Here is a 41,616-nt window from a genome sequence, read left to right as displayed (position 1 = left end):
GTCAGTTTCCATTTGGGTTTTGAGTTTTGAGGCAAAAATATATAAACCTATGTGGTTACTGACTTCAAGAAATTCATGCTTCAAAGTGCATTTTTATACATTGGCAGTGCTTAAGGTAGTGCCATTAAGGCATAATGAAGCTTCTCAACGACTGCCCTTTTGGTTTTTTTCTCACTTTGCAATGTAAATTCTAGCGAAAAATCAGCCTCTTTAAATAAATCAAAGTAATTACTAGCAAGTATTTCATTCTCATCAAAACACCAAATATCAATATAGTCTTGATCAAGATAAAAAAAGCCAGCCAGGTTATTTAGACTCAAATATATCTTATCACTATCACTTCTGCGATTTGTGATTTCACAAGGCAAGATTTGTGTATTAAACATCGGGTGCAGTGTGCATTTTTGACCATCTTTGGTTAATGCTTCAATGCGATCACTCAACAATAAATCCACGGCATTTACTTGTGACGGTTTGAGCTTAATCTCAGTAAACAGTTTATATGGAATAGCACTTTGTAAATATGGAATTCTTGTATTAAACGACCTACGACGTGCATTATAGATATACTGCAAAACATCTCTTTTAAGATCTTTGACATCACTTTCCAATATAGACTGAAGTTGGATAAATTTCTGTGCTAATACATCTTGCATAGAGGCTCCTTAGATTAGAAATAGACTAACACACCGCATAACAAATACGTTAAAGCAACACATCCACCTAAGATCAAGCCTAAGTGCTGCCTAAAAGCATTGCTTGACTTTATTAGCCACACGTAAATATCTGCTTTTTGTTACCAAAGGTGTTGATAAATCATTACTTTCTAATAATGGCTGCTCATTCTCAAGCTGCAACATTTCCTTAAGCTTATTAATATAATTAGCAATTGCATAACGCTCCGATTCCACGGGATATTTGCCTTTAAACCCACCTGTTAGCATGCAGTAATACAACTCATAGATAAACTTAGGATAAAATGGGTTTGCTAATACATCATCGACATACTCATAAAACTTCACCCCACCTTCAGTCGTTTCAAAAAGCTCCTTTTGCAAACTAGGCCAAGGATGTGCTGCATATTCATAGATCCCCGCAAGTATCTCATCTAGCCACACTGCTATGCCAAAACTTGTATATTTAGCAATTTTTGCATTGTGTAGACACTCTACTTTTTGCGCTATCTGATGTAATGCATTACGAAAAAAGGCTCTTGTCTCAATTGTTTCTTCAATATCAACATTTGCTAGATTATCAATCTCCTTGCCATATGACTCTGATTTCAAAATCAACTGACTAATATCTTTCCAAATCAAAAAATCCTGTTGCATCTTCTTTGCCTCCTAAGCGCTAAAATTCGATAGACTATCTTTACCTATTGTCACTTCATACTTCTTGCCATAAGCTTCAGGAATATATTGTTTCCACTGCGTATTGCTCACCACATTGGTATAGAACACAAAAACACCCATGCCTTGATGCTTATTTACTGGCACCTTATACAGATAATCACCATCAGCAAAGTTATCCGGTGTGAGCGTTACGGTATGTGAGCTTGATTTGCCCACCAAACTTAATGCCTTCTCATAATCTGTATTGATAAAGCTTTGCTCAGACATGGGTGCTGCTAACACGGTCAAAATTTGACTATTGTTACTATTATTATCTAGATGCATTTTAAGTGTTAACGTCGGTGAAGTGCTAAACATTGCACAACCACCTAATGACAACACAGCAAATGCAACAATCAATAATTTACTTTTATGTAGTATTTTTCTCATTTGTTATTATCTCCGGATTTATAGTTCTTGCTCAAAGAGCAACTGCTGTCTTGCATTTAGTTTTGTCGTAATCGTCAAGCTATTTGATAAATAGGTGCTCTCTTGATTTGTCAATAATCTCATATGTAATTGCAAAAGATAGCCATGCCAAAAACTACTATAGTGCGCGCACCATTTTGCCTGCAAAAGCTGGGTAACACGCGTGATCTCATACTCACTTAAACCTTCCTCAATATTTAAGGTGATTTGAATTTTGTTTTTTGCTTCAAAAATTACATGACCTATCTGCCCATGCTCGTCAGATAATGTAGCTTTCCCTAAAATCATCTGTTTTGGTCTTACTAAAGAATTCGCATGATTAACCTTAAGATCAAAATAATATTCAGGGAAAAGGCTCGCTATCTGGTAATGAAGCTCAGCATAGGAGTTTAATGCCAAAGTATTATTTTCAGTAATGGCATTAAACGCATCCTTTGACTCTATCATTAAGTCCAAATGCAATAACATCAATATATGTTTCAACCATTGGTTAGCATATTGCGCAAATGTTTTACTTCGCAAAAAGTCCTCTGAAAAGCCTATATCTTTAAGCTTAGACTGCGCTGCAAGCCATCCTAAGTTCACACCAATAATTATTTTAGCGTCAACATAATGTAAGTAAGCAATCGTGTGTATATGAAAAGCACTACTTTCAACACTTTCAAATTCAATATTTTGAATATCAAAACCGAGCATAAACAGCTGCTCTAGCAAATAGCTTAAACTAAACTTTGTTGCATGCTGCTGCAAACTATGTAAGGTTTTATTTGATAACACACACGCCATAATCTGTCTTACCTTATGATAATGGAAAAATCATATTTTGCGCGCTAAATGCTACTGGTACTTTATGCCCATTCACTGGAATATACCAAGTCATCAAGCCATTATTACCCGTAACCGATTGATTCACCAATTGGTACAACGCCCAGTTACCGTTATTGCTGATTGTTTGATTCGTCGAGTTATTCAATACCACACCAATGCTTACCTCCGCAGGTTTCCACCAATCATATTCAATGGCTTGTTGCAACGGTTTTGCATCTATGCCAACAACAGAATTATTGTTTATTGAAAGATACGTCATCTTGATATAGTTGGTTGCTAATTTCTTTTGGTAAAATGGTTCTGCTTGAAGCATAATTTGTAGCGGCTTTGGCTTGCCGTTACTATGCCAAAGTGCATTGCTGATATATTGCATTTGCTGCACATCTTTAAGAATACTCGCCAAATTCAAGGCGCCTGCATAAGGCACTTTTCTCATCTGCCAGATGCCATTTTTATTCACAAACACTTGTGCAAATTTTTGCTTAAACAAACCCCAAAATTGCCCATCTTTTGGCGACAATAGGCTAGTTAATACTTTGGGGGACATCGTTTGTGACGCCGTTAGGCGCATTGGAAAGCTATTTTCAATCGTATCAACCATACTCGACAACTTCTCATTCCAAACTGTGTCAAAATAATTAACTACTTGCTGCATTCCTAACGTATATACCACTGAAAAGATCTGAACAAAGGGCTTACGCTGCGCTATAGGCATGTGGATTTTATCAAGCTCATTGTTTGTCAAACGCATATAAGAGCTTGATGAGTCTAAATAAATCGCTAATGCTTGATTTGCTAAGGCAGACATTCCATCACTATTGACTAAATGACTATCTGGATCTTGATATAACAGTTGATTACGCAGTGTTGAGATAATATTAATATAGCCACTTAATCCCGCATTACTGTTTTGTTTGCTGGTGCTTATCCCCAGTAATAAACTATCAAAATTCTGTAGCTGATGATAGCTTGCAAAACTTTGACTAATTTGCTTTATAAAGTCATATTTCAGCATACTTTTATCAAAGTTTGTATTGCTATTGATTTGTGTAATTAATGCCAACAATGGTGAGCTTGGTTGCTTCATGTTATATAACGCAACTTTTAATGCAGCAACACTCGTTATATTGTAGTCAAAGTGAGTGATCAATTGGTTATAGGCTTCAATATAGCGCTGCGTATACTGATCAATCGATTGATTAAAGACTTTCTGCAACTGTGTGGTATCAATATGCTCTTTGCTTAATTTAGCAACTAGATGCTTGTAGGCTTCGATATCTGGAATAACGACATTTTGTATATAATTATCCGTGAAACTCGAAGCAACCTGATTATTTGCTGACAATAACGTTGATCCTTGGTTGGGGTCAGTATGTTGAGACAAAAACAAATTACCTGAGTGATGTGTATACTCATCAATAAGCGTATTAATTTTTGCACGCACAATCATCTGCTGCCAATTGCCATAACTAAATTGATCACTACCATATGCCTTAGGTAAATTAGTGCTTTGCCCTTCTACAATAGTTGTGCTTATCGCATTTAACAAATCTGAAAAATCACGCGCCTTAGCCACTGCAAAATCAGGCTCATTGGCTAATAGCTTAATCAAGCTTAGATAAGTTGCATTTTGTGCTTCCTCTTGCTCCTGTGAACCCAATCTATCAATAAATTGCTGCAAAAACGTTAGTTCATTGTGTGACAAATATGACTGCATCGCAGGTAGAAATTGATATAGCGCTGATTTAAGAATGATTTTAGATGCAAAACGATCATAAATCGTCCGATAAAAATGTTTGATATCCGATATTTTAATCGCACTATCCTGCAACATAATATTGATTGCCACCATAACAGATTGATAACTGTCACTATCATCCAACGGAATCGCATCGATTGATTGTCCTGTAAATTCATCTGTAGGAACTTTATCGTTATATTTAATATATAAACAAATCGTTTTTTCTGGTAGCTGACTTAAACTTGAGAAAACATTGGCATAATGCAGAATAAAATCACGCTCATTCTGCTTGGTTGCATGTGTAATCAATAGCAATGCAGCTAATTGAACATCGCTCGTTGATTGCTCAATCAATGGCTTTATATTGCTTTGATATATGCTATTAGCAATTTTCTGCTTGATTCCATGCATTAAAATAAATTGCGGATAAATATCAGCAATCGGTGTACTGGCAATATCTTGTTGATAATCCAGCGTGATTTTTTGCATCTTGTCAGCAAAATCATTTAATGAAATTTGCTTATTTTGCACTAAATTCGCAACCGTATTTGCCGTATGATCAAAAGCCACTTGTCTGCTTTGTAATTTGGATGCGTAAAATATCATAAAGCCAATGAGTCTAGCATTTAATGTACTCACTGATAATCGAAATAATGAAATAGGCTGTCGTATCTTCTTATACGTTAAGGTCAATATATTTGGCGTGCTTTGCGCTGCTTGCGCCAAAAATAGTGCCTGAATTTTTGGTGTTAATGTCACTTGATTCTCATAGTGCAATGTATCAACAATAATATGCATTGCCTCCAAAGATTGCCTGATCCCATCCAATATCAATAGCTGATTCATGAAGATATGACTATCTTCAACATTAATCAATCGACTTTTTAGTGCCATCAGTTTATCGGCAAATACCTCTAGTAGCTACCCATCTTCATTTGGCTGATGCATACATATATTTTGAAGCTCCATCGATAGAGCGCTAAACTCTTCATTCATCTTTGTGTGTGATAACTGTATACAAACCGGTAGACGACGTTTTTTAATCTTTTGCATGACATCAATTTTTGCGCGGATAAGTTGTGCTAGATTCTGCAAATCATCATTGCTTTGCTGCAAAAGCTTATCAACATCAAGACTAATAACAATCGTAGGAATCTGCCCACGAAAGATCTTCTTCCATAGGCGCTTTAATAAAAGCACTTCTAATTTATCATCCTCATCAAGACGCGCTTGCCCAATTTCATAGATAAATGACTTATTATCAATAAAATAATTATCCAAACCATCTGGTTTATATTTCAAATAAAATTGACGACGAAAATGCTCAAACTGTGTGTGCTTTACCACACTACCTTTCTCTGCCAAATTAATATGCAAATAATACTGGCAAAGCTTCATTTTTCTTCTTAAAGCAAATGGCAAATCCTGCTTAAATAGCTTAAAACTTTTAATACCATTATTTGAGGTAAACACGCTTTTTAGGCTAAGCCAAAGCTTCTTTAACTTAACCGAGTTTTGAATAAATTTTTTGTAAATTTTTTGAATTGCCTGCACAAGCAACCAAAAACCACCTAAGCCTAAAATCAAAAGGCAAATCGGGTTGTGCAATATACTTTTTATCGCTTCACTCATATCTTAATAAACCTTGCTTTAATTAAACATAAATGAGTTTATTGCTTGATGAATAAATACCTGAGATAAGTTTAAATAGATATACCAGCTGTAATGGCCTGCTGATATTAAACTTACTCTTGATCATCTTCAGATGATTACTCACCGTGTGTTTGGAAATAAACAATTGATCTGCTATTTCCTGATAACTGGCGCCATGCATATAAAGTGTCAAACATTCCGCTTCTTTTGGTGACATACGCACACCTTTGCTAGATAGATATTCCTTGGGAAATAACTTGACTTGCTCTTGTGAGAAATAGCTTTCCACATATGCTGCAATCTCACTATTGGGCTCGATCTTCTCAAGATAGCTACACGCAGTTGTTGTTAATTCTTTTTTCACACAATCAATGAAAGTATTGATTTCATCAATGCCACTCATGAGTTGGCTATTGCGCATATCCGTACTAAAGAAAATCGAAATCAAAACGCCATTGTTATAGGGTTCGACATAAGAAAAAGCATTGTTTACATTAGAGATATATTGCTGCTTCAAGATCAAAAAATGCGCTAATGTTGGTGACTCATTACTAAACTCAATTTTTGAGAGCTTAAATAACTCAGGTAAAAGTGCCGGTTTAGCACTTACCATATCTTTAATAAATTGTTCTTGCATCCCTAGCATTAACAATTTGCCATCACTATCAGCAAAAAACATCAAACAACTTTCTATATTCAGGGCGTTTAGTGCCGTAATACGCATTTGTAGAATTTTCTTATAGCGATATGAAAATTGTATGATTTTTTGTAGTGCACTTTCCTGCAACATATAACGATTACCTCATCCTGTATTAAACAATCATTGCCTATGTTCATCAACGCTCAGTAGCGCTGTGATCTGGTGATTATGGCATGAAAAACTGTTGAGGATTTAAACAATATAAAGATGACTAAAGATTACTGATACATTTTATTCATTAAAAGGATTCATGCTAAGCGCGTCATCATATTGCGCATCTAACTCTCCAAACTTTTTATGTGAATGTGAATAGAATTTCACAAACCTTATTCCTGAAAAACTAAATACAGCTGGCGATTTATAGCCTTGAGAGTCAATTAAACAATAAAGTACTCCCCATTGTCTAAATCACTTTGCTATGGGTAATCTAATTTCAAATGTCACTTCTTGAGGCGAATTACTAAGCGCTATGCGCCCATGATGCGCTTCAATAATACGCCAAACAATAGCCAAACCCAAGCCACTACTTTGCTTTGATTCAGGTGTAAATGGCTGATTTAAAGCGCTTTCAATATCAAAAGCGAATCCTTGACCATTATCGGTAATTTTGATCACTGCATCGTTATCACACATAGCAACGGATACATCGATCACATCGCCACCATATTTATACGCATTAATCAAAAGGTTATTTAGTACTTTGTGCATCGCAGACTTGTCTAATAAAACGATTATATTCGGATCCTCAAAGCTATAATGCCATACTTTGTCTGTATAAATATCACGATAGGTTGTAACGATTTCCTCGACCAATAAAGGCAGTGATATCTTATCTAGATTCAATGGCAATTTCACATAGCTATACTTGGCGTAATCAAGCTGTTGATTCACTAAATGATCGATTTGCATAATATCCTCTTTGATCGACAAAATATGCTTTGCTCTGTCCTCATCACTTTTGGCATTCTCTAATAGTCTCAACGTAAAATGCACCTGTGCAAGAGGTGTTTTAACTTCATGCGCAACCATATTGGCAAAAACCGTTTGTTTTTTTATCAAGGATTGGATGCTTTCACCCATTCCCTTAAGTGTCTGATAGACTGACCATAGTACAGACTTAGTGGATAATCGAATATCGCTATCAAAGTCATTCTTGCCGTAGCTTTGTGCTAGAGATTTTAATTTAATCAAATCTCGATAGAGTGGATAAGCAATAATAAGTGTCAAAAACACCAATAAAATCGCATCAATAATCACTGCATAAACATGGGGATGCAGCTTAATCCAGTTATCGCGATAAGGACCAATAATAATTACTTTATTGGGATTTGGTGATAGAAACTGAATATATCCTTCTACACCATGAAAAGGCTCCGTTGGAAAATATCCCCATTTTTTAATATCTTGCTGTTCTTTATCGGTATAATTTGACAAGTCTCTCACCACCACGCCAACTTGATATTCTTTTTTAATATATTCAATCACTTTATTCCATTCATACTCTGGCGTGTCTTTAAATTTGTTATATGCTAGCTGGTGAATCCATGCATTATTTTTCTGATACTCTATAATCTCGGGTGCGCGTTTCTCTAATACAAAAAATAAATCGCTCTTAAGCACACGTTGATAAATCATACTTGGCTTAAACATATCAAAACTATTGGTATAGTCATGATTATTATAATCAAAAAGCATTTCACCTGAATACAAAGCTTGCTTTTGTGCTTGTATATCTTCTGGTAGTTGATCAAAGTGGCGTAAATACAATGGTCGTGTGTATTGGCTTTTTAGTTTATCAATGATTTCTGCCCATTGATTTTCAGGCACTTTTTGAAACTCAGCTTCCAATGCTCTAAAGACACCTGCTGCATTCATCTGTGCATTTTGTTGATTGATTCTAAAACCAACATAAGTACTTGATGCAACCACAAAAATGGTCATCACTATCATCACAGACAGATATACCAATAATTGCCGTATAATAAATTTCAACATAAGCTCTCTACTCCCATGCATCCGTACACAAAATATAACCCTTACCCCAAATAGTTTTTATTTTACGTGGGTTTTTAGCATCATCATCAACATACTGGCGCAACCTTGATACCATAACATCAACAAAACGATCCACCCCATCATACTCAACACCTTTAAGCATCAAATAAATATGCTCTCTTTTTAAAAGTTTATTTGGATTTAAAACAAAAAGTTTCATCAACTCAAACTCCTTAGCACTTAAATCCAATCTCTTGTTCGCATAACTCACTGTGTAATTATTCAAATCAACCTCAAGCGCCCCAAAGACAATCTTTGTAGCAGTTTCATGTGGTTTCAGAGGAGCCTCCAGAATTTTATTAATACGCATCAGTAAAACCTCTGGCAATACAGGCTTCTTAAGGTAATCATCCGCACCAAGTTGTAATCCTTTTAACTCATCATCAGGGTCGGTGTGACAAGTTAAAAACAGAATCACACCTTGATATTCTACGCGTAATAATTGACACACTTCATAACCTGACAAATCAGGCATTTCAACATCTAAAATAATCAAATCAGGCACAAAGCTTTTGGCAAAAAAAATCCCATCCTCGCCATTATATGCCGAGCGGACAGTAAAGCCGTTATCCGCGAGGAAATGTGTGATAAGCTCATTAAGTTTGACATTATCATCAATGACTAAAATTTTTTTATCCTGCATGTTCCTCTGCCCAATGCTTCATCCATAAACAAAGCATAGACAAAAATATCAAGACTGCAATTTAATCAGATCACACTTATACCAATTGTAATTTAATTCATTCAGACTACATTCAAATCTAATTTTTTATCCTGGCAGATTCTATCATCCACAATCCATCTCTCCACAAGATCAATTAAATACATCACCAAAATCAAGTTCTGTGCCTGATCATCTGCAAAAGAAACTTCCTCTAAACATAAAGCATCAGCCTTACGTACAAAATTTACAGCAGGTTTGCGATTAAATACATATTTATAGTTTCCCTCAACAGAGTGAATCATCCGCGGCAAAAAGCCATCTTTTGCAAATAACTGATGATGGTTATAGTGCGTGTCATTATAGACAAAAGCAATATCTGAATGATACGTAATAAAATACTGACACAATATCTCACAAATATTCATTGATGTTTTACTCCATAAACCTCTGTCACTTGAGAGAGCTTTTCATACACTTCATCCATTGACTGACATGGACTATATTTTAAAGTGCTCCCTTGTTTTAATTGATGTAATAAACGCTTTTGAAGCGCATTAATTTTTGTTGGATGAATCCCTTGTTGCAAAGCAAAATAATGCGTCATACGCATGATTTTTTCCGCTGACACCGGCGCATCATTAAAATCAGCATGCAAGACATCATAATACACACTATCCAAACGTGCACTTAGCGGAATATGCCGATATAACGCATCATGCACCTCATGCTGACCATGCTCATTTGTTATTGTTGCATCATGCTCAAGCTCTATCAGCAATTGAGCAATATTATCTGTTAATAATTGCTCTTTCTGCGCTAATGAATCATTACTTTGTTGCACGAGCGCTTGTTGAGCTATTTCCTTATCCAGTGCTACTTTGCTAAAAATCTCTTTGAGTGAATCGCCCAATTGATGACTTAACGTGATGTCTTTATCAATATTGGGTGAATAGCTCAATATAGCTTTTATCCGCTGCACTTTATCCTGTGTTAATGGCGGAACTTTAATAAACCGATTGACTTTGATCTCATCGGTTTGCTTGGGATTAGCATAAAACATACGACTGCGAATAATCTGTGATCTAAAGAAGATATGAGCATCTCCCTCACGCTGATCCTTTAAATCCATGAGATCCACTCGACTACGCTTTTCAACCGTTGCTGTTCTGGTATCTCGATAGCCCAAGGCATCTCCATTGTCACCCATATTAAAATCTTTAACGGCGGTTAAGTAGGCTTCTCCTGCCGTTTTGTTAAAGAACTCCCATGTCTCTTGCGGGTCTTCAAGCTTCATACATATTTTAATGTTGGTATTAGCGCAAATCGATGCAGCCTCCTCTTTTGATGCTTTTTGGAATGCTGGTAAATCTTGTCCGGCAAATATCACCGAGAATCCTAATGATCGTGCCTGCGCTGGTACCACCGCAAAACCTTTTACTGCATAATAACCATATTCATCTAACACACATAAAAATGGCGTATCAGAGTTAGAAGGTTTGGCATCCAGCACTTCACGCCTATATCCATCAATCTTATTTCCCAAACCTGAGGCAAGCATTGCTTTGAGGGAGGCAATAATTAATTTACCTAAATTGGCTAACTCATCGGGTGATTTCTCCAATGCCGGTAACAACACCACTAATATGCGACGATTTAATACGACATCTTTAAAATCAACCTCAGCCAGCTCTGTTTTCATAATATGCGCATAAACATCGGCAAGCGAGCCGAAAACACGTGTCAATTGCATGGTAATATAACCATGCTGTTCATAGGTTTTATCCGATTGTCCTCCAACATTTTTAACTTGATAGCCCGGTAAGGTTGCCAAATAGTTATGCATCGGATCGGTTACCGCCAAAGGAAGCTCCCCCTCAAAAGTAATATTCTGACCTTCATGATTGATCAGTTGTTTGTTATAAAGAAAATTCTCAACAACATCTAAAACAAAATAACGTCGAATCAAACTGGCTTCTAACAACAAATAACCTTGATCTCGAAGATAAACGAGCATACGCATCAATGCTTCAACAAACGATATTGCACGCCCTTTCCACATATCGCCATCGCCACCACCTGATGACTCTGATGACATCATACTCACCACAAGTTGTGAGAGCATATCCGATGAGCCTATCGCAAAAGGGTTTAAGGTATTTGAAAGTTTTTCATCTTTATTATCACTGGTACTAATGTCTTTAGCACCCGTCATAAAGTTAATTACCAACAAATCATCTTCACGCCCTAAATAGCGCGCCATCGAATAGATCTTGGCATACAGTGCGTTATCACCTTTTCCATCAACATAAATAAAGCCGCTACCTTGCACAAGCGCATTATAAGCAAGTGAGACCAAGGTTTCTGTTTTACCACTACCTGTTGAACCAAAAATAAGCGCATGTGTGCGCATATCTTCATTACTGAACCATAGCTCATGATTACTCTCTTTTTCATTGCCAAAAAAGTAAATGCCTTTAGCTTTGCCTGGCTTGGTTTGCCCAGGTAACGCATTATTATAATCTTTATAATGCGTGCCAATAGGTAGCTTAAATGGCAACTTGGGTGATTGAAACAATACGATCACTGATAGCATTAATGCCAGCCAAATCAATACCACTAACACCTGTGGAATAATAAGCATAATCAACAATAAGAAAATCAAGATAGCAACACTATTAACAGGCTCTAAAACAAAGCTTAAAAAGCGCTTGGTTAATGAACGCGTATCACGAATTGTCGATGCAGCATTGGTTTCTTGTGCTTTACTCACGCCTCTAAAGTTAGTCATCATTAATAACCTTTTTGTTCCCAACCAGTAGACTTCGACATTTTAAACAAAGCCCTATCGGTGAATACTTAAACAGCTCACACAATAGAAAATACACGCCACAAACAACGCTAATAATGATAGTCCATTGGCAAAAATGCACTGCCATTAACAATAACGGTAATGCCATATAAGCATTAATAAATAACAGCTTTGGCGTTAGCGCACTATTGCGCCAATGATAATTATTATTTGCCATGTTAAAATCTCCTTAAACTCCTTTAGCATTAAGCACTCTGACCATACATCTGCTGATAGTATTGCCAGTCATTTTCAGCTAATTGTCCAGACTGATAATAAAGCATGATTTTATTTAATGTTGATTCTCTTGTATCAAGGTACTGACGGATATAATTCACACCCTCATGCATCGATAGCTCAAACAAAGCCGATCTCAACGTATGATCAAAAATTACCGTCTGCTGTATCGGCACTAACGTACCATCAATCAGCTGAATAAGCATTTGCCAGATAATAATCGACATGCTACTAATTAACTGGCGATAGTATGCTTCCCTTTGGGCAATCGGCACCATTAATAGCATGCGATAAAACACATCCGCGGCATTATTAGCATGGATTGTTGTAATACATGCATGCCCTGTTAATGCCGCTTCAACTAACGCATTTAATGTTTCAAAATCACGTGTTTCGCCCAACATGATAATATCAGGGAATCGACGCATCGCATTAAATACCGCATAGCGATAATCAGGTAACAAATCTGGGATTTGTGTTTGACTAACAAGCGCTTCATTTGGCTGACTATCAAACGTATATTCAATCGGTGATTCATAGGTTAATATCTTATGCACAAAAGAAGATGCTTGTTGCGCTTTTAAAATACTCGCAATCAATGTGCTTTTACCACTTCCTGTTGCCCCTGAGATAATTGTAAGTCCTTGTAAATGTGTTAATTTAGCAACCACTTCATCCTGTAGACCTAGCGCTTGTAAAGGTATGATTTGATTCTTTATTAACCGCAAAGAGATGCTTATACCAAAGTGACTTTGCTGCTGACAAATCGTCATATTAATCCGCCAGCGAATACCTGCTGATCGTAGCACATAAGTGGTATCGATATCATTGCCGGCATGCAAATGGGCAATGGCATTAGCACCATATATCAGTTGTGCAATATCTTCTATTTCTTGCACAGACAATTGGCGATTACTTTGATAAAGACGCTTTTTATGGCGCAAAACCAAAATCGGTGCATTGGTTTGCAACGTGACATCAGTTGCATGCACCTTAGCACACGTCACTAGCAACTGATTAAACTCATGCTCATTAAGATAGTGATCATCTATTTTTAATGTTTCCATTTCTTCCATTCTTTCTATCTTTTCTATTTGATTTATTACCTATATCACGTTAGTTGAAGCCATTGTTGTCGCTATATTTCCCTTCGACTACGCTCAGAATACGAGCAACAGTTAAAGTGCGTAAACTCAATCATTTCGTATTGCTATTGTGCTGCTTTGCTTTCATCAAAGGCGCCCATAACTTAAAGGCTTTCTCAAATTGGGGGTCTGCTTTAATTTGCCAACTATGATCATTAATAATCAAATTATTTTTATCACCGGTAATACCATGATTCTGCTTTTGAACATAAGGTAAGCTGACCATATGTTGCAATAACAATTGATGAAACAATACCATGCCCGAATAATCTTGTGTTAACTCGTTTAAATCACTTTGGAATATCACCCGTGCTTGATGAATACCCAAGTGCCAACCTCGGGTTACCGCATCATCCCATTGTTTTTTTTCATCTTTAGTTTGTGGTAGTAAACTCTTATCAGGCATGTCTGGTTGAGGGTAATCCATATACAGATAAGATCGCCAGTTAGGTGCCGATGTTGAAAAATAAGCATTCTTAATAATCCGATAACGCTGACTACCAAAACGAATCACATTATCACTGATATTCACAAGGTTATTCTCCCGTGTAATCACAGGTGGTACAACATAATCATTCAACATTAAACTCGAGAAGTTATAAATCATATTCAATTTATGTCTTAGGGCATTTTCCTGATTGTCAATCGCTTGTGATGCCCAATACAAACCGGATTGAACGCCTAGGTTTTTTGCCGCATCTAACATCGCTTTTTGACGAATGGTCAAATCTGGTAGCTTACTGACATAAGCACTTGGCTGATACATGTTATTAAGCAATTGTGCATTGGTAACCACTGCCATTATTGATACCTCAAGCTAATAATTTTCTCTTTAGCATTGACATAGATACTGGCCCCACCTTTGGTCTGCACATCAATACTTCTCAAGGTATCCAATATACTCTGCCAATCATTGGCTTGATTAAGCACAATGACGATTGGAATGGCTGGCGGGTTACCATACACTTGAAAGGTAAACCCTGCAATTTTAGCCAATTTCTCAATCACCGGTTGTATTGGACCATTCCAAACCAAAGTGACTTTTTGTGATAAAACCCCATCAGGGACTTGTGCCAATGGCAAATCAACTTTTGGAAAGCGCATCGCATTATAGGTGTTTAAAGTATTCACACTTTGACTGATGGTTTGCGCTGATTGATCCAAAGACTTCAACATAAAGCCATTTATTTCGACCTGCTCAGCCTGTAAGTCAATACTTTGATTTGAGGTACTTGCACAACCTGAGGCAAGCACGGTAATCATACTCAAAAGAAATAACTTTCCTTTCATCTTGCAATTGCCTTTTATCTTTAGCTTTATGATTTGCATTAATTTGAGTTAGGATTGTCAGGTGTTATACCACCGTTACCATTAGTCGCATCCGGAATATTAAATACTGCTGCTTGACGCGCACTATCACTCCCTGCGTTTTGCACAACAGACTTTTGAAACATCTGCACAAAGGCAACAATACTAATTAAAACCACACCAACCACAATATGTCCAAAGGCTTGCTTTAAAATATCTTGTTGAGCACCTTGAGGTGTCAGTGACTTTCTAAGCTGAAGTAATCCCATAATCAAATACCAAAGCCCGATAACCAAACAGATTAATACTAAAAATTGTTTGATTTGGGTAAATAATGTCGACACATCACCCGCCCAACTACCAAACCCTTTTACATCAGTTGGAGGTGTATCTCCTGCAATACTCAAGCTTATACATAGCAAGAAGCTTATAGCTGACCACATAAGTTTTTGTATTACTTTATACATATTTTTCATCTTGATTAGACTCCTTGTTAAAATAAATTAATTAAACTCACTACATTGATGGCATTGACAGCAACTACTCCGGCAATAATATGGGTTAGCACTCGACCAACTGAGCCATCTTGTCCTTCACCCAACTTTACTGCCAAGACAAACCCACGCAAAATAGCGACAACGCCAATCACTACCATGCATGCAAAAAACAACTGACTTATACTCACCCATAACGGATCATTATTAATCGTAATTGGTTGATAGTTAAAAATGCTATCTGGCTGCCAATTATTATTAAAAAAGCTTTTGACCAATAGTTGAATAATCGCCTCAAGACTTAATAAGAACGACCCTGAAAATAAATACATCACGGTACCCCAAGGCGAGTAATGTCGCATCATATGATGCGGCTTACAGTGCATTCTTAAACGATTGATAAAAACACATAAAAGAATAAAACCAATCACACTAGATAGCATAAATAAAAGACTAAACTGATCCCCTTTTTGTGGTAGGACAAGCACACGTAAATTATTCAATAAATGCTGTAATATTACGGTTAATGATTCATTCATATTATTCATCGTTTTACTTCACCTAAGCTTATGTGACTAACGTTACGATTTATAGTTGATTATAATCATGTCAAATCGCGCTTGAGAAATGCTTCAAAATTCACTTTGATAAATTTTGGCTAAAAACAAAACGCAAACCCTGACATAGCAAGCGTTTGATATTGATATATTTTATAACTGATTAATGTTACTACTAAATGCTTGCGATTGAATATTATCATTATTGATCCAGCCACAGGAAGTTTGGTTATTATCTGTCATGCCAAGACTACTGTTACCGCTACAAGCAAAAATAAATTTTGGCTCGTAATAATCCGGTTGGTAACTACAGCTAATCGGTGCATATTGTGTTTGCTTCACTGAAGTAATTCTTGATAAATCATCGCTCATATATACCTTACAAAATGGCTGCTGATTATACGATGCCTGAAAATATCGCTTATTATTCGATGAGCCATCTTTATCATAATCTTGTTCTGACTTTTGCTGCCAACTGATAACGCCATTATTATGAGCAAAACCAAGTAGATATTCCTTAGCACTCCCCATAAATAGATTGGTTATATTAACCGTTACTAAATACATTTGATACTTCTTTTTATCGCTTTGGTTAATCATACATTCAGGCATATTATAGGCAATATTACCAAACCAACCTTTATGACAAGCATTAAATTGATGATGTAAATAAGCTGAAGGCATAAAGTTATTATTATCTTGCCATTTCCCATGAACAAGTGGTTCAACTGTTTCATCAATATTTAATGTCATATGTTTTAGCAAGCTGTTATTAATATAATAACGACCACTGTAAGATTTAAAATTATAGCTATACTTACTAGGTTGATTAATCGATTCTTTCTGTGAATTCCAGATACCTAGCATCCAACTATACATATAATACCCTGAAAAACCAGAGGGGTAATCGTTATTATAATCATCCCAAAAGGGATTTAAGTAAAATACAAATTGACTGTCATCACTCAATGTCAAGATCACTTTATATTCACTATCTTTTTGGTTATTATTCCATAGTAAATAATGATGTGGGTATTGATCAGTTGAGATATCATCCAAATTGCCATCTTTAACTGATTTAAACTGGATTGTTTTAATCTGAGCTTGCGATTGAGCATCCATCGTAAACTTTAATTCAAAAACTTGTCGCCCACTGCCGTCATCTGCATAGCTTTGTTGCATTAATACCAGCATTGAGATCAATAGTGTCAATAGTATCCGTTTCATTTCTTCCTCATATGTTTATACTTTTATAATTTAATGTCATTATTGATTTCATTCACTAGCTCTTGCATAAATTTCTCAATCACTGGTTGTGGCAAATGCTTTGCATGGAGCCTCCTTTCTGCTTCAGATTGAAGCTTATATGCAGGATAGGTAATCTTTTCTACATCCTGATCTTTATAAATCTCCTCATTATTAATTTGCTTTATGACTTTCTCTTGAAAATCTGCCTGCTCAGCTTGCTTACGCTGTAAAATAGCATGTTGATTGGCGTTGCCCTCGACTTTTAAACGTGAGATATCAACACCCTGCTCAATCAATTGATCTAAAGCACCTGTCAACTTTTCATTTGTTAAATTCTTTAATGTGCCATGTGGTCTATAGCCCGCTTCAAGCATAATCGCTTGAGCCAACGCTTCCTTATGAAATTTTCCTTGTGGGAAACGCAGTGAGAAACCACCTTGATGATGATCATCTCGATACAACTCAAACTGTTTGTTTTTGCCTAATTCTAGTTTATGTGTATCTTGCCCTCGTGTATCTATCACCAAATAATTACGACGTTGATCTTGCGTGTGATCAAAACGCTCAAGATAGCTGTGCTCAGCTTGCGCATTATATGCTTCCACTCTTAATATTTTAGCCACTTGCGTTAACTTACCCTGATCAACTGGATTTAATAATGCTTGGTCTTTAGCATTTTTATTGACCAAGGCTTCACTAATGAGATAAGCAAATTTATTGAGAAATGCTGGTGAGCTATATAGTTCTTTAGGGACTGAAGCCAGACGCTTACTATCAAAGAATGTATTAATATCACATTCAAATCTCTCTCTTAGGCGTTTGTCTACGTCTGCAAAAGCATTAAGTCTATGTTTAGTTAAAATTTCACGTACTTTTCTTTCTAATTCACTTATATCTTTAACATCGTGCTCATATACAACTGAATCACCTGGTGTATTTTCTTGCTTGTCCTGTTCTTCTTTATTATTAACATTCTGCTTTGTATTCTCTGTAGCTTTTTCATCTGGTATCTGTACGGGCATAACTTTACTCCTCACTCATTATTTCTTTTGCTCATAGTTATCATTGGCACCATTCTCATCATCATGTTTGCGCTTTTGTTTTGCATAACTGCTTGCCAGTTTAGCATTGCTGTCACCTCCTAAAGTACCAGTTGCTGCTTCTCCGACACCTGATATCGCTTTACCGGATTCCATAACATGTCCTTTTCGAGCGGATAGTCCTTCATCAGCACTTTTTTGTCCGGCTTGACTTGCTTGTTGCGCGCCACTTTCTGTGCCTGATTTAATTTGTTGAAATTCCTGCTCTCCAGCACGCTCTCCCCCTGAGTGACCGACCCATTGCAAGACTTTATCTGGTAATAAGTAGATAATTGAAAAGCATTTGTTAAAGGCAATTGCCAAGAAGCTAACAAAGACAAAGATCGTAAATAAAGCAATGACACCGGATGAGATATTGTCAGTCGCAGTATAGTCAACAGCAATTAAATTCATACTGCTCACAATACCATGGAAAGCTTGGACTGAGTATTTGACAACAATATAGGTTAATATAACAGAAGTTACTAAACCAATAACCATCAATACCGGTCGAAAAAACAAATTCACTGCCATTTGAATCCCAGGTTGTGACTTCCCAAAGACCTGATGTCCCTCAGGATAAACCATGCCTAAGGCGACAAAAGGTGCTGCAACAAATGCCTCAACAACCAGTAAAAGCCAAGCAATTTTACCCGCCCAAAAGAAGAAAAAAGGTGCCAATGGTAAAACCAAGGAAAACATAATACCATTGATAAATATAAGACTTAAGATCACAAACAGAATTGGTAAATACATCAGTTGTAGCATCAAACTATATAAACTCATCACTGAAATTGCTGTTTGCGTTTGCATTGTTAAACTAGCTGTTCCTTGCAGTAATTTTCCTGTTCCCTGCAACGCCATTCCAACAAACCCAGGTTCATTATTAAAAATAGCAAATGCAGAGGTTGCAGCTCCTGCCGTACCAAGTGTCAAAGCCCCGGTATTTAAACCAAACGATGCCCATGCTGCTCTTTTTTGAGCATTTTGTAGATCACCAAGTTGTGATGCAAAGTATTGATACGTATTTTGATAAGCGTTGAGTGCACGATTAATCATATCGCGACCTAAATTTTGCAACTGCTGAATATAGGAGCCTTGGGTATATCCCCCATTATTTTTACTCTCACCAAACTTATAAATCTCATCTAAGATACTAATGACACTATTTTTTGCTTGATTTGAGGATGCATTTTGAGTTTTAAATAGTTTATTTAAAATCGCAGTTACTGCATCTTTCGCAACATCGGAAGTATTGTCATTCATGTTATTACTGCTTTGAATAAAGCTCACATCATTGATCTGAAAATATGTCATTAGATTAATTAAATTGATTAATAAATTTTGTGCTTCTTGTTGATTTTGCTTATATAAAGGCTCAGCAATACTCATAACCATTTGAATATATGACTGTGCTTTGGCAGATAATCCATTATTAATAGATTCTTTAGCCAAGGTATACCAATCGGAAGATTGACCAAACACCTTGCCAATAAAATCTAAGGTTGACTGTATTGATCCGGCTTGCAGTTGACCACTAGCAATCAACTTCCAAAGATCTGGCGCATTTTCCTGTGTCACATTGGCTTTCCCCTTTAAGACATCGCTACTTTCTGGAGTCGACTGAGGTAACTCACTTGAGCCATTAATGTTATACACACCATTACTATCAGGCTTAAGTGCTGTGTTGCTAACAATAGTTTGTGTAGGAATCTTCTGTAGATCAATATGAGACACAATACTGGCAATTTGTGTATCACTTGACGTAATTTGCATTTTTTTGCTGATTTGACTAAACGCTTGCTGCAATGCTTGAATGTTTTTTTGTAGCATTTGATCTAAAAACAAATACTTTTGATCAGCATCCCACCAAGTGCTTTTGATCTTATTGGTAGATTGTTTGGGCGTTTTATGCTTATCTATTGCCTTAATCGTATCACCACTATAGATCGATAAAAGCTTTGCATCGGTTGAGTTAGGGGTGAAAATATCCATCTTAGCAAAGGGGCTATCCGTTGTAAGACTTTTTAACTGCGCAGTAAACTGAGCTTGAGTTGCAATCTTTAGATGCGTTTTTCCCATTTCATCTTGATAAGTATCTAAGTATTGATCTTGACTATTGGCTTTCAATAAATAATCAGCATTGACCGTCATATCCCCCAACCCCAGTTGGTAATAGTTTAGCTGACTATTACCATCATTTAGCATCACACCACATATACTATTGCCCAACTGGATACACTGACTAAAATTATTAACCAAGAAATTACTCATACCACCACTATCTTGCGGTAAAAAATCTGGAAGATTAGCGTGTTGCTGATCATCTGGCTGCCAAACATCTAGCAGTTGATTAATGTTTGATTTATCGACATTATTTAACGAAACATCATAGCTAAAATGACATTTTTTTAATGGCTGACTATCACCATTTGCCGCTAGTGTCATCTGTAATGTTTTATCGGAAGAGGACGGACAATTAAGGACCTTTTCTTTTTGTGCTGCCGCATAGGCATTAATCACAAATCCATGTAATAGAAAATAGGCATTTTGGTCAATAATTTGTTGTGATAGCCCGCTAGGAATTACCGCCTGAGAACCTTGAGATGCCGCTGTATAAGCATCCTGCCAAATGTGATCAGCAAAACCCACGCCCATACTGACTAAGTTAAATATTGCCCACTGCGCCATACAATAGCCGGACTTGGTGGGAATGACAGCAATTGCCCCAAATACGGTTCTTAATGGCAACCAATAACTATCCCAATCTTTACCTAAAAATACACCATCGCGTGCTGAATGGATTGTCCCTGCAACTAGAATATAACCAAACAATACCATACCAATCGACAACATGCCGATATTAAATCCATAGATGATCTGCTGAAAAAGTGTTATAGACGTATCGTGTAATGAAAACGGCATCCCACCGGTTAAAAATTGCTGAAGAATACTAATCGAGGTATCTTTGTTAGCTGGCGCCCACATGCTCATAACTAAACTCCCTGTTACCTTTGCTGATTTTTATTATTTTCTGTTTTATCTATCGCGTTTTTGTCACTTCGCACAGTTTTGTCTAAAGCATGACTTCCTAATAATTGAAAATACCGTGTTAAAGAAAGTTGTTTGAGTTTATGTTGAGTTTGCGTCAGCCACATGTGGTAACGAAAAACATATAGAAATAAAATGACATTAATCATTAACATCATTAATGCCGCTTGCCAAATCGCATGCGTCTCAAGCATCAGATAAGCAAAATAACCACTACCCCAAACAAACAATATCAAGAAGAAATAAAAACGATATTTTAAAGCTGTTAGGCATTGATTATACAATGTGTCATCGGTTAGTGTTTTGTTGATTTTCTCCTTATCTACACTTTGTTGACCCACCCTTGTCAACGCTGTAAATGGCAAGATTAGCAAACGCTTTAATACATTATGCTGCTGCTTAATTGCATCAACCATAAAGGCATTATGTAATAGCTTTCTTGTTCGCTTAAATTTAAACATCGTTATCATCTCGTATCTAACCTATCTGCTACAAAATGATAATAATAAATACAAAGCACACACTTTCTTTTATGCAGTAAAATGACATCTTATCGTAAGCTAAATCATATAAAGCATTACCGTTTTAAACGCATTTTTAATGACATAAATTCTATTAATCGCTCATTTGAAGATAACTAGGAAAAACTTGCATGTATCCTTGTCTATCAAGAAAATCAGCATATTATAAAAATACTTTGCCTGCTACATGCTGCTCAGCAATCGCCTAAAACATAATTCATACGTTCTCTAATATACCCCTCAAAAATTGGGGTAATTTAAAACTAATCTGTCGATAAAATATGCTCACCCCCAGAAAAATCATACCCATCGTAAATCATTTTGCGGTGCTCAATTACAAAGTCATTTGCAATGGGTATCAACAAAAGTTAAGGTAAATAGGATTTACAATGAAACAGCATATTGTTTTTATCGGTGACAACGATCTGAGAAATAGTGATCTATATCTCAAAATGCAGACACTTAATCACTGGAATTTATTTGTTGCCAAAACGCCAAAAGACATTAATCGCATGCAGATGCAAGGATCACTTTGCTTAATTCATGCCCCTTATTTTTTACAAACAGAGGTTGCAGCATGGCGCACATTAAAAGCACGACATAATCTATGCTATATCGTCTATGACTTCACACAAGAACATGAGTTTAGCAGTTTAAAAAATGGTGCCGACGACTATATTGCGCTACATGACCCATTTGATTATTTGATTAATCGTGTAAGCTCAAGACTAGAATATGTCTCAGTCAAACCAATGGCTCAACTAGGACACAAAGCACAAAATATCGTACGCTTTAATCAATGGCAGTTTGACCTAACCACTCTTTCGCTTTATTTTGAAGGCAATGAAATTCACTTAACACAAAAAGAAAAGCTGTTAATGAACATTTTTATTCAACATGACTTTGAAATTCTATCACGCGAGAAATTACACGCCATTTTATATGGTGAAACCGATAATCCTGAGTTTTTACGGCGTATTGACCTTTTGGTTTCAAGGCTCAAACGTCGCTTAGAATCCTATGCTGATGAGCATCAATATTTCCAAGCGATTCGTCATAAAGGCTATATTTTCTGCATCCCAACACGTTGGTAGTTTTTTTACGTACAATTTTCATACACTTTATAAATTCTAACAACACTTCATCAATGCTAGATTACTGTCATGCCAATTTTTAATAAAAATCAGATATAGAATGCAATCAAGACAGTATAAGTTATTACCTAGTTTAAACCAATTATTGCAACCAAGCCTGAAATGGCAGCCCCTGATTTCATTGGTACAGCGACGCTTACAAAAATATGGCATGGTCTTAAGTGAAGTTGACTTTATATTCAATGATAACGATAACGCATCAAAAAGAGCCAAAGCATTTAGCAGTCTGACACACGCCAAGACATACTATGAAGCAAACGCTTTCGACATTGATCCTAGTTTACTGATTGATCAAATGTTTGAGGGTGAAAGCTACAGCTGGCAATCTATTTTTTCACAACACCTTATCAACAACTACTTTAACACATTACAATATGACAACATTCCATATCGTATCGTCATTCAAAAAACAATTGATGATATGACGGTGCTCTTGCAATATAATTATACGATTGACATGATATTGCCATTACAACACCAGAACCAGTTAATCGAAATCAGCAAAATTGCTTCTGATCATATCTGTAAAGCGTATCTTGATCAGTTAAAAGCAGTTCGTAATTTTGCTTATTTGAATCTCTCTGACTTTGAAAAAAAGTACAATCTCAAGCCAAATTCAACGTGTTTCAAAGAAGAAAATCTGATTGATTTTTATAACGCATTTAACACTGACCAAAAACTTGCACCGCTATCAAAAAAGCAAAAAGAAATTGCTAAACTCGCGTATGAAGGGTGCACCATCAAAGAAATGGCTTATAAACTCAATATCGCACAATCCACAGCAATAGATTATCTTAATACAATCAAATCAAAGCTTGGCACTCATAGCAAAAGCCTATTGATACAGCGCCTGCATCACTCTCCTTTTTTGTTTTCAGCCTAATATTTCACCTCTCCCCTTGAGGGAGAGGTCGTGTAGCTTAGGCTGCGCGGGTGAGGGGGAATAATTAAAACTCAATTTAATTGTAGAAGTTTTGACTTTCCCCTCTGACTTCGCATAACTCACTAACCTGCATTCTCTAGCCGCTTATTTTGTACTGACTCATTATTATACGCTTCAATTAAATGATCCATTTTTTCCTTAGTCTTCGAAGTGAACTCTCCCCATATTATTGATGTGCGATTTTCATATAGCCCTCTTTTATCTTCAGCACTAATAGCCCCTCCATGCTCTAACTTACTAATAACTTTCTCAATTTCAGCAATCTTTTTATAGCCTGGCTCTAAGCGGTACATTTCGCTTTTAATTGCCTTATTCAACTGACTAGCATCATCACGATTCTTAAATCTAGTAAGTGCTTCATCTAGGTTTTTATAGCCTGTTGTTGCACCATAATGCCATCCTAAAAAGCCATTACCTCGCTGAAGATTTACGTTGTAGTGTCTGAGCACTTTATCATTACCATCATCCAAAAGTTTCTGCATAAACTTTGGATTATAATATCCTGTGCCATCATTATAAGCTAACGCCTCCTGCATGTCTTTCAAACCACTTATACGATTTGATAAATGTGAATTATTAGGATTTTCCCATTTTTTTTCAATTTCGTTAAATATATCATCTTTCCGATCTTTTAGTTTTGCAATTAAATCATCCTTTAAATTAACCGAATAGGTATTAAATTTATCAATTGGTTTTTTTAATTGATCCTGCTGTTTTTGACTTAATATCTTATAGTCATTAGCTTCAACTTTCTCTTTATTAGCAATTTTATTGGCTAATTTGCATAAGGATGTTTCTTGTGGGTTTTCTTGTGACTTTTCTATGGACTCCTCTCCACTAAAACTGAACGATAGACCATCTTTCTGATCTTTATTCAAATCTTTAGCAATAATTTTATCATCAAAGTGCTTCTCTATTACCTCGGTGTAAATTGATTTAATCGTTTTTAAAGCATCTTTTTGATAGTTGTTATAGTTACGTTTAGGATCATCAATATCATTAAAATTAAACCCATTCGTCTCGTCCTTGGCTAAAAGACTAAGCGTTGTTTTAACTTGGTAATCTTTAGCATGTTGATAAAGTGCGTTATAACTCTCTGCATTCAGTCCAATATTTTTGCCTAAGCCTGTATTTTCTTTTAATATTGCTAAATGTTGTGGAGAGATAGGTTGTCTATCTCTGACTTTTTCAAAAATAGCGTAAATGGCATCTAATTTCTTAGTTCTGTCTTTGGGTAGGCTCTCACTATGAGAAATAGAAGTTGTATAAGGTTGGTTTAAAATTCTAGCATATTGATCTTTTAAAACACCCAAAAAAGTTTTGTTACTTCCTTCACTATCAGGAAACCTTTCGAATTGATCATATAAACTAACATAATTCACCTTATTTTTTGATATTTCGGGTTCATATTTATAGTTATAAACATTAATATTTTGTATATTTTTAAAATCATCAAAAATAACCTGAACTGAGTTATATGGATTTGTTACAAAATCTGAATTATTTAATAATTTGTCAACCGCCTTATCAACTTCATTATCTTTAAAGAGTGACTCAAATGAACCATTACTTTGTTTAAACATCTGACCATTGTATATCGATGTTAATATTTGTTTTATTTGTACTTTTACACCTTCTCTTAATTGCAGCTTGTCATTTTTGTTTTCACATAATGCGCTTTGGAATATCTGATTAAAATTGTCTTTGTATTCATCATCACTAGACTCATTTTGGCCTAATTTATCTAAAGTCTGCTTATTATATGGTTTATAACCTAATTTTTCCCAAATTCCATCACTAATTTTATTTCTCAATGTTTGATTATCATTTAATTTCTGTCTTATTAAATTGATAATTTGTTGATAAACCATTTTTTCTTGCTCTTGTGTCAATTTAGCCATTTGCATTCTCCTATAAGTTGTCTTAAAGTAATTTTCACCCTTGCTATTGAATCAAAAATACTAAGAGAAATCAGTTATTTGCACTGCTTAAGATATATCAACACAAACGCTGATAACACTAGGCTTTGGCACTTGATGAAAGTATTTTTTAATGTCGTTTGTGTAGCAAATCGTATCAAAAATACACCTTTAATCATCTCTCCCTTTGATGACTTACACTTGTAACTCAAGGCTGATTTTGTTAGTTTTTCTTCACCGCTGTTTCACAGCTGATGTGACTTACTTTTGGCATTGCCCCAAAAGTAAGCAAAAACGCTAGCCTCACAAATTTCTTAACGTTTTAAAAGCAGGTGCTTTGCAAACTCGTTACACTCAAACAGTGCAACGCACTAATCTGCTTTAAAAACTACAATTTGCTATGGCAATCTTTCCAAACATCACTATGTTGAATGCATAAAATAACACTTGATTGACAGACTGAGTGCCCATTAAAGTTCTGCTGAAGGTTTATCGGCTATATTAGCATATTGCTCATAAAAATTATGATAGCTTGATTTTAACCAGCTCATCACACCTAAACTTTTACCTTCAGCACGTTCTATCTCATCCTTTATTGCCTTACTTGCTTTATCAATATCTTTTACCACCCCTTCCAATGAGATGTATTGAGACAAATGATTAAAGCACGTTGTATTGCCACTTGCATCAGAGTTTTTATGGTTTATTTTCAGCGCTGACATAGCATAATGAATTAGCTGACGTTTTAACGTATCCGTAACCTCTCGATTCACTATAACCTGTTTTAAATCTATTAATAGTGCAATGCGCAAATCCTTTGGATCTGGTTCTGAATTAACTTCATTTTGATCCTTTTTATTATAATGGGTTTCATATAGAGTCGTCGTATTTCGCAATAAAAATTGATCCTGACTTAAAATAGAATATACCTTTTCATCTAATTTATTAGCATTATAAAAAGACTCTACTGCTTGTAGAAAAAGTGGATTATCTACGAATTGTTCTAAACGCTCATAACGTAAGATTTGCTCACGAACCTGCTCATTATCAATTACCTTGTTCACAAAATCACTTAGTCCGTTTCTGCAATAAAATACGCCGTTATCAGTAGCTTGGATTGGTGATAGTGTCGTTACAAGAATGTTTTGTTTTTGTTCAGGTGATAACTTGGCAGTTTGGGTAATCAACGTGACATAATGCCTAACTCCTGCCATTTGTCCAACAGCTAAATTTGCATTAATAGCAGAAATATTCATACTATTGTTCAACGTCATATTCCCAATAAGCAGTGTATTTTTTGCATCATTGGGTAGATCACTATTTAATATATGTGACACATATAGATCGATTGCCTTACGGTTACTTTGACGAAGTATTTGATATAAGACCGGAAGATTATGCTTGTCTTTTGCCAACAGCAATTCAACCTTCCAATCGTGTGGAAGCGTACTTGCTAGCACTTTTGAAAGATAGACATCTGCAAATGATAAGTTATTGCGGAGAAAACTAAAATACAAAGCGGGAGTATCATCACTCCTCGCATGCAACATATCAGTATCTGTAGACGATGAAATCCCAATATCTATTGCCCTTTCTATATCAGTCACATACACCACTAACAATTTATCCGAAATATCAAGAAGATCAAGCTGCTCAGCCATAGCTAACCGATTATGCTCCACATAACATCTATCGCGCCAATCTAGCTTGTACATATCACCTGATAAGATTTCAACCTGATCATTTTTGTTGCGAGTATACGATTGAATTGCAATAAGTGCTTCTTTGTCATCGCTACCACTCAACGGATTCATTGAGCTAATAATACTTTGCATTAATTCATTTGTTAAATCTCTTGATTCTTCAATTTTATCATGATTTACAAAGTACCATTGGCCATTATAATATCCAAGAAATACTGCATGATCATCACAATATAGCGTTAGCGCCAAAGGTTGATTACCCTCTGATAGGGTAGCCAAATCTATGATATATTGTTTCAACTGATCCGCATTGAAAAAAGCAACATCTGCCGTTGTCGGGTAATATCTTTCGCTACCATCGAATAGCTGTTGAGTTTCTAGAAAATTTTGAAGAGTGATTTGTGACAATAAATTTTTTCTAATATGATCATCCTTCCTATCCAAAGCAGTTGGTCCCATATATAATGAGATACTATCAAAATAAGGCTTAATTAAGAATGATATTTTCTCTTCCTCTGATGATTCAATAAATAATTCATCACTCGGCAATTCATCAATAGAATCTTTCACCCTTTTATTGTTAGTTTTTGCCTTATATTGTGCATTGTTACATAGCTTTGTAACCTCATCAACGCGCTTATGTTGAATAAAATCAATCACTTTTAGGTATTCATGTAAACGATTGTCTAAAGTTGCTGCCACAGCGGTATGCGCGATGCCATAGCAAACGCCTTGATCATTGGCAGGATATCCTAATGCTTTCATAGTCTTAATAATTTTGCTCATAACCCACCCTTCTTTCAGATTATTGACTGATCTTTGATATTGATACTTTCGTTACTCAACGATTGACTATTAGAGCGATACCCTTCAATCGTATAAGATGATGTATTATTACTTGAACTGCCTGTTGAATTAGTCAAGGTCTTAGAAAACACATTGTTCTTTGACTGCTCTAATTCAAACTTAACCTTTTCATACCCCTCACAAAATAAAGCCTCAAGTTGTTTATGCTTTTCATTTTTATCCGTCACTTTTAAATATTGCGCCCCTGCAACATAATCGCGCAATGCCCGATAAGGCACATAAGTCACATCACCTGCTTTGTTAGTTACCACCCCAAGACACCCTTTAAATAAATTGCGATAGCCCTGATCAGAATTAACAAGTGACTTGATTTGCGCTCCAGTCGTCGTCGTTTTACTACTTAAATAACGGTTGCTACGTTTGGCTAATGCGACAAGCAATAAAGACTGTAGATTATTATTATCCAAATCTAAAACACCTGATGCTTTTGCTTGGAAACGACTTAGCCCCATAATCTTTTGACATAATGAATCCTTAGTCGCACTATCCATTTTCTTGTCACTTATTTTATTGAGCACAACGCCCAATGCATTAACAGGTGTCGCCTCATTAGGACTTTCTGGCGCAGTCGATTGATAGATCTTGTGATTACAGAGACTAGAAACATCTTTGAGTTCATTCAACAGCACCTTTAATCGTACTTTATCTTGTAAAACCTCATGTATTTTAGCTTTATCCTCTATTGCCGTTTGTATCGAATCAGCTAAATGCTGCTTGATGCTCAATACCTTTTTATAATCATCTAACAACGATGCGATATATCCATCATCTTTACCTGAATTGATAACCCGTTGAAATCGCTTTTCATCGATGGTGATATTTTGCTGCTTTAGGTTACGATAAAACTCAAGCTGCATAAAACGTGCATGGTGTTTAATGGTGTTATAAAGATTCTTAGCGTATTTTTCAGCATCTTTTAATCCAGATATACCCGTATGTTGCGTGATTTTCGGGCACAACTCATTTGAATTATCAATAATACCTTGTATCAACTGGGTGTTTACTGTAATAAATTGTTTTTCTAGCTCCTTACCCAAATTTAACGAAAAAGCATGCGCATAGACACTCATCATCAACCCATTAATTGGTTGATAATAACGTCGCACAACCTGCTTATACATTTGGTCAAATAATGATTCTTTTCTATCAACAACGCTCCATTGATCAAGGTATGCATTTTGTAGCTGACCATCTTCTAATACCAATTGATCAAATTGGCCACTTTCAAAATACCCATAGCAATCAGGATCTTGCGCATGGAATTTTTTCATCAATGACTGAAGATAGCCAAAATCTCTTAGTCCAGCCCCTTGGTCACGACTGACAAACTTTTTTGTTTCGGTATTAACTGCCACATTACCACTATGATTACTGTAATTATAAACCAGCTGTGGGTAGAATAACGCTTGAGATAATCCGCTATAATCTTCTTTGGTTTTTTCAAGAATAAAATCTTCATAAACCTTAGGATTCCACCACTCATAAGGGATATATCGCTCACCATTTTTGCCTGTCCCCATATCTTCATGTAAATCTTTAGCAACAGAATCATAGGGCTGAATAACCCCTTGCAACCCTTCTTTAATATTCACTAAATCTGCCGTTATAACCGTATCTTTATCAGCTTGTGCATGATCCATTAACTGCGATATTATCTGACCACTCATCACTTCCGTAAATAACTCAACAGGATCTTTTGGTGTTTTCACAAAAAAAACTTGACCTCTAGATTTTCTGCCTTCATCACTATTTAAAAACTCGCGGAATGTTTGATTATTCCGTTTGTCTAATTGAGTGTATTGTTGATGGTAAGCTTCAATTACAGTCTTTGTTGCATAAATTCCCGAATAATTAATTTTTTTAGGGTCTAAACCATGATTATTCTTGCCTCCTACTGAGTTAAATAGTTTTATAAGTTGCATATCCTTATATTGCAAAGATGGCCTCTCTTTTGCTGTCTCCAACACCTCTTTCTGACTTGAGCAATCATTGTCCGTTGTTGAATAAAATACTGTATTTCTAATACTAGACTCAATACTAATTGAAGGCGTTTGATGTGTCTTAAGGATATCTTGGTATTCTTGTTCTCTATTATTTTTTTGATCGTCTTGAGCAGTTCTCTTAATCAAACTGCTATACTCGCCTAGCTTTTGCTCTAATTTTATTATTGACTCACTTAGCGATACAGACAAGTCATCAAACTCAGAAAAACCGCTGTTCTGTTGCGATAGATCATCGGCAGAATATCCCCTCTTTACGTTCTCAACATAAGCCACAATCATACGCACTTCTTCTTTAGCTTCAGCAACCATGGCAGATACTGTGGTAACATCTATCTCTGCGTCTTTTGTCACCTTTTCGGTACTTAACAGTGCCGTGAGCCAAGTCATCTTATCCAATAACGGGATAATATGGCGAAGTATCTCTTGAACTTTTTGAGGTTCTTGTTGGTATACTCCTGGTGTATTTTTGTTATATTCTAATGGCTTAAAGCTATCACTTGCTTTTAGCATATCATTATGTTTACCACTAAAATCTTGATACCTAAGCGTCTTATTGATTACCTCGTGTGAATCCTTTAACAATAGCATTATAGGATTTGCATGCGCTGTGTTACTATCTAGGATTTGATTCTTTGTACGATCATAAGTTCTACCCTTTACATAGAGAGTAAACCACGTAGAAATATTCGGATCATAGACCCTATCAGGCTCTACCATGAATGCACATAACACCATTTGAACCTGTTTTGTTGCTTCTTTTGAAATATCCTTAATATCAGCAAGCAAAGCAACGGCACCCTCACTGGTAAATTCATCCTCCAATACTGATTTAGCAGATGATAACTCAGTTTTAAGCCGATTCATTTGCGTTTGCAACACCTTTACACCTTGAGTGTTTGCACCTTTGAGAAATTTATCATCATATGTCTCCAAGAAAGCAATAAGCCCTTTAATTGCAAACGCATATGACTGATCAGTGGAATCAGCATCAACTAAATGCTCCACGATATAGTCACATACTTTTACCCATAACACCCACATGGGGTGGTCTTCATAATAAGTAGCCAGAGTATTATTCGCCCTCGTGGTAAAACCATTATATTGCGCCTGAGACTTTGGATAGAACTGATTAAAAATCTCTTGAATTGCTGACAAGGCATCGGCTAAGTGCCCCATATACCCTTTCAAGCGTAATCTGTGATGCGTAGTATTTCTCACGTTATTTTCCCAAGTTTTATAACTGGAATCATTTAACGTGGCATCATTCTTTACTTCTTTAAGCTTGTAATTTCCATCTTTATACTCAAACGGCAGCTCAAAATAGGGACATTTACGTGCTTTATCAGCTAGCAATTGTCCTGTGCCTTCATTTATAGGTAAATCATTATTAATGTGCTTCAAACCAATTAACTGTGCTACATAGTTTTGGTCATCATTATTGCTAAATATGCCCTGAGTTTTTTGATATTCAGACCACTTTTGATAGAGGGCTAGCCCATGGTATGTTCTTTCTAACATAGTTGAATTAGAATCAACTACTTTGATAGCATTTATCGCCATACCTAGATTTTTGAAAAAGCCATCCAAACAACTTTTACTCATCATATACTCCTTATCAGTTTTTCTTATCTGCTTTAATTGCATGCTAATAATTTATCTAATAAGGAGTGATCGTTAAGATTTTATCACTGCTAAAATGATACAAAAAAATACTTCATACCTACCGCAAATCACTTCCACCATGATGCGGCGTAGTTGTATATACTACCTGCTGCATTTGATGCCGCATCAATATATCCTTGGTGATCCAATTTATAGTCGATCTCTTCTTGTGAGAACACATCCTCTAACATATATCCTAGTTTATGATTGGTTGACGGTCGATAGGTTTTACTTGACAACTTCAGCGATTGACCAACGTGTTTAAACCCTTGACGCCCCAAAGGAACGGCTGATACCGGATCTTTGTAACGCCACAGACGAATGATATCTTGCCCATATTGCGTATTGATTTTTTCTGCTGTCTGCTGATCAAAAACACGTGGAGAATTAAACGTAATCAGGATCACTGCAATATTATCGCTTGCCGCACTCATATGTTTAATTGCATTGACTTTATCCGCAAAGGCCAAAGTTGCTGTAGCAGCGCCCAAACTATGACCGGTAAAAATAACTTTTATCTTTTTACCCTGCTGTAGTAGACCGGTCATCGCTATTTGCAATTTTGTCCAAAGCTCTTCTTTACTGTTATCATAATGTTGTTTAAATCCCCTATGCGTCTTGGCATCTTGAAACTCTTCAAGTTTGATATCATCCATAAAAAACTTGGTATCCTGTATTATATCAGCTCCATATTGTGTCCCATGAAAAGCAACAATAATTTCAGCCTGCTGGCTTTGCGCACTATGATTAATCACGAGCATACCATCACGCTTTTCTTCATGCTTCTGCGCGTCATAATAGAAGTGTGGGTTAGAGTAACCAAAGTATTTCACTTCATAACCATAAATATCTGTTAATACATGATGATAAAGTTTTGGATCAAATTTGTGCCTCTGCGCATATTCATTTTCGATACACTGCTTAGCATCATACTCCATAAAACAATTATGTACATGAATCTCCATTCTGCTGATAGTTAATTTGCGCATAAGATAACGATTGAAGTCCAACCGTCATTAACGTTACTAATGATAATTTTCTGATATTTAACTTTAGAGTCATTTATCCTCCTTACTGGATAGTTTAGCTAAAACACATAAGAGGGCAATCCACTGATTAAAAACATAATTAACATTTAAAAAAATCATCTTAACAATCAAGTAGATACTCCCTCACCAGTGCATGCTGCAATACAACATACAATAAGGATTCTAAATAGAGTCAGCTGCATAAAGTATTTACCTAATGTATCAATATGCATCGTTTTACCGCATACTTACACTGACTGGCATAATCAGCGATCCTAATATTAGCCATCGCCTTTATAGGCATACTTTGCTAAACTTCAAGCAAATATCAGTGACTGGCACCAACAAATGATAACAAAACGCAAAAAACTGCCCATCGGTGACTCTACCTTTAGTCAGATTAGAACGAGGAATGCCATTTATGTCGATAAAACTCGACATCTATTACAAATGATTAACTCAGGACGGTATTTCTTTTTATCGCGCCCCAGACGCTTTGGCAAAAGCTTAACGCTTGATACGTTAAAACAGCTTTTTTTGGGCAACAAAGCGCTATTTAAAGAAACTTTTGCTGAGACCAATTGGGATTGGGATATCACTTATCCTGTTATCCATTTAAGCTTTGGTGGGTCAAGTGCTTACAATAGTGAAAAAACAACATTAAATATTATTGAATTCACGCTAGAAGAGCATGCCAAGGCACATGGTCTGTCACTGCCGAAAAGAGACTATGGTTCTCAACTGCATTATCTAATTAGAGCATTACATGAAAAACATAACCAGCCTGTTGTCTTACTTGTCGATGAATATGACAAACCGATTTTAGATGTCATTACCGATGAACACAAAGCAACGCGCAATCGTGAAATATTAAAAGGACTCTATAGTGTGATCAAAGACAATGATGCACACTTAAAATTTGTTTTTCTTACAGGTGTAACCAAATTCTCTAAAGTTAGCTTATTTTCAGGGTTGAATAATTTAACAGACATTAGCCTTGATCAGCGCTATGCGGATATCTGCGGTTATACACAAACCGAGCTTGAGTCCTCATTTCAAGATTATTTAATCGATGTCGACAAAGATAAGCTTAAAAAATGGTATAACGGCTATAACTTTGCAGGTCATGCGCAGCAAAAGGTTTATAATCCTTATGATATATTGCTGTTTATCGATAAAGGTTATAAATACCATGATTATTGGTTTCAAACAGGCACGCCTTCATTTTTAATTGAGCTATTACAAAAATATCGCTATCGAGTCCCTGACTTTGAGAACTATCAGGTGCAAGCGAGCTTTATCGATAGCATCGATGTCAAAAATATCCCACTTGAAGCATTGCTATTCCAAGCAGGATACTTGACCATCAAAGAAGAAATAACCATTGGTATGCGAATCGGTTATCGCTTAAGTTATCCCAACCTTGAGGTCAAAGCCGCTTTTAATAACTGTGTCTCGCTCATTGGTACAAACTCACACGCCAACGCCGTCAATAATAGTCGCCTAAGTGACAGTCTACTTTCTGATGACTGGCAAGTGTTTTATGATTGCGTGGTCGCCCTGTATGCTTCTATCCCGAATGAATGGTATCGCAATAACCCCATTCAAGATTATGAAGGTTTTTATTGCACAGTCATCTATAGTTACCTAACCGCGCTTGGTTATGATGTAGTTGCTGAGGACTCCACCTCAATCGGACGCATTGATATATCGATTGTAATTCCTGATTACAAAGTGATTATTCTTGAGCTTAAAGTTGCTAATGATAAAGATGTCTCCAAAGAAGCTTTACAACAAATCATCGATAAAAACTATGCCCATAAATTTCTGAATATAGGGTTACCGATTTATCAAGTCGGACTTTCTTTTGATCAAAACACACGGGCAATCAATGGGTTTGAGATTGAGATTTCTAGATGACGAAAATTAGCCCTGACTTCATCATTGCTATTGGTTCTTCACCGCTGCTTCACAGCTAATGTGACCTTTTCTGCAAAAGGTTCCATACATTTTTGAAAAGCGGCCCTGCACAGTCCGTGTTACGGGCGTTTCACAGAAAAAACTTGCAGTAGCAGTTTTTAAAACCCTACTCAACCTTTTGGCATTGCCCCAAAAGTAAGCAAAAATGCTAGCCTTGCAAATTTCTTAACGTCCTTAAAGCAGGTGCTTTGCAAACTCGTTGCACTCAAACAATGCTACGCACTAATCTGCTTTAAAAACTAAAATTTGCTATGGCAATCTTCCTGCATATCACGAAGTCTTCGCTATCTATCAACATGATACCGATAGCTTAAACTAAATACCTTTGATCGACTGGTTTTATGCCCATTAAAGTTTTGTGCCAAATCCCATGGGGTTGGCATTAACAAAACTTTTAGGGCGAGCTTTTTGGTGACTTTTTTGCGGGAAAAAAGTCACTGCCATCAGCCACGTCAGTGGCGGGCATACTTAAAAGTCAATTGAATGTTTCCTGATTATCTCAGCATATGAGTTTAGGAATTTAGGAATTTAAAGAGAATATAAAATAAGCATGTGACGAAAATTAGCCCTGACCCCGTCACCAAGAAAAATACTAGGTGACAATTAGATTGACGCCTACCGAGCATCAGTCGAAGCCATTTCTTGATTCATTTTCCCATCGACCTCTTCAGGGTACGATCATTGATTATGAACGTTGGCTGAGCGTCAGTCGAAGCCATTAGTTGCCTCATTCTCTCCCTTCGACTTCGCTCAGACAAAAATCAGCTCTAAGCCACATGTCACACAAGTTATACCACTTTTTACCTCTCCCCTTGCGGGAGAGGTCGTGCAGCATAAGCTGCGCGGGTGAGGGGTATTAATCTTACTCTTTAGTTTACCTAACATGTAGAAGATAAGAACAAGCTAACTATAACATGCTTTTGCTACTTCATCTTTATAGAGTCCAAGTGCCTTTGCAAACTCTTGCTGATCCGCTGAAGCTGAATCAGCAGCAGTTGCAATATCCATAACTGAATGACCAGCACCTAAGGCATCGCGTAATTGATCAGCTGAATCCGTATTAAGTAAACCGTGTACTGTGATAATTTTATCAACTCCAACATTATCTAGATCAATAAGCCGATCACCGTTTAGCTGATCCAGTACTGAAATAATCGTGCTATTACCACGTGTTGAATCTGTGGTAATTAGTTCTTTCAAACGATTAATATTTTCAGGTCCTGACCATAATCGATCATGAGCTGAAACTGACGTGTTACCCTGATACACTAATTGATCATTCTCAATCAAACTCAACAGCCCATTTAATACAACCGCTCTGGTATTTGGATGACGATCAGTACCTCCCCCAGTATTCTCACCATTTGAAATCAATGCATGATATTTGATCGTTATGTTATCGTCTTGATGTGACGTTAACTCAACATTTGTTTTTGGCTGAATCACAAGATAAACCAAACGATTAGCACATCGCGTTTTTAGCGCCATAATTGGAAAGGTGTTTTCAACAGCCCGAAAGCCACCATATGATTGAATAGCGGGGACATTCATATTTAATCTTCTGTTGCGATGTCTCAAATTATGCTGCTCAATATTACCTGTACGCCACTGTAATCGCCCGTGCTCATGATCTTGTTGTAACTCAGCCGTTATCAAGGGGTCATTAACAACTGATACAGCAATTCTTTTTTGGGGAACTGTCACACCACTTGCCGTATTAGTCGCATTAACATCAATATATAGCTGCTGTGATTGGTAGTGATTGCTCACAGTTAAATCCTGCGCTGCCTCAGGCAAATTACCTTCAATGGTAAAATTGCAACTGCCACCATAATACATTGGACTTGTTTGACAATTATTATCAATCATTCTAAGACCTGATGGCAAAGAGATATTGATATCATATGACTCTGCACTTGTTGTAAAAACCCCTGGTCGACGCACTTCGATCTCATAGGTATTGTGATTGCCTCCTGAAGCAAAAAGTGCCTTGTGGTTATTCACATCAGTCACTAGATGAATTTCAGGACTGGTTATAACTGACGCCCCCGAAAATGGCGTAGTAATAGGTTGCGACTCAGTGACAGGATCAAACACAGAGTTTGGAGTGACAATGGGTCGTGTTTCTTCTTTACTATGATTTGGCTCAGCTATAGGATTCGTCTGAGTGTTATTAGCGCCGTCGCCTCCGCCTCCGCAGCCTGCCAATAACGCAAATGGCAGAATAATCGTTAATGTTGATTTTAATCTTAGTTTTAACAATAGCATTATCAGCACTCCTTAATATTGAGTTATTTATAGCTATCAGGAGATACAATTTTAATCTTCACAGACACCAAGATCGATAACATATCACTGCTCAAATGACATAATTTTGATCCGTTTTAACCAATCAATTTTTTAGTTCGGTAACTTTTAATTTAATTCAATTCGTATCAATTTTCACATCTAAGTTTGCCGATTTATCAAGTCGGACTTTCTTTTGATCAAAACACACGTGCAATCAATGGGTTTGAGATTGAGATTTCTAGATGACGAAAATTAGCCCTGACCCCGTCACCGAGTGAGAACCAGTCGACACTGTTGATTGTAATCCACTTTCCCTTCGACTTCGCTCAGGGTAAGACCATTGATTATTAACGTTGGCTGAGCGTCAGTCGAAGCCATTTCTTAATTCATTTGCCCATCGACCTCTTCAGGGTACGGCTAATACAAAAATCAGCTCTAAGCCACACGTCACACAAGTTATACCACTTTTTACCTCTCCCCTTGCGGGAGAGGTCGTGCAGCATAAGCTGCGCGGGTGAGGGGTATTAATCTTACTCTTTAGTTTACCCAACATGTAGAAGATAAGAGCAAGCTAACTATAACATGCTTTTGACACTTCCATTGCATATAGCCCCAATGCAGTTAAAAACTCTTCCTCATCCGCTGATGCTGTAGCTGAATCAATAGCATTTGCAATATCCATAACTGAATCACCAGCGCCTAAAGCACCGCGTAATTGATCAGCTGAAGCTGGATTAAGTAAACTGTGCACTGTGATAATTTTATCAACCCCAACATTATCTGGATCAATAAACGGATCACCGTTTAGCTGATCCAGTACTGAAATAATCGTGCTATTACCAGCAGTTGAATTTGTAGTAATCAATGCTCTTAAGCGATCAATATTTTCAGGTCCTGACCAAGTACTATCATGAGCATTGATCTGTGTTGATTGAGTAATTGGCGTCTGCCCTTCTTCACGTAACGTGAGCTCACCATTAAGCACTTTTGGATTGCCCGCGACACCACTTGTAACACCATCAGCAATCAAGGGATGATATTTTACTGTAACATTATCGTGATTACCAGTAGTAGCTAATGCTCGATCTAGCTTTTGTTGAGCAACAAAATAAATCAGTGTATTGCCACAGCGCGTCGCCATCGCTAATGGTGTATTCGTCGTTTCACTATCATAAGTATGAATCAATGGCACGTTAAATGGGTAAACAAAGGCAGCACCAGAAATAGGGTCATTCCAAGCACCGTCGCTCTCCTGACTAATATTCGCAGTATGGTAGGCATTACTCAAGAATGTACCAATATTTGTACCCGTTGCTGCTGATACTTGTGTGATCGCAGGTAGACTAATGAGTGAAACTGAAATGGTTTTACTTAGCTTTTGCCCTGTCGCTTTATTGGTTGCCTCAATACTCACACTCATTGTCTCAGGTTGGTAATGATTACTAACATTTGGTGTAGGTATCGATGCATTATTCGCTTTAACACTAAACTCGCATGTTGCACCATAGTGCAGTGTACTGCCATGACACTTATTAGCCACAATAGTTAAATCGGAAGGTGCTGTGATATTAATGGTATAACCATCACCTCCAGTCTCCATAACACCTGGTCTGCGAATATCTAAGGTATATGTGTTTTGACTCATGCTAGGGGCTAGCAATGCTGCTTGATTATTAGCATCTGTTGCAATATGAATGACTGCTGCAGTCGCTGACGGATCAGCTGCTGGCGAATTATTGTTGTTATTAGTGCTACTTCCACCGCCACCACAACCTACCAGCAATAGTAATGGTGTAATAATTACTGATATTTTTTTAATTTTAGTCTTTAACATCAACACGCTATGATCTCCTGAATATTTGTTTTTTTTACAATGTGTTACTGCAAATAAAATTTTAATCTTAATACAAAGCAGAGATCTATTCTCAATAACTACTCAAATGACATAATTTTGACCCGTTTTAACCAATCACTTTTTTAGTTGATCTCAATGTTATCCTCTTTCAACTGGTCGAGATAATGCGCTGAGGTGGTATACGGCGTTATCTGTTTCTTTTCAAGATCAATGACCAAACAGCCATTATTATTATACTTAATATTACTTCCGTCACCATAGTAGCCTGCTTGTTTCTTATAGTCATTATAGTATCGTGTATATAGATAGCTTACCGTATGCCCAGTCATATGTTTGTAAGTATTCATACCAAAAGATTCAGGCTTTACCCTAAAATAATACTTCACCTTTTTTTTATCTTTTTTATCTTTTTTATCTTTTTTATCTTTTTTATCTTTTTTATCTTTTTTATCTTTTTTATCTTTTTTATCATTACTATCTTGGTTAGATACTCTACTTTGGAATAAATCAACCATCTCATCAGTATCTGAAAATAGTGCATCAAGATAATCAAGCTTGCGTTCAGGCTGACCAGAGTTCAAATCATGGTAACTCATATAAGGTTTCGGATACGAAAACACCACATGCCTAAAAGTCTCATGTTCACTTGATATATAGTCTTTGGGGTCCAAATCATACCCCCAAGTAAGATCTCCATGCGTTGATTTGCGCCCATATACTTTGTTGTTATCACGCAAGTCCTTCATATACTTGTAAATAGCTTTCGCTTGATCATAATCCAGCCCCATAATAATCGCAACACCACGTTCAAAGCGACCATATTTTGGCGCGTCAACGCTAGAAACACCTTCAATTATAACGCTAGCATCAATCACCTCGGTCTCGATACTCTTAATATCTGTATCAATCACATGATTATTAGTATGATCATCAGTGTGCTGATTGAGAGGTTCAACGTCGCGATTAACTAGCTCTTTTATAAATTTTTCAAAGGTATATTTATTTGTATTGCTAATTTGTTTAATAAAACCTTTATCTTTTCGCCTAGGTTTATTAGTCTTTTCATCGTCAATACTTTTATCTAAATGAGCGGCTTCAATATGCCAATTATCGTCACTTTTGATAAATACAAAAGTATCTAGATCAGATGCATTATCAACATATGCCATGACGGGAGATGGCTCTGCACCATCAATAAATAGCCGAGCTTCTTGCACATCACCGTATTCTTGGTCTTTAAGCTTTGCTAAAGAGCTCTTCACACACTCGTCACTTAAAACAGGAACTATTCCTAGCTCCTCATGTTTTTCCAATTGTAACTGACATGACAATTGATTTTTTACATTCCTGCCCTTACCCGCAGCTTTTAAAACAATTGTTTCTTTAACGATCAATGGCTTTGTTTTTGACTGCTCTTTTGTTGGTATTGCGTTGTTTCTTGCAGAATAGCCATGGTAGTAATTATAGTGGTCATCAAACTCACTTTTACACTCGACCATTCTATCTTTACTGATTACTTTTCTGACGCAGTGGTTCTCTTGATCATATTCGAGCTTAAGTTGAACATCATTGCTACAATCACGTTTTTCAGCACGTGGTCTAGATACATCTTCTACATATTTGTACTCAAAAGGCTTTTTCTGAGCTAAATCTTTTGAATGATGCACATAACCATACTCACGCTTATTTGCCAAAGTCTCTATGCTTTTATGATCACACTGAGGTTTTGCTAATACATCACATTCTTTATTAATTTTAGATTTGCTTTTATCACACTTAATAACATTGTTCTCTCTGTCATAACCGCGCTGAATCTTAGGTTTTTTGTTTATAATTTGATAATACTCAGATTGATTATCTGGTTTAACAGTTTGTTCACTAGAATCAACAACTGATCGTTGATTTAAATGCGTATGCATGTAGTCATAATCAAGCATCTTATTGTCAGCTTTATACTGTTTACAAATACGATTTTCATCTAAACTAACATGTCCCCAATTTGGCGGTCTCTTAAGTAACTGCTGCTGAATTTCTTCGTATTTTAGACTATCTTTATCTCTCGACTCTGATTGTTTAGATATAACCTGCTGTATATCAACTCTTAATTTAGGTTTTGTCTTATAACTTTCTTCAAAACGTAAGCGCTCCATGAACCCACCTATTTACCTAGCAAATAATGTGGTATGTAGGTCTATGCCGTCCTCTTCTGGGCAGATTTTAATTTAGGTAAATGCGCTGAAGCATATTTTGGTGTAAGCATTTCA

At 36.4% G+C, this 41,616-nt stretch carries 31 protein-coding genes; 3 read left to right on the top strand and 28 right to left on the bottom strand.

The genetic code is table 11. The annotated features are described in order from the left end of the window. Positions 1-110: 110 nt before the first annotated feature. From IE867_RS09935 to IE867_RS09835, 21 genes are all read right to left on the bottom strand, one after another. Positions 111-656, bottom strand: coding sequence for a hypothetical protein (locus IE867_RS09935; RefSeq protein ID WP_192484574.1), 546 nt, complete (start codon positions 654-656; stop codon positions 111-113). 90 nt (positions 657-746) lie between these two features. After that, positions 747-1,331 carry a DotU family type IV/VI secretion system protein gene (locus tag IE867_RS09930; protein ID WP_192484573.1) on the bottom strand — a complete coding sequence of 195 codons (585 nt, stop codon included), beginning with the start codon at positions 1,329-1,331 and terminating at the stop codon, positions 747-749. A gap of 12 nt (positions 1,332-1,343) precedes the next feature. Continuing rightward, positions 1,344-1,781, bottom strand: coding sequence for a hypothetical protein (locus IE867_RS09925; RefSeq protein ID WP_192484572.1), 438 nt, complete (start codon positions 1,779-1,781; stop codon positions 1,344-1,346). Between the two features lie 18 nt (positions 1,782-1,799). Next, positions 1,800-2,606 (bottom strand): hypothetical protein, encoded by an 807-nt coding sequence (locus tag IE867_RS09920; protein ID WP_192484571.1) that lies wholly within the window; start codon positions 2,604-2,606, stop codon positions 1,800-1,802. A gap of 13 nt (positions 2,607-2,619) precedes the next feature. Beyond that, positions 2,620-5,283: a hypothetical protein gene (locus IE867_RS09915; RefSeq protein WP_192484570.1), complete on the bottom strand. Its 2,664-nt coding sequence runs from the start codon at positions 5,281-5,283 to the stop codon at positions 2,620-2,622. Positions 5,284-5,310: 27 nt separating this feature from the next. Then, entirely contained in the window at positions 5,311-6,021 is a 711-nt protein-coding gene (locus IE867_RS09910; RefSeq protein ID WP_192484569.1) for a hypothetical protein, read from the bottom strand. 22 nt (positions 6,022-6,043) lie between these two features. After that, positions 6,044-6,832, bottom strand: coding sequence for a LuxR C-terminal-related transcriptional regulator (locus IE867_RS09905; protein WP_192484568.1), 789 nt, complete (start codon positions 6,830-6,832; stop codon positions 6,044-6,046). Between the two features lie 318 nt (positions 6,833-7,150). Then, entirely contained in the window at positions 7,151-8,737 is a 1,587-nt protein-coding gene (locus IE867_RS09900) for a sensor histidine kinase (RefSeq protein WP_192484567.1), read from the bottom strand. Between the two features lie 7 nt (positions 8,738-8,744). Beyond that, positions 8,745-9,440 (bottom strand): response regulator transcription factor, encoded by a 696-nt coding sequence (locus tag IE867_RS09895; protein WP_192484566.1) that lies wholly within the window; start codon positions 9,438-9,440, stop codon positions 8,745-8,747. 101 nt (positions 9,441-9,541) lie between these two features. Next, positions 9,542-9,886 carry a hypothetical protein gene (locus tag IE867_RS09890; RefSeq protein WP_192484565.1) on the bottom strand — a complete coding sequence of 115 codons (345 nt, stop codon included), beginning with the start codon at positions 9,884-9,886 and terminating at the stop codon, positions 9,542-9,544. Then, a complete protein-coding gene (locus IE867_RS09885) occupies positions 9,883-12,249 on the bottom strand; it encodes a type IV secretory system conjugative DNA transfer family protein (protein WP_192484564.1) in 2,367 nt (788 codons plus the stop codon). Before IE867_RS09885 ends, IE867_RS09890 begins: the two co-directional genes overlap by 4 nt. Beyond that, on the bottom strand, positions 12,242-12,487 hold the full coding sequence (gene icmT, locus IE867_RS09880; protein WP_192484563.1) for an IcmT/TraK family protein: 246 nt from the start codon (positions 12,485-12,487) through the stop codon (positions 12,242-12,244). Before icmT ends, IE867_RS09885 begins: the two co-directional genes overlap by 8 nt. A 28-nt stretch (positions 12,488-12,515) precedes the next feature. After that, complete coding sequence (locus tag IE867_RS09875) at positions 12,516-13,622, bottom strand: ATPase, T2SS/T4P/T4SS family (RefSeq protein ID WP_192484562.1); 1,107 nt, start codon at positions 13,620-13,622, stop codon at positions 12,516-12,518. 121 nt (positions 13,623-13,743) lie between these two features. Next, positions 13,744-14,493 (bottom strand): type IV secretory system conjugative DNA transfer family protein, encoded by a 750-nt coding sequence (locus IE867_RS09870; protein ID WP_192484561.1) that lies wholly within the window; start codon positions 14,491-14,493, stop codon positions 13,744-13,746. Then, positions 14,493-14,981: a DotD/TraH family lipoprotein gene (locus IE867_RS09865; RefSeq protein WP_192484560.1), complete on the bottom strand. Its 489-nt coding sequence runs from the start codon at positions 14,979-14,981 to the stop codon at positions 14,493-14,495. The genes IE867_RS09870 and IE867_RS09865 overlap by 1 nt, the downstream gene beginning before the upstream one ends. Before the next feature lie 38 nt (positions 14,982-15,019). Beyond that, entirely contained in the window at positions 15,020-15,475 is a 456-nt protein-coding gene (locus IE867_RS09860) for a hypothetical protein (protein ID WP_192484559.1), read from the bottom strand. A 17-nt stretch (positions 15,476-15,492) separates the two neighbouring features. Then, entirely contained in the window at positions 15,493-16,041 is a 549-nt protein-coding gene (locus IE867_RS09855) for a hypothetical protein (protein ID WP_192484558.1), read from the bottom strand. Between the two features lie 162 nt (positions 16,042-16,203). Then, positions 16,204-17,277 (bottom strand): hypothetical protein, encoded by a 1,074-nt coding sequence (locus IE867_RS09850; RefSeq protein WP_192484557.1) that lies wholly within the window; start codon positions 17,275-17,277, stop codon positions 16,204-16,206. Between the two features lie 23 nt (positions 17,278-17,300). After that, positions 17,301-18,320, bottom strand: a complete 1,020-nt coding sequence (locus IE867_RS09845) for a hypothetical protein (protein ID WP_192484556.1) — start codon at positions 18,318-18,320, stop codon at positions 17,301-17,303. 18 nt (positions 18,321-18,338) lie between these two features. Then, complete coding sequence (locus IE867_RS09840) at positions 18,339-21,371, bottom strand: DotA/TraY family protein (protein ID WP_192484555.1); 3,033 nt, start codon at positions 21,369-21,371, stop codon at positions 18,339-18,341. A 14-nt stretch (positions 21,372-21,385) separates the two neighbouring features. Then, complete coding sequence (locus tag IE867_RS09835; protein WP_192484554.1) at positions 21,386-21,889, bottom strand: hypothetical protein; 504 nt, start codon at positions 21,887-21,889, stop codon at positions 21,386-21,388. Positions 21,890-22,338: 449 nt separating this feature from the next. Between IE867_RS09835 and IE867_RS09830 the strand changes: the two genes are divergently transcribed. Together IE867_RS09830 and IE867_RS09825 are read left to right on the top strand one after the other, a co-directional pair. Further along, the gene (locus tag IE867_RS09830; protein ID WP_192484553.1) at positions 22,339-23,043 is read left to right on the top strand and encodes a response regulator transcription factor; all 705 of its coding nucleotides are present in this window, start codon (positions 22,339-22,341) and stop codon (positions 23,041-23,043) included. Between the two features lie 100 nt (positions 23,044-23,143). Next, complete coding sequence (locus IE867_RS09825; RefSeq protein ID WP_192484552.1) at positions 23,144-23,986, top strand: helix-turn-helix transcriptional regulator; 843 nt, start codon at positions 23,144-23,146, stop codon at positions 23,984-23,986. Positions 23,987-24,108: 122 nt separating this feature from the next. Here the strand turns inward: IE867_RS09825 and IE867_RS09820 are convergent, their stop codons facing one another. From IE867_RS09820 to IE867_RS09805, 4 genes are all read right to left on the bottom strand, one after another. Beyond that, complete coding sequence (locus IE867_RS09820) at positions 24,109-25,947, bottom strand: hypothetical protein (RefSeq protein WP_192484551.1); 1,839 nt, start codon at positions 25,945-25,947, stop codon at positions 24,109-24,111. A 488-nt stretch (positions 25,948-26,435) separates the two neighbouring features. Further along, positions 26,436-28,370: a hypothetical protein gene (locus IE867_RS09815; protein WP_192484550.1), complete on the bottom strand. Its 1,935-nt coding sequence runs from the start codon at positions 28,368-28,370 to the stop codon at positions 26,436-26,438. Positions 28,371-28,468: 98 nt separating this feature from the next. Beyond that, on the bottom strand, positions 28,469-32,143 hold the full coding sequence (locus tag IE867_RS09810) for a hypothetical protein (protein WP_192484549.1): 3,675 nt from the start codon (positions 32,141-32,143) through the stop codon (positions 28,469-28,471). 125 nt (positions 32,144-32,268) lie between these two features. Further along, on the bottom strand, positions 32,269-33,165 hold the full coding sequence (locus IE867_RS09805) for a lipase family protein (RefSeq protein WP_192484548.1): 897 nt from the start codon (positions 33,163-33,165) through the stop codon (positions 32,269-32,271). Positions 33,166-33,576: 411 nt separating this feature from the next. Between IE867_RS09805 and IE867_RS09800 the strand changes: the two genes are divergently transcribed. Next, complete coding sequence (locus IE867_RS09800) at positions 33,577-35,148, top strand: ATP-binding protein (RefSeq protein WP_192484547.1); 1,572 nt, start codon at positions 33,577-33,579, stop codon at positions 35,146-35,148. 963 nt (positions 35,149-36,111) lie between these two features. On the opposite strand, the gene IE867_RS09795 is transcribed toward IE867_RS09800, so the two are convergent. The 3 genes from IE867_RS09795 to IE867_RS09785 all read right to left on the bottom strand — a co-directional run bounded on the left by IE867_RS09795 (position 36,112) and on the right by IE867_RS09785 (position 41,502). Further along, positions 36,112-37,476: a hypothetical protein gene (locus tag IE867_RS09795; RefSeq protein WP_192484546.1), complete on the bottom strand. Its 1,365-nt coding sequence runs from the start codon at positions 37,474-37,476 to the stop codon at positions 36,112-36,114. 592 nt (positions 37,477-38,068) lie between these two features. Further along, positions 38,069-39,331: a hypothetical protein gene (locus tag IE867_RS09790; RefSeq protein ID WP_192484545.1), complete on the bottom strand. Its 1,263-nt coding sequence runs from the start codon at positions 39,329-39,331 to the stop codon at positions 38,069-38,071. A 143-nt stretch (positions 39,332-39,474) separates the two neighbouring features. Further along, on the bottom strand, positions 39,475-41,502 hold the full coding sequence (locus tag IE867_RS09785; protein ID WP_192484544.1) for a hypothetical protein: 2,028 nt from the start codon (positions 41,500-41,502) through the stop codon (positions 39,475-39,477). Positions 41,503-41,616 lie beyond the last annotated feature (114 nt).

The sequence above is a fragment of the Cysteiniphilum marinum genome (assembly GCF_014857925.1).
GTDB lineage: Bacteria > Pseudomonadota > Gammaproteobacteria > Francisellales > Francisellaceae > Caedibacter > Caedibacter marinus.
This window is presented reverse-complemented; position numbering and strand designations above follow the sequence as displayed.

Bases quoted from the DNA above. Each gene is read 5' to 3' on its own strand.
- IE867_RS09935 (WP_192484574.1), bottom strand. From the start codon at position 656: ATGCAAGATGTATTAGCACAGAAATTTATCCAACTTCAGTCTATATTG.
- IE867_RS09930 (WP_192484573.1), bottom strand. From the start codon at position 1,331: ATGCAACAGGATTTTTTGATTTGGAAAGATATTAGTCAGTTGATTTTG.
- IE867_RS09925 (WP_192484572.1), bottom strand. From the start codon at position 1,781: ATGAGAAAAATACTACATAAAAGTAAATTATTGATTGTTGCATTTGCT.
- IE867_RS09920 (WP_192484571.1), bottom strand. From the start codon at position 2,606: ATGGCGTGTGTGTTATCAAATAAAACCTTACATAGTTTGCAGCAGCAT.
- IE867_RS09915 (WP_192484570.1), bottom strand. From the start codon at position 5,283: ATGGCACTAAAAAGTCGATTGATTAATGTTGAAGATAGTCATATCTTC.
- IE867_RS09910 (WP_192484569.1), bottom strand. From the start codon at position 6,021: ATGAGTGAAGCGATAAAAAGTATATTGCACAACCCGATTTGCCTTTTG.
- IE867_RS09905 (WP_192484568.1), bottom strand. From the start codon at position 6,832: ATGTTGCAGGAAAGTGCACTACAAAAAATCATACAATTTTCATATCGC.
- IE867_RS09900 (WP_192484567.1), bottom strand. From the start codon at position 8,737: ATGTTGAAATTTATTATACGGCAATTATTGGTATATCTGTCTGTGATG.
- IE867_RS09895 (WP_192484566.1), bottom strand. From the start codon at position 9,440: ATGCAGGATAAAAAAATTTTAGTCATTGATGATAATGTCAAACTTAAT.
- IE867_RS09890 (WP_192484565.1), bottom strand. From the start codon at position 9,886: ATGAATATTTGTGAGATATTGTGTCAGTATTTTATTACGTATCATTCA.
- IE867_RS09885 (WP_192484564.1), bottom strand. From the start codon at position 12,249: ATGACTAACTTTAGAGGCGTGAGTAAAGCACAAGAAACCAATGCTGCA.
- icmT (WP_192484563.1), bottom strand. From the start codon at position 12,487: ATGGCAAATAATAATTATCATTGGCGCAATAGTGCGCTAACGCCAAAG.
- IE867_RS09875 (WP_192484562.1), bottom strand. From the start codon at position 13,622: ATGGAAGAAATGGAAACATTAAAAATAGATGATCACTATCTTAATGAG.
- IE867_RS09870 (WP_192484561.1), bottom strand. From the start codon at position 14,493: ATGGCAGTGGTTACCAATGCACAATTGCTTAATAACATGTATCAGCCA.
- IE867_RS09865 (WP_192484560.1), bottom strand. From the start codon at position 14,981: ATGAAAGGAAAGTTATTTCTTTTGAGTATGATTACCGTGCTTGCCTCA.
- IE867_RS09860 (WP_192484559.1), bottom strand. From the start codon at position 15,475: ATGAAAAATATGTATAAAGTAATACAAAAACTTATGTGGTCAGCTATA.
- IE867_RS09855 (WP_192484558.1), bottom strand. From the start codon at position 16,041: ATGAATAATATGAATGAATCATTAACCGTAATATTACAGCATTTATTG.
- IE867_RS09850 (WP_192484557.1), bottom strand. From the start codon at position 17,277: ATGAAACGGATACTATTGACACTATTGATCTCAATGCTGGTATTAATG.
- IE867_RS09845 (WP_192484556.1), bottom strand. From the start codon at position 18,320: ATGCCCGTACAGATACCAGATGAAAAAGCTACAGAGAATACAAAGCAG.
- IE867_RS09840 (WP_192484555.1), bottom strand. From the start codon at position 21,371: ATGAGCATGTGGGCGCCAGCTAACAAAGATACCTCGATTAGTATTCTT.
- IE867_RS09835 (WP_192484554.1), bottom strand. From the start codon at position 21,889: ATGTTTAAATTTAAGCGAACAAGAAAGCTATTACATAATGCCTTTATG.
- IE867_RS09830 (WP_192484553.1), top strand. From the start codon at position 22,339: ATGAAACAGCATATTGTTTTTATCGGTGACAACGATCTGAGAAATAGT.
- IE867_RS09825 (WP_192484552.1), top strand. From the start codon at position 23,144: ATGCAATCAAGACAGTATAAGTTATTACCTAGTTTAAACCAATTATTG.
- IE867_RS09820 (WP_192484551.1), bottom strand. From the start codon at position 25,947: ATGGCTAAATTGACACAAGAGCAAGAAAAAATGGTTTATCAACAAATT.
- IE867_RS09810 (WP_192484549.1), bottom strand. From the start codon at position 32,143: ATGATGAGTAAAAGTTGTTTGGATGGCTTTTTCAAAAATCTAGGTATG.
- IE867_RS09805 (WP_192484548.1), bottom strand. From the start codon at position 33,165: ATGGAGATTCATGTACATAATTGTTTTATGGAGTATGATGCTAAGCAG.
- IE867_RS09800 (WP_192484547.1), top strand. From the start codon at position 33,577: ATGATAACAAAACGCAAAAAACTGCCCATCGGTGACTCTACCTTTAGT.
- IE867_RS09795 (WP_192484546.1), bottom strand. From the start codon at position 37,476: ATGCTATTGTTAAAACTAAGATTAAAATCAACATTAACGATTATTCTG.
- IE867_RS09790 (WP_192484545.1), bottom strand. From the start codon at position 39,331: ATGTTAAAGACTAAAATTAAAAAAATATCAGTAATTATTACACCATTA.
- IE867_RS09785 (WP_192484544.1), bottom strand. From the start codon at position 41,502: ATGGAGCGCTTACGTTTTGAAGAAAGTTATAAGACAAAACCTAAATTA.